This is a genomic window from Rhizobium sp. R339 (assembly GCF_002211395.1).
Taxonomy (GTDB): Bacteria; Pseudomonadota; Alphaproteobacteria; order Rhizobiales; family Rhizobiaceae; genus Rhizobium.
The window spans coordinates 171891-227397 of sequence record NZ_LOKV01000026.1 but is presented as its reverse complement, the minus strand read 5'-3'; the positions used below and the strand labels follow the sequence as shown (position 1 = coordinate 227397).

The 55507-nt window shown below is 62.5% G+C and carries 53 protein-coding genes (1 of these 53 running past the window's edge); 33 read left to right on the top strand and 20 right to left on the bottom strand.

Annotation, left to right across the window (positions count from 1 at the left end; all coding sequences use genetic code 11):
- Both ATY76_RS28035 and ATY76_RS28030 read right to left on the bottom strand, forming a co-directional pair.
- On the bottom strand, window positions 1-967 hold the 5' portion of the coding sequence (locus ATY76_RS28035) for a tetratricopeptide repeat protein (RefSeq protein WP_088677913.1). Its footprint begins 116 nt before the window's first position; 967 of the gene's 1083 nt are visible here — the first part of the coding sequence; its start codon is at window positions 965-967; its stop codon lies off the left edge, out of view.
- Between the two features lie 10 nt (window positions 968-977).
- Window positions 978-1631: a thiamine phosphate synthase gene (locus ATY76_RS28030; protein ID WP_088677912.1), complete on the bottom strand. Its 654-nt coding sequence runs from the start codon at window positions 1629-1631 to the stop codon at window positions 978-980.
- A gap of 107 nt (window positions 1632-1738) precedes the next feature.
- Between ATY76_RS28030 and ATY76_RS28025 the strand changes: the two genes are divergently transcribed.
- Complete coding sequence (locus ATY76_RS28025; protein WP_088677911.1) at window positions 1739-2503, top strand: sulfite exporter TauE/SafE family protein; 765 nt, start codon at window positions 1739-1741, stop codon at window positions 2501-2503.
- A gap of 70 nt (window positions 2504-2573) precedes the next feature.
- Window positions 2574-2834, top strand: a complete 261-nt coding sequence (locus ATY76_RS28020) for a metalloregulator ArsR/SmtB family transcription factor (protein WP_088677910.1) — start codon at window positions 2574-2576, stop codon at window positions 2832-2834.
- 208 nt (window positions 2835-3042) lie between these two features.
- On the opposite strand, the gene ATY76_RS28015 is transcribed toward ATY76_RS28020, so the two are convergent.
- On the bottom strand, window positions 3043-3216 hold the full coding sequence (locus tag ATY76_RS28015) for a DUF465 domain-containing protein (protein ID WP_088677909.1): 174 nt from the start codon (window positions 3214-3216) through the stop codon (window positions 3043-3045).
- A gap of 227 nt (window positions 3217-3443) precedes the next feature.
- Here ATY76_RS28015 and ATY76_RS28010 point away from each other — a divergent pair, with 227 nt between their 5' ends.
- The 8 genes from ATY76_RS28010 to ATY76_RS27975 all read left to right on the top strand — a co-directional run bounded on the left by ATY76_RS28010 (window position 3444) and on the right by ATY76_RS27975 (window position 10247).
- Window positions 3444-3647 (top strand): DUF465 domain-containing protein, encoded by a 204-nt coding sequence (locus tag ATY76_RS28010; RefSeq protein WP_088678052.1) that lies wholly within the window; start codon window positions 3444-3446, stop codon window positions 3645-3647.
- A gap of 17 nt (window positions 3648-3664) precedes the next feature.
- Window positions 3665-4159 (top strand): 5-(carboxyamino)imidazole ribonucleotide mutase, encoded by a 495-nt coding sequence (gene purE / locus ATY76_RS28005; protein WP_088677908.1) that lies wholly within the window; start codon window positions 3665-3667, stop codon window positions 4157-4159.
- On the top strand, window positions 4156-5232 hold the full coding sequence (locus ATY76_RS28000) for a 5-(carboxyamino)imidazole ribonucleotide synthase (RefSeq protein WP_088677907.1): 1077 nt from the start codon (window positions 4156-4158) through the stop codon (window positions 5230-5232). The genes purE and ATY76_RS28000 overlap by 4 nt, the downstream gene beginning before the upstream one ends.
- Window positions 5233-5373: 141 nt before the next feature.
- Window positions 5374-5499 (top strand): type B 50S ribosomal protein L36, encoded by a 126-nt coding sequence (gene ykgO / locus ATY76_RS27995; RefSeq protein ID WP_003582204.1) that lies wholly within the window; start codon window positions 5374-5376, stop codon window positions 5497-5499.
- 110 nt (window positions 5500-5609) lie between these two features.
- Window positions 5610-6224: a tetratricopeptide repeat protein gene (locus ATY76_RS27990; RefSeq protein WP_088677906.1), complete on the top strand. Its 615-nt coding sequence runs from the start codon at window positions 5610-5612 to the stop codon at window positions 6222-6224.
- A gap of 22 nt (window positions 6225-6246) precedes the next feature.
- Window positions 6247-7302 carry an alpha/beta hydrolase gene (locus tag ATY76_RS27985; RefSeq protein WP_088677905.1) on the top strand — a complete coding sequence of 352 codons (1056 nt, stop codon included), beginning with the start codon at window positions 6247-6249 and terminating at the stop codon, window positions 7300-7302.
- A 123-nt stretch (window positions 7303-7425) separates the two neighbouring features.
- Window positions 7426-9162 (top strand): gamma-glutamyltransferase, encoded by a 1737-nt coding sequence (ggt, locus tag ATY76_RS27980; protein WP_088677904.1) that lies wholly within the window; start codon window positions 7426-7428, stop codon window positions 9160-9162.
- A gap of 110 nt (window positions 9163-9272) precedes the next feature.
- Window positions 9273-10247 (top strand): threonine/serine dehydratase, encoded by a 975-nt coding sequence (locus ATY76_RS27975; RefSeq protein WP_088678051.1) that lies wholly within the window; start codon window positions 9273-9275, stop codon window positions 10245-10247.
- Between the two features lie 9 nt (window positions 10248-10256).
- Here the strand turns inward: ATY76_RS27975 and ATY76_RS27970 are convergent, their stop codons facing one another.
- Window positions 10257-11054, bottom strand: a complete 798-nt coding sequence (locus ATY76_RS27970) for an SDR family oxidoreductase (protein ID WP_088677903.1) — start codon at window positions 11052-11054, stop codon at window positions 10257-10259.
- A 115-nt stretch (window positions 11055-11169) separates the two neighbouring features.
- On the opposite strand from ATY76_RS27970, the gene ATY76_RS27965 reads away from it, so the two are divergent.
- Window positions 11170-12114: a GlxA family transcriptional regulator gene (locus ATY76_RS27965; protein ID WP_088677902.1), complete on the top strand. Its 945-nt coding sequence runs from the start codon at window positions 11170-11172 to the stop codon at window positions 12112-12114.
- Window positions 12115-12153: 39 nt separating this feature from the next.
- On the opposite strand, the gene ATY76_RS27960 is transcribed toward ATY76_RS27965, so the two are convergent.
- Window positions 12154-12966 (bottom strand): phytanoyl-CoA dioxygenase family protein, encoded by an 813-nt coding sequence (locus tag ATY76_RS27960; RefSeq protein WP_088677901.1) that lies wholly within the window; start codon window positions 12964-12966, stop codon window positions 12154-12156.
- Window positions 12967-13187: 221 nt separating this feature from the next.
- Window positions 13188-14081, bottom strand: a complete 894-nt coding sequence (locus ATY76_RS27955; protein WP_088678050.1) for a LysR substrate-binding domain-containing protein — start codon at window positions 14079-14081, stop codon at window positions 13188-13190.
- A 117-nt stretch (window positions 14082-14198) separates the two neighbouring features.
- Between ATY76_RS27955 and ATY76_RS27950 the strand changes: the two genes are divergently transcribed.
- Window positions 14199-14618: a tautomerase family protein gene (locus ATY76_RS27950; RefSeq protein WP_088677900.1), complete on the top strand. Its 420-nt coding sequence runs from the start codon at window positions 14199-14201 to the stop codon at window positions 14616-14618.
- Complete coding sequence (locus tag ATY76_RS27945; protein WP_088677899.1) at window positions 14615-15172, top strand: DUF4865 family protein; 558 nt, start codon at window positions 14615-14617, stop codon at window positions 15170-15172. The genes ATY76_RS27950 and ATY76_RS27945 overlap by 4 nt, the downstream gene beginning before the upstream one ends.
- Window positions 15173-15174: 2 nt before the next feature.
- Here the strand turns inward: ATY76_RS27945 and ATY76_RS27940 are convergent, their stop codons facing one another.
- From ATY76_RS27940 to ATY76_RS27930, 3 genes are all read right to left on the bottom strand, one after another.
- Complete coding sequence (locus tag ATY76_RS27940; RefSeq protein ID WP_088677898.1) at window positions 15175-15807, bottom strand: LysE family translocator; 633 nt, start codon at window positions 15805-15807, stop codon at window positions 15175-15177.
- Window positions 15808-15930: 123 nt separating this feature from the next.
- Window positions 15931-17370 carry a pyruvate kinase gene (pyk, locus tag ATY76_RS27935; protein ID WP_088677897.1) on the bottom strand — a complete coding sequence of 480 codons (1440 nt, stop codon included), beginning with the start codon at window positions 17368-17370 and terminating at the stop codon, window positions 15931-15933.
- Window positions 17370-17855 (bottom strand): DUF1036 domain-containing protein, encoded by a 486-nt coding sequence (locus ATY76_RS27930; protein ID WP_088677896.1) that lies wholly within the window; start codon window positions 17853-17855, stop codon window positions 17370-17372. The genes pyk and ATY76_RS27930 overlap by 1 nt, the downstream gene beginning before the upstream one ends.
- A 201-nt stretch (window positions 17856-18056) precedes the next feature.
- Here ATY76_RS27930 and ATY76_RS27925 point away from each other — a divergent pair, with 201 nt between their 5' ends.
- From ATY76_RS27925 to ATY76_RS27915, 3 genes are all read left to right on the top strand, one after another.
- Window positions 18057-18845, top strand: coding sequence for an N-formylglutamate amidohydrolase (locus tag ATY76_RS27925; RefSeq protein ID WP_088677895.1), 789 nt, complete (start codon window positions 18057-18059; stop codon window positions 18843-18845).
- A gap of 17 nt (window positions 18846-18862) precedes the next feature.
- Window positions 18863-19168, top strand: a complete 306-nt coding sequence (locus tag ATY76_RS27920) for a DUF1244 domain-containing protein (RefSeq protein ID WP_088677894.1) — start codon at window positions 18863-18865, stop codon at window positions 19166-19168.
- A gap of 88 nt (window positions 19169-19256) precedes the next feature.
- On the top strand, window positions 19257-19520 hold the full coding sequence (locus ATY76_RS27915; protein ID WP_008533181.1) for a DUF2312 domain-containing protein: 264 nt from the start codon (window positions 19257-19259) through the stop codon (window positions 19518-19520).
- A gap of 158 nt (window positions 19521-19678) precedes the next feature.
- Here the strand turns inward: ATY76_RS27915 and ATY76_RS27910 are convergent, their stop codons facing one another.
- Both ATY76_RS27910 and ATY76_RS27905 read right to left on the bottom strand, forming a co-directional pair.
- Window positions 19679-21526 carry a DUF882 domain-containing protein gene (locus ATY76_RS27910; RefSeq protein ID WP_088677893.1) on the bottom strand — a complete coding sequence of 616 codons (1848 nt, stop codon included), beginning with the start codon at window positions 21524-21526 and terminating at the stop codon, window positions 19679-19681.
- Between the two features lie 178 nt (window positions 21527-21704).
- Window positions 21705-23249, bottom strand: a complete 1545-nt coding sequence (locus ATY76_RS27905) for a sigma-54 dependent transcriptional regulator (protein ID WP_088677892.1) — start codon at window positions 23247-23249, stop codon at window positions 21705-21707.
- Between the two features lie 299 nt (window positions 23250-23548).
- Between ATY76_RS27905 and ATY76_RS27895 the strand changes: the two genes are divergently transcribed.
- The 11 genes from ATY76_RS27895 to ATY76_RS27840 all read left to right on the top strand — a co-directional run bounded on the left by ATY76_RS27895 (window position 23549) and on the right by ATY76_RS27840 (window position 35328).
- Entirely contained in the window at window positions 23549-25402 is a 1854-nt protein-coding gene (locus ATY76_RS27895; protein WP_088677891.1) for a M3 family oligoendopeptidase, read from the top strand.
- A 355-nt stretch (window positions 25403-25757) separates the two neighbouring features.
- Window positions 25758-26912: an aminodeoxychorismate synthase component I gene (locus ATY76_RS27885; protein WP_088677889.1), complete on the top strand. Its 1155-nt coding sequence runs from the start codon at window positions 25758-25760 to the stop codon at window positions 26910-26912.
- Window positions 26909-27538 carry an aminotransferase class IV family protein gene (locus tag ATY76_RS27880; protein ID WP_190233745.1) on the top strand — a complete coding sequence of 210 codons (630 nt, stop codon included), beginning with the start codon at window positions 26909-26911 and terminating at the stop codon, window positions 27536-27538. The genes ATY76_RS27885 and ATY76_RS27880 overlap by 4 nt, the downstream gene beginning before the upstream one ends.
- A gap of 2 nt (window positions 27539-27540) precedes the next feature.
- Window positions 27541-27825 carry a YciI family protein gene (locus ATY76_RS27875; RefSeq protein ID WP_088677887.1) on the top strand — a complete coding sequence of 95 codons (285 nt, stop codon included), beginning with the start codon at window positions 27541-27543 and terminating at the stop codon, window positions 27823-27825.
- Window positions 27826-28011: 186 nt separating this feature from the next.
- On the top strand, window positions 28012-29463 hold the full coding sequence (locus ATY76_RS27870; protein ID WP_088677886.1) for a homospermidine synthase: 1452 nt from the start codon (window positions 28012-28014) through the stop codon (window positions 29461-29463).
- A gap of 170 nt (window positions 29464-29633) precedes the next feature.
- Window positions 29634-30005 (top strand): hypothetical protein, encoded by a 372-nt coding sequence (locus ATY76_RS27865; protein ID WP_088677885.1) that lies wholly within the window; start codon window positions 29634-29636, stop codon window positions 30003-30005.
- Window positions 30006-30040: 35 nt separating this feature from the next.
- Window positions 30041-30361, top strand: a complete 321-nt coding sequence (locus ATY76_RS27860) for a hypothetical protein (protein ID WP_088677884.1) — start codon at window positions 30041-30043, stop codon at window positions 30359-30361.
- Window positions 30362-30559: 198 nt separating this feature from the next.
- Window positions 30560-32485 (top strand): bifunctional metallophosphatase/5'-nucleotidase, encoded by a 1926-nt coding sequence (locus tag ATY76_RS27855; RefSeq protein ID WP_088677883.1) that lies wholly within the window; start codon window positions 30560-30562, stop codon window positions 32483-32485.
- A gap of 128 nt (window positions 32486-32613) precedes the next feature.
- Window positions 32614-33648 carry a ferrochelatase gene (gene hemH / locus ATY76_RS27850; RefSeq protein ID WP_088677882.1) on the top strand — a complete coding sequence of 345 codons (1035 nt, stop codon included), beginning with the start codon at window positions 32614-32616 and terminating at the stop codon, window positions 33646-33648.
- 186 nt (window positions 33649-33834) lie between these two features.
- Window positions 33835-34869, top strand: a complete 1035-nt coding sequence (locus ATY76_RS27845) for an SPFH domain-containing protein (RefSeq protein ID WP_088677881.1) — start codon at window positions 33835-33837, stop codon at window positions 34867-34869.
- Between the two features lie 3 nt (window positions 34870-34872).
- Window positions 34873-35328, top strand: coding sequence for an NfeD family protein (locus ATY76_RS27840; RefSeq protein ID WP_088677880.1), 456 nt, complete (start codon window positions 34873-34875; stop codon window positions 35326-35328).
- A gap of 14 nt (window positions 35329-35342) precedes the next feature.
- On the opposite strand, the gene ATY76_RS27835 is transcribed toward ATY76_RS27840, so the two are convergent.
- On the bottom strand, window positions 35343-36338 hold the full coding sequence (locus tag ATY76_RS27835; RefSeq protein WP_088677879.1) for a KpsF/GutQ family sugar-phosphate isomerase: 996 nt from the start codon (window positions 36336-36338) through the stop codon (window positions 35343-35345).
- A 143-nt stretch (window positions 36339-36481) separates the two neighbouring features.
- Here ATY76_RS27835 and ATY76_RS27830 point away from each other — a divergent pair, with 143 nt between their 5' ends.
- Entirely contained in the window at window positions 36482-38008 is a 1527-nt protein-coding gene (locus tag ATY76_RS27830; RefSeq protein ID WP_088677878.1) for an outer membrane beta-barrel protein, read from the top strand.
- A gap of 58 nt (window positions 38009-38066) precedes the next feature.
- Here the strand turns inward: ATY76_RS27830 and galU are convergent, their stop codons facing one another.
- The gene (galU, locus tag ATY76_RS27825; protein ID WP_088677877.1) at window positions 38067-38954 is read right to left on the bottom strand and encodes a UTP--glucose-1-phosphate uridylyltransferase GalU; all 888 of its coding nucleotides are present in this window, start codon (window positions 38952-38954) and stop codon (window positions 38067-38069) included.
- A 203-nt stretch (window positions 38955-39157) separates the two neighbouring features.
- On the opposite strand from galU, the gene ATY76_RS27820 reads away from it, so the two are divergent.
- Both ATY76_RS27820 and ATY76_RS27815 read left to right on the top strand, forming a co-directional pair.
- Window positions 39158-40381 (top strand): lytic murein transglycosylase, encoded by a 1224-nt coding sequence (locus ATY76_RS27820; RefSeq protein ID WP_088677876.1) that lies wholly within the window; start codon window positions 39158-39160, stop codon window positions 40379-40381.
- Between the two features lie 63 nt (window positions 40382-40444).
- On the top strand, window positions 40445-41683 hold the full coding sequence (locus ATY76_RS27815; RefSeq protein ID WP_190233744.1) for a DUF459 domain-containing protein: 1239 nt from the start codon (window positions 40445-40447) through the stop codon (window positions 41681-41683).
- Between the two features lie 81 nt (window positions 41684-41764).
- Here ATY76_RS27815 and ATY76_RS27810 read toward each other — a convergent pair whose 3' ends face one another.
- From ATY76_RS27810 to ATY76_RS33410, 4 genes are all read right to left on the bottom strand, one after another.
- Complete coding sequence (locus tag ATY76_RS27810) at window positions 41765-42397, bottom strand: hypothetical protein (RefSeq protein WP_088677875.1); 633 nt, start codon at window positions 42395-42397, stop codon at window positions 41765-41767.
- A 291-nt stretch (window positions 42398-42688) separates the two neighbouring features.
- Window positions 42689-44143: a glutamate synthase subunit beta gene (locus ATY76_RS27805; RefSeq protein ID WP_088677874.1), complete on the bottom strand. Its 1455-nt coding sequence runs from the start codon at window positions 44141-44143 to the stop codon at window positions 42689-42691.
- 222 nt (window positions 44144-44365) lie between these two features.
- Window positions 44366-49090, bottom strand: coding sequence for a glutamate synthase large subunit (gltB, locus tag ATY76_RS27800; protein WP_190233743.1), 4725 nt, complete (start codon window positions 49088-49090; stop codon window positions 44366-44368).
- Window positions 49059-49247, bottom strand: a complete 189-nt coding sequence (locus ATY76_RS33410; RefSeq protein WP_141105054.1) for a hypothetical protein — start codon at window positions 49245-49247, stop codon at window positions 49059-49061. Before ATY76_RS33410 ends, gltB begins: the two co-directional genes overlap by 32 nt.
- 383 nt (window positions 49248-49630) lie before the next feature.
- On the opposite strand from ATY76_RS33410, the gene ATY76_RS27795 reads away from it, so the two are divergent.
- Window positions 49631-50683, top strand: coding sequence for a low specificity L-threonine aldolase (locus ATY76_RS27795; protein WP_088677873.1), 1053 nt, complete (start codon window positions 49631-49633; stop codon window positions 50681-50683).
- 54 nt (window positions 50684-50737) lie between these two features.
- Here ATY76_RS27795 and ATY76_RS27790 read toward each other — a convergent pair whose 3' ends face one another.
- A complete protein-coding gene (locus tag ATY76_RS27790) occupies window positions 50738-51592 on the bottom strand; it encodes a LysR family transcriptional regulator (protein ID WP_088677872.1) in 855 nt (284 codons plus the stop codon).
- Window positions 51593-51684: 92 nt separating this feature from the next.
- On the opposite strand from ATY76_RS27790, the gene ATY76_RS27785 reads away from it, so the two are divergent.
- Window positions 51685-52686, top strand: coding sequence for a bile acid:sodium symporter family protein (locus ATY76_RS27785; RefSeq protein ID WP_088677871.1), 1002 nt, complete (start codon window positions 51685-51687; stop codon window positions 52684-52686).
- A gap of 62 nt (window positions 52687-52748) precedes the next feature.
- Here ATY76_RS27785 and ATY76_RS27780 read toward each other — a convergent pair whose 3' ends face one another.
- Window positions 52749-53219, bottom strand: a complete 471-nt coding sequence (locus tag ATY76_RS27780) for an Hsp20 family protein (protein ID WP_088677870.1) — start codon at window positions 53217-53219, stop codon at window positions 52749-52751.
- Window positions 53220-53640: 421 nt separating this feature from the next.
- Between ATY76_RS27780 and ATY76_RS27775 the strand changes: the two genes are divergently transcribed.
- Entirely contained in the window at window positions 53641-54615 is a 975-nt protein-coding gene (locus ATY76_RS27775) for an alpha/beta hydrolase (protein ID WP_088677869.1), read from the top strand.
- Window positions 54616-54642: 27 nt separating this feature from the next.
- On the opposite strand, the gene hisN is transcribed toward ATY76_RS27775, so the two are convergent.
- Window positions 54643-55419: a histidinol-phosphatase gene (hisN, locus tag ATY76_RS27770; protein WP_088677868.1), complete on the bottom strand. Its 777-nt coding sequence runs from the start codon at window positions 55417-55419 to the stop codon at window positions 54643-54645.
- Between the last annotated feature and the right edge of the window lie 88 nt (window positions 55420-55507).

The window sequence follows — 55507 nt, the reverse complement described above, 5'->3', positions numbered from 1 at the left end:
CGTACCATTTCGCCGCCTCGATCGGATTGGGCGGCGTGCCGATGGCGTTGATATAGAGATGGGCGAGCTTGTTCTGCGCGACGACGTTGCCGCCATTGGCCGCGAGCTTCAGCCATTCGAAGCCTTTGACGTAGTCCTTCGGACCGCCGACGCCGTTGACGAGCCAGATGCCGAGATCGAGCTGGGCCGTGTCGAAGCCGGCGCGCGCTGCGCGCACCATCCACTCGCGGGCCAGCCGCTTCTTTTCCTCCGGCAGGTCCTTCAGCGTCGCATAGATCTGCGCCACCGCATATTGCGAATCGGCAATGCCCTGCTCGGCCGACTTCTCGTAGAAGGGCAGCGCAAGCCTCAGCCCTTTCTCGCCGGGATTGTCGGCGACGACAATCTGCGCCCAGTTGAATTCCGCCGACGGATTGCCGGCCTCGGCGGCCTTATGCATGTACTCGTCGGCTTTGGCCTTGTCGCGGTGTACGCCCTGGCCTTCCATCAGCATCAGCGCGTATTTGAACATGGCCGCCGCATCGCCGCCTTCGGCCGCCTTGCCGTACCAGAAGGCGGCGTTCTTCACGTCCTTCTTGACGCCCAGTCCCTGCGACAGGATTTCGCCGATCAGCGTCTGCGCTGCCGGATCGCCGAGCTGGGCGCGCGGCAGCGCCTTGTCCATCGCCGTCAGGTAGTAACCACGCTGATAGGCGCCGTAAGCCTCGTCGATCGGCCCCTTGTAGTCCTTCTCCGGCGGCAGGTCGGGCAGCTTCGCGCCCATGCGGTCGAACACGCCGACGCCGTCGGAAGGTTTTACATTTTCGCCGTTGAGCCGATCGGTCCGGAAGGTCGAAGCCGGCGCCGTGCCCGGCTGGCTGATGACGCTGTCGGGCGCCTGCGCCAGGGCAATATCCGGCCCGGCCGCAGCGAGAGCGGCCATGCTGGCAAGGAAATATTTCAAAAGGCGGGCGGGCGGGATCGGCATGAGCGCGATTTCAATCCTCAAACCGTGGCGCTTTTTCGTCAAGAAGAGCGTTGATCTCGGCAATGATCGACGGCGCCCGCCCGGCTTCGGCAAAGACCGCCAGCCGTAGCGCCACGAACTCCGCGCCGGTCTCCGCGACCGCGAGCGCCGAGGCGGGATCGGTGCCGCCCATGACGATACAGGGAATCTCGATCATCGATGCCCACCATTCGCCGAGCGCGAGATTCTTCGGATGCGCCTCCGGCTTGATATCGCCGTCGAGCTTGCCGAAGAAGATATAGTCCGGCCTGACCTCGCCGATTTCGAGCGCCGTATGCCGGTCGCTCGCATTGCCGCCGCCGACGATCAGCTTCGGCGCGTGCTTGTCGATCGCTTCCGAAAGCGCCTCCGCATTGGCGGAAAGGTGCAGGCCGTCCGCCTTTGCCCGCCCCGCCACGCGGCTGTCGCCGGCGATCAGCGCCGCGGCGCCGGCATCCTGAATGACGGGCACCAGCTTCTCGGCATGTTTTTGGAAGGTGCCGTCGTCCAGTCCATATTGCGGCACGATCACCGAGGCGACGTCGCCGCCCTTCAGCGCGTCGGCGACGATCTTTGCCTGCTCATCGGCATCGGCAATGTCGGGCACAATGAGCACAAGACGGCAGCGGTTTTCCGGTTCGGTCATGAGGTCTTTCCGTTTCCTGCGGATTCCCTTCCGAAATGGCGGAACCGCACTCGTTTTGTGTGAGTAGTTCCGTTAGAGGAGGCTTGCAAGAGGAGGACGCCGAAAGCATGCCGCAGGATCTGTCATTCTACTACGCCGCCGTGCCCGCCGTTCTGCTCGTGGGCCTTGCAAAAGGCGGCATGGGCGACGCTTTGTCGCTGATCGGCCTGCCCTTTCTCGCCTTGGTCGTCTCGCCGGTCGAGGCGGCGGCGATCCTGCTGCCGATCCTGGTCTTCATGGACATGATTTCACTCGTCGTCTGGCGCAAGCACGGCGACTGGGCGACGCTGAAGATCATGCTGCCCGGGGCCATCTTCGGCATCGGCCTCGGCTGGGCGACATCGGCGCTCGTTCCGGGCAATATTCTGCGCATCGTCATCGGCGCGGTGACCATCCTCTTCTGCCTGCGCTATTTCTGGAATAATTTCGGCCCCGGCGCCGGCAAGGTGATCCCGCCGCGCGGCCAGCGGCCGGTCGCGGCCGGCTTCTGGGGTGCGTTCTCGGGTTACGGCAGCTTCGTCGCCCATGCCGGCGGCGCGCCCTTCCAGATCTATGCCCTGCCGCTCAAGCTGCAGCCGCGCGAATATACCGGCACCAGCGTGCGCTTCTTCGCGATCCTCAACGCCATCAAGCTCATCCCCTATTTCGCGCTCGGCCAGCTCGACACGCAGAATCTGGCGACCTCGGCGACGCTTCTTCCCTTCGCCCCGCTCGCCACTCTTGCCGGCGCCTGGTGCGTGCGGCGCATGAGGCCGGAGATTTTTTATCCCTTCATGTATGCGATGGCCCTGATCGCCGCCTTCCTGATCGTGCGCGAAGGCCTTGGCTGGTAAGGGCCGCGGCAGCACGCTGCAATGCACAATTTCCTTGCCGGAACGGCTGGTTTGACGTAGCTTTCCCGGCATGTCGAACACAGACCCTTTCTCTGCGATTGCCGATCCGAACCGGCGGTTTCTGCTGGAGGAACTTCGTCGTGCGCCGCGGACCGTCAATGAGCTCGCCGAAGGCCTGCCGATCAGCCGCCCGGCCGTGTCGCAGCACCTGAAGGCGCTGCTCGACAGCAACCTCGTCTCGGTGACGGCGGAAGGCACGAAGCGCATCTACACGGTCAACAATCGCGGCTTCGACAAGCTCAATTTATGGCTGGATCAGTTCTGGGCCTGATACGCACCCCGCAACCTGCGGGCATTATGCGAATCACATGAACCAGTTTGAGGCGTATCGCCCTCGCAAAAGCGCCAGCCGCAATGCCGCATGCATCGGGCTGGCGCAATTCTGGTGTCTAATCACCGGGTCTTGCAAAATTTTAGGCGGAATGGATGGATTTTACCTCTTCTAACGCAAGATGATCGCCCGGCGACCCTTGGGAAGATTAATGGACGGATGACTTGAGACGCTGAATCTCGTCCTTGATGCGCAGCTTACGGCGCTTGCATTCGGCAATTTCAGTATCGGAAATCGAGGGAGATGTTCTGAGTGCGTGCAACTCCTCCTCGAGAGCTACATGCTTTTTCTGGAGTGATTCAAGATGAGCTTCAACTGTCATTTGACCCTTCCTTCCTCTTACCCTCCCCGACCATCGTCGTCGGGGATCAAGGTGTCAACGCGCGGACTGTGACATATTTTTGAAGGCTTGTCGAAGGCCAAAAGATGAAGAAGAGATGGCAAATTCATGATCAACACTAACTAGCCGTTACCCGTATTTGGTGATAGGAGCTTGCGGAAATCATCGGCAGATCGGACAAGATCCGAGCGCGATAACGGGGAATGCATATGGCCGATCAGGAACAGGCGGATATCAGGCTCATGGTGGCGCGTCTGCGTCAGGAGCACGAGGATTTCGACGCCGCGATCAACGCCATGATAGAGACCGGATGCGATGCTCTGCGAATCCAGCGCATGAAAAAGAAGAAGCTCGTCATAAAGGACAAGCTGACCAAGCTCGAAGATCAGATCATCCCTGACATCATCGCTTGAGAGGAATAGCTGCAACGATGACAGACAGACCGCCCGTCGCCATTATCATGGGCAGCCAGTCCGATTGGGAGACCATGAAAAACGCCGCCGACACACTGGAGGCGCTTGAGATCCCTTATGATGCGCGCATCATCTCGGCGCACCGCACGCCCGACCGGCTGTTCAATTTCGCCAAGGGCGCGCGTGCGGAAGGCTTCAAGGTCATCATCGCCGGCGCCGGCGGCGCAGCCCATTTGCCGGGCATGGCCGCGTCGATGACGCCGCTGCCGGTCTTCGGCGTGCCGGTCCAGTCGAAAACCATGTCCGGGCAGGACAGCCTTCTTTCCATCGTACAGATGCCGGCCGGCATTCCCGTGGGAACGCTCGCCATCGGCAGGGCGGGCGCGGTGAACGCCGCTCTTCTCGCCGCTGCCGTGCTGGCTCTCTCCGACGAGGAAATCGCCGAGCGGCTCGACGAATGGCGCGAACGCCAGAGCGCGGCGGTCGCCGAATACCCGATGGACGACCAATGACTGTAAGCACTATCGGCATCATCGGCGGCGGCCAGCTCGGCCGCATGCTGGCTATCGCCGCCGCCAGGCTGAATTTCCGCACGATCATCCTCGAGCCGCAGGGTGACTGCCCCGCCGCCCAACTCGCCAACCGGCAGATCGTCGCCGCCTATGACGATCCGGCGGCGCTCGCCGAACTCGCGGCCGCCTGCGATGTCGTCACCTACGAATTCGAGAACGTGCCCGTCGCGGCTGCCGAGGCGCTCTCGGCCAGCATTCCCGTCTATCCGCCCGCAAAGGCGCTGGAAGCGGCCCAGGACCGCCTCGTCGAAAAACGCTTCCTCAACGGCTGCGGGATATCGACCGCCCGCTTCCATGCGGTCGACAGCCAGGCCGATCTCGAAGCCGCACTGAAGGATTTCGGTGGCCAGGGCGTGCTGAAGACCTGCCGCCTCGGTTATGACGGCAAGGGCCAGAAGGTTTTCCGTTCGGCGGCCGACAATCCCGACGACGCCTATGCCGCACTCGGCGCCGTCCCTCTCATCCTCGAAAGCTTCGTCGCCTTCGAGCGCGAGGTCTCGATCATCGCCGCGCGCGCTGCGGATGGAACCGTCGCCTGCTTCGATCCTGCCGAGAACGTGCATCGCAACGGCATCCTCCATACGTCGACGGTTCCGGCCGCGATCTCTCCATCGACGGCGGACGCCGCCCGCCAGGCGGCGGAAAAGGTCCTGGCCGCATTGAACTATGTCGGCGTCATCGGCATCGAATTCTTCGTGCTCGCCGACGGCACCCTGATCGCCAACGAGATGGCCCCGCGCGTGCACAATTCCGGCCACTGGACGGAGGCCGCCTGCGTCGTCAGCCAGTTCGAGCAGCATATCCGCGCCGTCGCCGGCCTGCCGCTCGGCAATGCCGACCGCCATTCCGACTGCGTCCTGCAGAACCTGATCGGCGACGATATCCTTGCCGTTCCCGACTGGCTGCGGCGCCCCGACACGCTGGTTCATCTCTACGGCAAGGCGGAGTGGCGCGCCGGCCGCAAGATGGGCCACGTCACGACATTGCAGCGGAAATCGCCGGTTTCCGGCTGAGAAAACGCCTGCGAACCCCGGGAAAAACACCGTCACGCGGTTGACATGGTGGAGGTGACGGGGTATCTGCTCCCCCACCTAAAGAGCGCGCCCTGACGGCGCGCTTTTCATTGTTAAAGATCAACATCGCGGATCACAAAAATGAAGATCAAGAATTCGCTCAAGTCGCTCAAGGCGCGTCACCGTGACAACCGTCTCGTTCGCCGCAAGGGCCGCATTTACATCATCAACAAGCTGAACCCGCGTTACAAGGCTCGCCAGGGCTGATTTCGCGCGTCCGGATCGCCTTGCTGCGCAATCGCGCCTGCAATTCCATCCGGTGGATCGCTACGGTGATCACGTCAAATTTGTTTGATCTTCGGCGTTGGCGGGCTAATATGTCCGCCATGCGCTTTTTTGCTTTGACATCAGCGGCGCTGCCGCTCGCCTTCATTCTGCTTACCTCAGCCGTTCCGGCCGCAGCCGCGGAAAAGGAGGTCATCGTCGAGCAGACGAATGTCAACAGCACGCCGAAACAGCGCCTCGACCAGCTTTTCAGCCAGCTGAAACGCGAGCGCGACCCTGAAAAGGCCAGCGGCATCGCCAACGAAATCCGTCTGGAATGGAACGATTCCGGCAGCGCCACCATCAATCTGTTGATGCAATGGGCCGACAAGGCGATCGAGGAAAAGCGAAATCCGGCCGCCCTCGACTTCCTCGACGAGGCGATTGCGCTGAAGCCCGATTATGCCGAGAGCTGGAATCGCCGCGCCACGCTGAATTTCGTCATGGGCAATTACCGCAAGTCGATGTCCGACATCGAGCGGGTGCTGGATCTCGAGCCCCGCCATTTCGGAGCCCTCTCCGGCCTCGCCGCGATCCTCAGCAACGCGGGCAACGACCAGCTGGCGCTGAAGGCCTGGCAGCAGTTCCTCAATGTCTATCCCGCCGATCGCACGGCGCAGGAACAGGTCAACACGCTGTCGGAAAAGCTTGCCGGCAACCGCACCTGATTCCAGATCACCCGTTAAGATCATGTTTGCAGAAGTTTCCGCTCTTCTTGCCCCTCTCGCCGCCGCCATCGGTTATTCCTCCTATAAGGCGCGGCAATTCGAACAGGCCTATCCCAATATCGGCGAACTGACGGATATCGGCGGCTACCGCATGAATGCGGTGCACGTCCCGCGTCCCGAACATGCGGATCTGCCCGCGCTCGTCTTCGTTCACGGGGCAAGCGGCAATCTGCTCGATCAGATGGTTGCCTTTCGCGCAGCGCTCGAAGGCCGGGCGGAAATGCTTTTCGTCGATCGTCCCGGCCACGGTTATTCCGAACGTGGCGGCCCGGAAAATGCCATCCCCTCCGGCCAGGCCGATGCGATCGCCCGGCTGATGGAGAAGCGCGGCATCGAGAAGGCGATCATCGTCGGCCATTCCTTCGGCGGCGCGATTGCCGCCGCCTTCGGCGTGCGCCATCCGGATAAGACGGCCGGGCTGCTCTTTCTGGCGCCCGCCACCCATCCCTGGCCGGGCGGCATCGACTGGTATTATCACGTTGCGGCGGCGCCGGTCGTCGGCTGGCTCTTCAATCATGCGATCGTCGTGCCGCTTGGGCTGAGCCGGCTGGAGCGCGGCACGTTGAATGTCTTCCGCCCTAATGTGCGCCCGGCCGATTACATCGATAAAACCGGCCCCTCGCTGGTTCTGCGGCCGCGCACTTTCCACCACAATGCCACCGATTTCAAAAGGCTGCTCGCCTACGTCAAGGAGCAGTCGCCGCTCTATTCACGCATCGCCGCGCCGACCGTCATCATAACGGGCGACAAGGATGAGATCGTCTGGGAGCATCTCCATTCGCGCGGTCTTGCCCGCGATATCGCGGGCTCCGAACTCGTCATCGTCCGCGGCGTCGGCCACAAGCCGGATTACCTCGCCACCGATGTCGCCATCGCCGCCATGGAAAAGATCGCCGGCGAGCCGCGCGACCTGCAGGCGGCCGCCCGAAAGGCCGAGGAAAGGCTTGCCGCCGCGTCACGCGAACAGACGCCCGGACCGGTGCCGTCGCTGATGCCGGGCGCTCTGAGCGACGCCTGACGCCGCGCCTCCGCCATTCCAGGTAAATTTGCCGACCTTCTCGCATAAAGGTCATCGCCCGCATTGCCGCGCGCCGCGGCAGCCCCATATGTTTTTCCGTCATTGTCCATAGGAGGGGAAATCATGGGCCGCCTGCATATCGGGACGATCTCCGTCATCACTGCATTGTCGCTGAGCCTGGCCACGGCTTTCGCCGCGTCGCCGGCGCCTGTGGAAGCCGAGCATGGCATGGTGGTCACGGCCCAGCATCTGGCGACGGATGTCGGCGTCGAGGTGCTGAAAAGCGGCGGAAACGCCGTCGATGCGGCGGTCGCCGTCGGTTATGCGCTGGCCGTCGTTTATCCCTCGGCCGGCAATCTCGGCGGCGGCGGCTTCATGACCATCCGGCTGAAGGACGGCACGAAGACCTTCCTGGATTTCCGTGAACGCGCGCCGCTTGCCGCGACGAAGACCATGTATCTCGATGAGAAGGGCGATATCGTGCCGCGCGCCAGCCTCGACGGTTATCTCGCCGTCGGCGTCCCCGGCTCGGTTATGGGCCTGGAGACCGCACGCGAGAAATACGGCACCCGGCCGCGTCAGGACCTGATCGCACCGGCGCTCCGTTTCGCCAGGGAGGGCTTCACGCTGGAACAGGGCGACGCCGCCATTCTCGCCGCAAGCGCCAAGCGCCTTGCCAAGGATGAAACGGCGGCGAAGATTTTCCTGAAACCGGACGGCAAGCCCTACGCATCGGGCGAAAAACTGCAACAGCCGGATCTCGCCGCCGTTCTCGCGGCCATTTCCGAAAAAGGCCCCGACGCCTTCTACAAGGCAGCGCCCGCCGAGGCGATCGTCAAGGCGAGCCAGGAGAAGGGCGGCATCCTCGCCAAGCAGGATTTCGAGCAATATGCCGTGCGCGAATTGAAGCCGATCGAGTGCAATTACCGCGGCTACGACATTATCTCTTCCCCGCCGCCTTCTTCCGGCGGTGTCATCATCTGCGAGATCCTCAACGTTCTCGAGGGATACCCGCTCTCCTATCTCGGCTATAACTCGGCCGAAACGGTCCACATCATGGTCGAAGCGATGCGCTATGCCTATGTCGACCGCAATGCCGCGCTCGGCGATCCCGACTTCGTCGAAAACCCGGTCGATAAGCTGCTCGACAAGAGCTATGCCAAGGAAATCGCCGCGAAGATCGATCCCTACAAGGCCGGCGCCTCGGCAAACCTGAAGCCGCTCGGCGGCAAGGAAAGCACCGAGACGACGCATTATTCGATCATCGACGACGAGGGCAACGCGGTCGCCGTCACCTACACGCTGAACGGCTCCTTCGGCGCCGCCGTCGTGGCGCCCGGCACCGGTGTGCTGCTCAACAACGAGATGGACGATTTCACCTCTAAGCCCGGCGTGCCCAATCTCTACGGCCTCGTGCAGGGCGAGGCGAACACGATCGCGCCGAAGAAGACGCCGCTCTCCTCGATGAGCCCGACGATCGTCACCCGCGACGGCAAGCCCTTCATGGTGATCGGTAGCCCCGGCGGTTCGCGCATCATCACCATCACGCTGGAAGCGATTCTCAATGTCGTCGATTTCGGCATGGATATCAGCCAGGCGGTCAATGCCCCGCGTTTCCACCACCAATGGCAGCCCGACAAGATCTATCTCGAGCCCTATGCGCTGTCGCCGGATACGGAAAAGACGCTCGCAGCCATGGGCTACAGCTTCGAAGGCGGCAATAACGGGCCGGTCTGGGGCCAGGCCGCCGGCATTCTCGTCGGCGGCAAGAGTCTCGCCGCCATCGAAAAGGGTGGCGGCGCGCGCTACAATGGCGCTATGGACGCCCGCGCGGTGGAAGGTTCGGCGAACGGCTATTGAAGATCGATAAAGCGCAGTGCCCATTCGTGTCACGGTGACAAAGTCGCCGTTCACAAACCGCTTGCCCGGCCCTATGCATGATCGAACGCCGCAAGCAGGACGATTCCCGAATGGCCAGCATTGAAATGATTGTCGCCGCCCGCGCCCGCCTGCGCGGCCATGCACGCCGTACGCCGCTCCTCTCTTCTCCCTTCCTGAACGAGATCGCCGGCCGGCGCCTCCTAGTGAAGGCGGAATGTCTGCAGCATTCCGGTTCGTTCAAGTTCCGCGGCGGCTGGTCTGCCGTCTCCGGCCTCGATCCCGCCGTGCGAGCGCGCGGCGTCATCGCCTTCTCCTCCGGCAATCATGCCCAGGGCGTGGCGCTGGCCGCCAAGCTGCATGGCGTGCCCTCCGTCATCATCATGCCGAGCGATGCGCCGAAGCTGAAGATCGCCAATACCCGCGCCTTCGGTGCAGACGTGGTGCTTTACGACCGCGCCAATGAGGATCGCGACGAGATCGGCGCCAGGCTCTCGGCCGAGCGCGGCCTGACGCTGATCAGGCCTTTCGACGAACCGCTGGTGATCGCCGGACAGGGCACGACCGGTCTCGAAATCTCCGAACAGGCCGAGGAAGAAGGCATAAGGGAGGCCGAAGTCCTCGTTCCCTGCGGCGGCGGCGGTTTGACTTCGGGCATCGCGCTTGCCCTGGAAGCCAGCGCCCCCGGCTTTCGTGTGCGTCCCTGCGAGCCGCAGGATTTCGACGACACCGCCCGCTCGCTCGCCTCCGGCCGGATCGAACGCAACGCTTCGATGTCGGGCTCGATCTGCGATGCGATCATCACGCCGCAGCCCGGCAACATCACCTTCCCGATCCTGAAGCGCCTCGCCGGTGCCGGCATCGTCGTCACTGAGGAAGAGGTGCTGCGCGCCATGGCGCTCGCTTTCGTCAGGCTGAAGATCGTCGTCGAGCCGGGCGGCGCGGTCGCGCTCGCCGCGGCTCTGTTCCACGGCGATGCGCTCGACGGCGACAACATCGTCGCCGTCACCTCCGGTGGCAATGTCGATGCCCACATCTTCGCCGTGGCGCTCGAACGCTTCGGCTGAAATCGCCGGTCACGCCGCCTTGTAACGGGGCGCCGGTACGCTGCGGGATAGGTTCGGCATCAGTGCCTGGCGCGCCTGCTCGTAGGCAGCCAGCAGGCCTGGATCTTCGAGCGCCGGGATCGTCGCGAATTCACCTTGGTCGAAACCTGCGAGCGAGGCATCGACCATATCTTCCGCCGACATCACGATCTCGTTCGGCAGATGTTCGACGGGCGTGCCGGCAATGCCCCAGAATTCGGTCGCCGTGGCGCCGGGCAAGACCGCCTGGATGCGGATGTTTTTCTCCGCCAACTCGTGTTTCAGCGACTGGCTGAAGGCGAGCACGAAAGCCTTCGTGCCGCCATAGACGCCGTTCAAAAGCTCCGGCGCAATGGCGACGATGGAAGCGATGTTGATGATCGTCCCGCCGCCCCGCCCGACGAAACCGGGAACGGCGGCATAGGTCAGCCGCACCAGCGCCGTGACGTTGAGTTCGATCATCTCCTGCATTTTGTCGACATCGGCGGCCAGAAGCGGCGCGGTTCCGCCAAAGCCGGCATTGTTGACGAGAAGGGTAATACTCCGGTCTTCCTTAAGCACGCTCTCGACCCAGGAAAGGCCCGCCTTGCTTCCGAGATCGGCGACGACAGTCTCGACCGTCCTTCCGGTCTCCGGGGTCAGCCGGTTTGCCAGCGCCTTCAGCCGCTCCTCGTTGCGGGCAACGATGATCAGGTCATAGCCCTGTTGCGCCAGCCTGTGGGCGTAAATTGCGCCGATGCCCGAAGATGCGCCGGTGATCAGCGCCGTGCCCTTATGTTCCTGTGCCATGCTCTGTCTCCTTCGTTGCGCCGGCCCCTGCCCTGCGCTTGAAGAGAAACATACGCCGGATTGCATGCGTCCTGAATGTCATATATACCACCTTTTAGGACACTGGAGTTGAGCCATGCAGCACATCGCGTTCCTGCTCTATCCCGGCTTCCAGATCATGAGCCTGGCCGCCGTCTCGGTCTTCGAGTTCACCAATCTCGAACTCGCTCGGAAGGCCTATGACATCAGCTACATCTCCGAAGCCGGCGGCCCGCTTCCCACCTCGCTCGGCATGACGATCGAGACCGAGCCTTTCGGCGATCCGACGTTCGATACGCTGATCGTCGCGGGCGCACCTTCATTCGTCTTGCCGAAACCGGGCGAAAGCGCGTTCGTTCGCTCAGCCCTCGGCGCCTCCCGCCGCGTCGCCTCGATCTGCACCGGCGCCATCTTCCTTGCCGAAGCCGGTATTCTCGACGGCCGCCGCGCAACGACGCACTGGTGCCTCGCTCGCGAGATGAAGGCGCGTTATCCCAAAATCAGGCTGGAAGAGGACCGCATCTTCATCATCGACGGCTCGGTCTGGACATCCGCCGGAATGACCGCCGGCATCGATCTGGCGCTGGCCATGGTCGAAAAGGACCACGGCATCGAGGTCGCCCGCGCAGTCGCTCGTATGCTCGTCGTCTATCACCGCCGCGCCGGCGGCCAATCGCAATTCTCCGCTTTGCTCGAGCTGGAGCCGAAATCCGACCGAATCCAGCGGGCCTTGGATTTCGCGCGAAGCAATCTGAAATCCCAGCTTTCGGTCGAAGAGCTGGCGGAAGCCGCTCATCTCAGCCCCCGCCAGTTCAGCCGCGCCTTTCGCGCCGAAACCGGTCAGTCGCCGGCGAAAGCCGTCGAAAATCTCAGGCTGGAAGCAGCGCGCCTGATGATGGAGCAAAGCCGTCATCCGATCGACGTGGTCGCCGACGAGACCGGCTTTGCCGATCGCGAGCGCATGCGGCGCGCCTTTCTGCGCGCCTTCGGCCAGCCGCCCCAGGCGATCCGCCGCAATGCCCAGCAGCAATTTCAGACTTGAGGCATCCGGCCCTTTCAAGCCGGATGCCATGATCAACCCTCAGCAGGAAGGGTCATGAAGCGCGCGCCGGATCGCCGCTTCGACAGGCGAATAGTTCCCGTCCTCCCTTTCCAGCCTGTAGGGCTGCGCAAGCCCGAGCGGCGGCTGCGCCATGAAACGCGGCGTCATTCCGAGATGTCTCTGCGCCGCATGCACGAGAAAGGGATGGCAGAGATAGACGGTGCCTGCCTCCCCTGTCGCCAAGGCAAGAGGGCGCTCGGCGCCCATGGTTTCGAGATGCATATGCGACCGGCCGGCTTCGCCCGCCGGCGCGAGATAGCGCGCCATGTCCATGTGCGAACCCACCCGGATGCGTGTCGGCGCGTCGTCCTCGCCGACATCGGAAAACAGGAACAGCATCAGCAGCGCCCGCCCGCGCGAGGTGATGTTCACCCGCCAGGCCGAAAAATCCCGCTGTTCGTTCGGGTCGCAATCATCGCCGGGAAAGCTCAGATCGACATGCCAGCCGGCATCTCCAGGATCGTCGGGATGCGGAAACCGCACCGGAAAGCTCCCGAGCCCGTCACGCGGCAGCCAGCGCCCGATGCCGACGAGCTGGTCGAAGGCCGTATGCAGGACCGGCGTATTGGCGGCTGCCGCGAACGGCCCTCCGCCATAGCCCGGAAGCCGGATGACCGGCCGCGTCCATGTCGTCGGGTCGCCGGGATCACATGGCAGATCGCGCCACATGATGGCGCATGCTTCTTCAGCCAGTTCACGCGGAAAGGCCCGATCGATCCGGAAGAACCCGTCGCGGATGAATCCCTCGATCTCGGCTGCGGTCAGCGCCGGCGGATAATGTTCGTCAGTCATGAAATCTCTCTGTCGTGAAACCCTTTCCGAGCGATTGTCGGATGAAGGGTTGTTTCGCTCCACGACCAGACGCCGGCCGAAGGCCGGTCTGCGGTCGCGTCTTCCATTGCCCAAAGGCGGCCCCGGCGGCAGCGCCGTCAGCGGCTCAAGAAGAAGACCGAAGCGATATTGACAGTGAGCATCTTCATAGCGGCCGAGGCTACAGCCATGCGTCCGAGGGGTCAATGCGCAGAGGTGAGCGCCCCATGCACGGATTGCATCACCAGTTCGCCCAGCCGCGCCGCGGCCGGTTGCAGTTCGGCCTCCGCCCGATGCAGGACGAGACCGAGCTTCGGCAACTCGGGCAGGCCGACCGCCCCGGGCGCAAGCGCCCGGACCTTCGCCGGCAGGCCGACCGGTGTGCGGATGGTGAGGCCGAGGCCCGCCGCCGTCGCGGCCCAAAGGCCGCCGAGGCTGGGGCTGACGAAAGCGATCCGCCAGGAAATGCCGGCCTCGTCCAAGGCCCGGGTCGCGGCGCTGCGCATGAGACACGGCGCCTCCAGCGAGGCGAGCGGCATCGGCTCGCCGGTTGAGGCGTGCCAGCCGGGCGGCCCCTCCGCAGGGCCGATCCAGCGCATCGGCACCTCGCCGATCCGTTCGCAATGCGCCGTCAGCGTGCCGTCGCTCCAGGCGAGCGCCAGATCGAGCTTGCCCGAGGTGATACGATCGAGCAGTTCGCTATTGCGCACCACCCTCGCCTCGATGCGCACCTTCGGATGGGCGCGGGCAAAGCGGCCAAGCACATCAGGCAACAGGTTCTCGCCGAAATCCTCCTGCAGCCCGAGCCGTACCCAGCCTTCCAGCTCGACGCTGTGCACGGCCGCAGCCGCCTCGTCGTTCAGCTCCAGCAGCCGCCTGGCATAGCCGAGCATCGTCTCGCCGGCATCGGTGAGCGCCAGACCGCGCCCCGCCTTGCGGAAGATCGGCGTGCCCGCCTGCTCCTCCAGTTTCTTCAGCTGCGCGCTGACGGCCGAGGTCGAACGGCCGAGCTTCTCCGCCGCCCTGGCGAAATTGCCGAGCTCCATGCCGGTTGAAAAGGTTCGAAGCACGTCGAGATCGAAGATCGTCCGTCGCATCATATAATCCCGATTTTTAGGACTATTCGTCCATAAAATTCTGATTTTCAGCATCATCCTGTGCTGCGATAGTGCTGTTGTCAAGGCCGCAAGCGGCCCAAACCCATGGAGATCCCAATGCCCTTCGTTCGCATCTCTCTCCGCAAAGGCAAGTCGCCGGACTATCTCACGGCACTCGCCGACAGCATCCAGCGCGCGTTGGTCGAGACTTTCGACGTGCCTGAAAACGATCGCTTCCAGGCCATTCACCAGCACGACGAAAACGAGCTGATCTTCGACCGCACCTATCTCGCCGGTCCGCGCTCCGACGATTTCGTCTACATCTCGATCACCATAGGCCGGCCGCGAACGGCAGAGGTAAAGGCGGCGCTCTACCGGCGGCTCGCCGATTTGCTGAGGCAGTCGCCGGGTCTGAGGCCCGAGGACGTGATGGTGGTCATCAGTACCAGCGCGCCGGAGGACTGGTCCTTCGGCAACGGTATCGCCCAGATGACCGATCCCGACTGGCGGCTGCGGCTAGCGGAGACGCAAGCATGATCGCCATGCAGTACAGCTTCACCCTGCCCGCCGACTACGACATGTCGGTCATCGATCGCCGCATCCGCGATAAGGGGCCGCTGCTCGACGGCTTCCCCAATCTCGGCTTCAAGGCCTATCTCAGCGCCTGCAGAGGCGAATTCGCCAGCCGCGAAAACCTCTACGCACCATTTTATCTCTGGCAGAAGCCGGAAGGCGCGAGCGATTTCCTCTGCGGCTCGGGCTTCGAAGCGCTTACCGCCGCCTTCGGCTGGCCGCAGGTGAAGACATGGATCGTCTGGCAGGCGGAAGTGTCACCCTATATCGGCGCGGCCAGGTTTGCGACCCGCGACATCCTGCAGACGCAGCCCTATGCCTCTCTCGCCGATATCCGCCGGAGCGAAAGCGCCGAGGCCGAAGCCGATCTGGCGGCGGGCGGCGCGCTCGCCTCCGTCTCCGGTTTCGAACCGACGACATGGACGCGCATCCGCTTCAGGCTGTGGCGAGATATGCCTGAGATCGGCGAGCACACGCAGGCCTATCGCGTCGGTCACCTGTCCCCGCCTCGACCCTGAGTTCAGGCGGTGGCGCGGCGATAGAAGGCAAGCGAACCGGCGAGCGCCAGAAGCGCGCCGCCGCATGCCCGCTCCAGCCATAGAGCGCCTGACGTTTTCAGGAAACGGACCGCCTGCGAGCCGAAGAAGGCGTAGCCGAACATGATGATGAAATCGAGCGCGGCAAAGATGAGGGCGAGCAGCGCATATTGCGCCGCCTGCGGCTGGGTGGGATCGATGAACTGCGGCAGGAAAGCGGAGAAGAACAGGTAGCCCTTCGGGTTCGTCGCCGCGACCATGAAGCTTTTCAGCCCGATCGCGAAAGTTGACTGCCCGGCGGGCGCACCTGATTGCAATGCCGCATCGATCGCGCCCTTCGAGCGCAGAAGCATGATGCCGAGAAAGGCGAGATAGGTGGCACCTACCCATTTCAGCATGGAGAACCAGAATTCCGACGTCGCAAGCAGCGCGCCGAGCCCGATCGCCACGGCGCCGATCAGCACGAAATCGGAAAGCACCGCGCCGACCATGCCGGCCATCGCCCGGCGCAGGCCATGCCGCGAACCATTGGTCAGCGCCAGGAGCACCGTCGGTCCCGGCGTCGCGATGCCGACGAAGGAAACAGCAGCAAAAGCCAGAAGCGTAAAGATATCCATGACGATCCCTCCCAATCCAGGGATCGAAACTTGCATGCGCCGCAGCCCTTGGCAATGCCGCACCATGAACGAAAAAGCCCGCCGCCTCTTCCGGCAGCGGGTTTTCTCAAGGGTTTGGATCGGTCAGACGCCGCTCTGGCCGTCGGAACCGATATAGGCGATGCGGATCATGTTGGTGGCGCCAGGCGTGCCGAGCGGCACACCGGCCGAGATGATGATGCGGTCGCCCGGCTTGCCGAAGCCTTCGTCGGCGACGATGCGGCAGGCGCGGTTGACCATGTCGTCGAGATCGGTCGCGTCATGGGTGACGACGCAATGCAGGCCCCAGACGATGGCAAGGCGGCGCGCCGTCTTGATGATCGGCGACAGCGCCAGGATCGGCACCTGCGGACGCTCGCGCGAAGCGCGAAGGCCTGTCGTGCCCGACGAGGTGTAGCACACGATCGCCGACAGCTTCAGCGTCTCGGCGATCTGGCGGGCGGCGAGCGAAATCGCATCGGCGCCGGTCGCTTCCGGCTGGGCCCGCTGGGCATAGATGATGCCGGGATAATGCGGCTCGCGCTCGATGGCGCTGGCAATCGACGCCATGGTCGAGACGGCTTCGACGGGATAGTCGCCCGAGGCCGATTCGGCCGAGAGCATGACGGCGTCGGCACCTTCGAAGACGGCGGTCGCGACGTCGGAGACTTCGGCGCGCGTCGGCACCGGCGCCGAAATCATCGATTCCAGCATCTGCGTGGCGACGACGACAGGCTTGCCCGAGCGGCGGCAGGCACGAATCAGCTGCTTCTGGATACCCGGAACTGATTCGAGCGGCATTTCGACGCCGAGATCGCCGCGGGCGACCATCAATGCGTCGGAAAGCTCGATAATCTCTTCGATGCGCTCGAGCGCCTGCGGCTTTTCGATCTTCGACATCAGGCCGACGCGGCCGCGGGCAATCTTGCGCACTTCGGCAAGGTCGTCGGGACGCTGGACGAAGGAAAGCGCCACCCAGTCGACATCGTCGGTGGCGAGCACGGCTTCGAGGTCGGCACGGTCCTTATCCGTCAGCGCGCCGACGCCGAGCAGCGTGTCGGGAAGGCTGACGCCCTTGCGGTCGGAAATGCGCGTGCCCGATATGACCGTCGTGACGATGCTCTTGCCGTCGCATTTTTCGGCGCGCAACGCGAGCTTGCCGTCGTCGATCAGCAGCCGGTGGCCGGGCTGCACCGATTCCAGGATTTCGGGATGCGGCAGGTAGACGCGGTTCTGATCACCGAGCGCTTCGTTGTTGTCGAGTGTGAAGGTCTGGCCGGGCTTCAGGTCGACCTTGCTGTCGACGAATTTGCCGACACGCAGTTTCGGTCCCTGCAGATCGGCGAGAATGCCGATCGGCCGGCCGGAGCGCGCCTCGACCGAGCGGATACGCTGGATGAGCGTGCGCATCAGGTCGTGGCTCGCATGGCTCATATTGATGCGGAAGACGTCGGCACCGGCCTGGTGCAGCTTCTCGATCATCGATTCCTCGGAGGAGGCAGGCCCGAGGGTGGCGAGGATTTTAATTTTGCGATTACGCTTCATCAATTCTGACTTTCTTGCGTCCCTGGGGTGTCGGAGAGTTGAACCATCCAGCTGCCCTGGCGGCCCGTATCGTATTCCTTGAATCCCATCTTCTGATAACCCCGGGCATAACAATCCTGCACACCCGTAATCTTGAATTCGTTTTCCGCCACGCACATCTGCACGTCGCCCGTCCATCGTCCTCCCCGGGCGGCGTCTTCTGCGTAGAGGTAATAATAGCGCGACTGCAATTCTCCCTCGATCAGCGTGGCGCAGGTCGTTGCCGGCACCTGCCACCAGCCTTCGGTGATCCAGCCGTCCTTGGCCCGGTATCCGATGGCGACGCCGACCAGATTCTGCGTTCCGTTGCAGACGCGGAAATCCGCGCGTGCGGCATCTGCGATGAAGAACGGCATGGCGGCTGCAAGAGCGAACAGAGCGAGACGGGCCAGCGGCCCGGACCGCGTGAGGAAACTTGGCGCGGCTTGGATCAACACGGCTCCCAAATAGCTCCACGGTTATTCGTATCCGTGTCTTCTTGCGCCGCCGTCATGCGAAAGTCAACGCAATGCTAATCGATTATATTTCCTTTCATAACCTGTTCGTTCCGGTTCATATCGGCGCCCCGCCACCTGCCGCGCTTGAACCTGCCGCAGGCACGTGCGATCACTGAGCCCGACTGCGCAATGACGAACGGCAATTCCTTCATGGATGACTTCCAATCCTTCGAAATCCTACCCGGAAAACATGACAAAGGCATGGTGATCCTAGCCGATCACGCGATGAACCGTCTTCCCGCCCGGTATGAGAAGCTCGGCCTGCCCGAGTCTGCCTTTGCCCGCCATATCGCCTATGACATCGGCATCGAAGGCCTGACGCGGCAGCTTTCGGCAAAGCTCGGCGTGCCGGCGGTGCTCGGCGGCTTCTCGCGGCTGCTGATCGATCCGAACCGCGGCGAGGACGATCCGACGCTGATCATGAAGATTTCCGATGGGGCCGTCATACCGGGCAATCATCCGATCACGCCGCAGGAATGGAATGCCCGCATCGAAACCTACCATCGTCCTTATCACGGCGCCGTGGCGGAGATGATCGACGCAGTGGCGAACGCCACCGGCAAGGCGCCGCTGGTGCTGTCGTTGCATTCCTACACGCCCGCCTGGAAGAGCATTCCCCGGCCCTGGCACGCCGCCGTCCTCTGGGACAGCGACCGGCGCGCCGTCGGCCCGCTGCTCGATCTGCTGCGCGCCGATCCGGATCTCGTCGTCGGCGACAACGAACCCTATGACGGCGCCCTGAAGGGCGATACCATGTACCGCCACTGCATGGTGACGGGCATCCCGCACGCGCTGCTCGAAGTGCGCCAGGATCTGATCGCGGACGAGGCCGGCATATCGGCATGGGCCGAGCGCCTCGCGCCGATCTTTGCCGTCATGAATGCCGATCCCGCCTTGCACGAATACGACGTCCATGTCTCGCGCACAGGGCCTTATTGACGGGAAAGGAGAGCGAGATGACCGCGCTCAGCAAGGAACAGCAGACCGAATTCGAAGCCGCCGCCTTCCGCCGCCTCGTCGCCCATCTGCGCGAGCGCAGCGATGTCCAGAACATCGACCTGATGAACCTGGCCGGCTTCTGCCGCAACTGCCTGTCGAACTGGTACCGCGAAGCCGCCGAGGCCGAAGGTGTCGCCGTCACCAGGGACGAATCACGCGAGATGGTCTATGGCATTCCCTATGAGGAATGGAAGAAACTCCATCAGAACGAGGCCTCGCCTGTGCAAAAGGCCTCTTTTGAGCTGAACAACCCGCACAAATAGCCCACCCGAGCCCGAACAGGCTTGACCGTGACGCCGCTTTCGCGGCAGTCACTGGCATCCAAAATCGATCACCAATCAGGAGAACACGATGTCTGATGCTCATGGCGTCGCCCGCGATCAGCTTCGCGCTTTCATCGAGCGCATTGAAAGGCTGGAAGAAGAAAAGAAGACCATCGCCGACGACATCAAGGACGTCTATGGCGAAGCCAAGGGCATGGGCTTCGATACCAAGATCCTGAAGAAGGTCGTGGCGCTGCGCAAGAAGGACGAGCAGGAACGCATGGAAGAGGAAGCGATCCTCGACACCTACCTGCACGCGCTCGGCATGATCGAGGCGCCGCCGGAAGGCTGATACGCTTGGCATCGCTGATGTCTACAAGCCGCCGGCCTCCCGGCGGCTTTTCTTTTTGTTAGGCTGTAAGCCAAGGATCGCCTGGCCGGACGGAACGGCCAAAAGAAAAACCGCCGGATCGCTCCAGCGGTTTTTTGATATTCAAACGATCGGCAGGCTCAGTTCGTATTGAACTTGCGCACTTCCATGAAGTTGACGGCCGTGCCGCTGAAGCGGGCCGGATCGACCGAGGCGGTCTTGACGTTGAAGCCCTCGGCATAGACGGACGTCGGCTGGGCGCGCATCGTCTGGCTGACGAAGCGCGGCGCCTTGACCTGTTTGGAAGCCATTTCAAGCCGGGCGTTGGTCAGCGCCCACTGCGAAATCATCTTCTGCGTCAGCTTCGGCTCGGTCCGGACGGTCGCACGGCTGGCATCGGCTGCGGCAGCTTGCTTCTGCGTCGGGCGGCCGCCCTTGGTCGGAAGGCCGGGCGCTACGGCATCTTCGGCGGCCGGCACGTCGAAACCGTCGCCAAAGCTTGCAGATTTTGTTACCGGCGCCAATGCAGCAAGCTGCAGCGTCGGTTTTTCGGCAGGCGCCTGTTGCGGCATCGCGGCGGCGATCGCCTGCTCAACGCTCATCTGAGGCTGCTGCGAGGCAACGTCGCTTTCGGCCGCCTTGTCGTTCTGCTGCTCGAGTGCCGCTGCAACGTCAGGCGAGAGCGTACCCTGATCGGCCTCGTCGGCCTCTGCTTCCGGATCGGCAGTGGCTGCGGCAAGCAGGTTCTCGGCAACGGCAGGCCGTTCGACCGGAGTCGGAACCGTCAGGCCGTTCTGCATGTTCGGATCGACCGAGGCGACCTCGGCGTCGCCAGGCGCGCGGCGCTGGCCGAGAAGCGAGGGAACCGGAATGCTGTAGGCGCTGAGATCGGCAAACTGTTGCGGCTGGGCCTGATCGGCCGGAAGCGCTGCGGCAAGGGCCTGCTGTGCGGCATTACCCGAAGACGGCGCCACCAGCGCGCTCGCCATTTCGGCCGGCTGGTTGCTGAATGCCGGGCGAACCTGCGGCACCGGGGCGTTCAGGTCGGCGACTTCGGTCTGCTGCGGCTCAACAGCGGCAGGAGCAGGAGCCGGTGCAGCCTTCGGCGGCGTCGCCTTGGCGACCGCGACAGGAGCGGAATCATCCGAATCGTCTTCCTGCTCGTCCGCTCCGCCGCCGAAGAGGGCGGCAAACAGCGTCTTGTGCTTCGGCGCCGATTCCGAAGCGCTGGCGATTTCGATCTGCGTGCCGCTGGCGCGGCGCTTGTAGTCGGCCATCGCCTGCTGGTAGCCCGGCAGCGGCTTGCCATCGGCCGGAATATGGATGGTATTGCCATTGGGGAAAAGCCGGACGAGCTCGTCGCGGCTCATGCGCGGCCAGGCGCGAACACCGCCGACATCCATGTGCACGAAGGGCGAACCCGATTTCGGGTAGAAGCCGACACCGCCGACCTGCATCTTCATGCCGATGCCGCGAAGCGTCGCGAGCTTGACGTCGGGAATGAAGAAGTCCATCGCCTTGCCGAGCATATGCTGGCTCTTTTCGGCGACGCCGGATTTGCGCGAGCGGCCGCGCAGCATTTCGTTGGTTGCCGGCGAGCGGAATCCGCAGACGACGTTGATATAGTCCCGCGAGCCGCTCTGGCGATAGACTTCCCAGATCAGGTCGAACAGGCGCGGATCCATCTTCGTCGGCTGGTTCTTGCGCCAGTCGCGTAGGAAGCGGTTCAGCTGCTCCAGACCCTTGGGGTCGAACTTGCCGTTTCGCTTATAGGTGATGACGGCCTTTTCACCGGTATGGATGAAATAGAGCTTGAGGCTGCGGGTATCACCCGCGGCCTGAGACGGCGTACTGACGAATACCGGTGAGGAAACCGCAAGCGCAAGAAGGGCGGCCGCTGCCGTCCTCACTGCCTTTCCGCAGATGTCGGCGCACAAAGAACGCCAGCTCAAGCGCGAAGGCTTGGAATTCCCATTCAGATTCGGCAACTCGATCCCCGTCAGACAGACAATGTCCCGTACTGTCTCAGATGACTGTCAAATGCGGTCACACGATGGCAAAAATGCCACACATGATCAACCTTTTCTTTACATAGTGAACGAGCCACTAACAAGTGGTTTATGATCAGTAACAAATCGTGGTTGCCTGAGTCTTAATAAATAGGGCTTAGGCCGCATCTTTCTGGGGATTATCGGGATCTATGCCGTAATCTTTGAGCTTGCGATAAAGTGTGGACCGCCCGATGCCAAGTTTGCGCGCCACTTGACTCATCTGCCCGCGATAGAATTTGAGTGCGAATCGGATGAGTTCCTCCTCGACATCGGCGAGCTTGCGCACATCGCCTGACGGATTGACGCTGGCGATTGCGTTGTCGGAAGTCTCCGGCAGCCGGTGATGCAGCTCTCCCGGCGTCGGCGTCCGGTAATCCTCGCTGTAGGCTTCATCAGGGTCGAGGCCGGTATTGTCGGCAACGAGCGCTAGGTGATCCACCACTTCATATTCCGGAAGCTGTGCGGCGATCTGCGGGAAGTCCGACTCTGTCAGCTCCGGCCCTTCGGCCAGAACGACCGCACGGAAGATCGCGTTTTCGAGCTGCCGGATATTGCCCGGCCAGTCATAGGCGGTCAAAAGCGCCAGCGCGCCCGAGTTCACCGTCATGCGGCGGCCGTTCTTCTGCTCGCTGGAGAAACGGTCGGCAAAGACGCGTACCAGGTGCGGAATGTCTTCCTTGCGCTTGCGCAGTGCCGGAATGGTGATCGGGAAGACGTTGAGGCGATAATAGAGGTCCTCGCGGAAGTGGCCGTTTTTGACCTCCTCGATCAGATCCTTGTTGGTTGCCGAAATCAGCCGGACATTCACCTTGTGCGCGGTGCGCGCGCCGACGGTCTCGATCTCGCCCTGCTGCACGGCCCGTAGCAGCTTCACCTGCACTTCGAGCGGCAAGTCGCCGATCTCGTCAAGGAAGATGGTGCCGCCGTCGGCTTCCATGAATTTGCCGATGTGACGTTCGGTTGCACCCGTAAAGGCGCCCTTCTCATGGCCGAAGAGGATGCTCTCGACGAGATTGTGCGGGATCGCACCGCAATTGACGGTGACGAACGGCTTGTTCGAGCGCTCGCCGCCGGACTGGATGGCGCGCGCCACCAGTTCCTTGCCGACGCCTGATTCGCCTTCGAGTACGACCGGAATATTGGATTGCGCCGCCCGCTGGGCGAGATCGATGACGCGGATCATCGCCGGGCTTGCCGAGACGATGTCATCGAAGCCGACGGAGCCGGAGCGAGACCGGCGTCCGGCCCGCGCCTTCACTTCGCGCTGGTCGAGCTTCATCGCGTTCGAGATCGAGGTGGCAATGCGTTCGGGAGAGACCGGCTTGACGACGAAATCGAAGGCCCCGGCGCGCATCGCCTGCACCACGGTTTCGATCCCGCCCTGCCCTGTCTGAACGATGACGGGGATCTGCGTGCCGAATTCATGAAGCGCGTCGAGGAATTCGAGGCCGGTCATTTCGGGCATCATCAGGTCGAGCACGATGACGTTGAAAAGGCCGCTGTCGCGCTTGACCATTTCAAGGCCGATCCGGCCGTTTTCCGCCTGGTGCACGACATGGCCGTGACGCTCGATTGCGTTTTTGAGCAGGCGGCGCTGCACCGGGTCGTCTTCGACCACGAGGATTTGCCCTGCTCCCTTGAGCTCATTGTAACCGGTCATTGTCGCCTCACTTCATGCGAAACCATGAAGCGCACTCTGGCAGAAAGGCTTGAACATCCAGTTTTGAGAAACAATTGCATTTTAACGATTGCGACGACCGGTTTTCGTGCCGAAGCGACGCCTTTTGCGGGCCGAAAAGCCGTGGATACGGGGCCTCGCCGCGCTTGCAGCGCCGCTCGGCCCTTCGGCCGCTGTAACACTTTGAGCCTACCCGCCGTGCTTTCCGAAAATCGATTCCGATTTTCAGGCCGATGCGCTAGACAAGCAAACCTGTTATAAAGTGGAGAGGAATTGCGCCCATGAAAATCAAGTTCCCGCACGCCGGCCTTCTCTTGTCGCCAGCAGCGCCGGCTGGGCCCGCCGATCCCGCGCTCGGCGATCTGCCGGTCTGGAAGCTGCAGGATCTCTATCCCTCCGCCACCTCCACCGCTTTCGTCGCCGACATGGAAAAAGCCGGCAAGGCCGCGATCGCCTTCGAAGAGAAGTGGAAGGGCAAGCTCGCTGACGCGGCGTTGAAGACCGGCGACGAGGGCATCGGCGCGGCGCTGAAGGAATATGAGGCGCTGGACGATCTCATGGGCCGCCTCGGCTCCTTTGCCGGCCTCACCTATTTCTCCGACACCACCAACCCCGCCAACGGCAAGCTCTATGGCGACGTGCAGACCAAGATCACCGAATTCTCGGGCCATCTGCTGTTCTTCGCGCTGGAACTGAACCGCATCGACGACGCCGTGATCGACGCCTCGATGGCGAACGACTCCGATGCCGGCCACTACCGCCCCTGGCTGGTCGATCTCAGGAAAGACAAGCCCTACCAGCTGGACGACAGGCTGGAGCAGCTCTTCCTCGAAAAGTCGATGACATCGGCCGCCGCCTTCAATCGTCTGTTCGACGAAACCATGGCGGAACTCCGCTATGAGATCGACGGCGAAAAAGTGCCGCTCGAAGTGGCGCTGAACATGCTGCAGGAAAAGGATCCCGAGGCGCGGCGGAAGGCCGCCATGGCGCTCGCCGAAACCTTCAAGGCCAATATCCGCATCTTCACGCTGATCACCAATACGCTTGCCAAGGACAAGGATATCTCCGACCGCTGGCGCGGCTTCGAGGACATCGCCGACTCCAGGCATCTCGCCAACCGCGTCGAGCGCGAGGTCGTCGATGCGCTCGCTGCCGCCGTCCGGGAAGCCTATCCCCGCCTTTCGCACCGCTATTATAGAATGAAGGCGAAATGGCTCGGCATGGAGCAGATGAATTTCTGGGACCGCAACGCGCCCCTGCCGGAAACCTCCGGCGCCGTCATCTCCTGGCCCGAAGCGAAGGAAACCGTTCTTTCGGCCTATGGCAATTTCGCCCCTGAGATGGCCGATATAGCCAGGCGCTTCTTCGACGAGCAGTGGATCGATGCTCCGGTCCGCCCCGGCAAGGCGCCCGGCGCCTTCGCCCATCCGACGGTGCCATCGGCCCATCCATACGTGCTCGTCAATTACATGGGCAAGCCGCGCGACGTGATGACGCTTGCCCATGAACTCGGCCACGGCGTGCACCAGGTTCTCGCCGGCGCGCAAGGGGCACTGATGTGCCAGACGCCGCTGACCCTTGCCGAAACCGCATCCGTCTTCGGCGAGATGCTGACCTTCCGCGCGCTTCTGGAAAAGACCACCGACAAGCGCGAGCGCAAGGCGATGCTCGCCCAGAAGGTCGAGGACATGATCAATACGGTCGTGCGCCAGATCGCCTTCTACGAATTCGAGCGCAAGCTGCACACCGCCCGCAAGGCAGGTGAACTCACAGCCGACGACATTGGCGAACTCTGGCTCTCCGTCCAGTCGGAAAGCCTCGGGCCGGCGATCAACATTTCCGAGGGCTACGAGACCTACTGGGCCTATATCCCCCACTTCATCCACTCGCCCTTCTATGTCTACGCCTATGCCTTCGGCGATTGCCTGGTGAATTCGCTCTATGCCGTCTACCAGAAGGCTGACAAGGGTTTCCAAGAGAAGTATTTCGAGCTGCTGAAGGCCGGCGGCACCAAGCATCACTCCGAGCTGCTGAAGCCTTTCGGCCTCGACGCCACCGATCCGTCGTTCTGGAGCCAGGGCCTGTCGATGATCGAAGGGCTGATCGACGAATTGGAAGCTTTGGATAGGGCGTAAGGCGCGGCCACACTTTAGAGCGAGGCCATGGTGGGCTATTGATCCGCCAACCGCATTCTGCAACGTCCACGAGGAACCATGACGGCAGCCCCATCTCCCTCATTCCTGTGCTCGTCACAGGAATCCAGCGCGCCCAAGTCCTTGGGCGCTAGAGACTCTTTATCTGCCAGAAATGAGTCATTTACGGCGCGGACGCGCCGTGGCTGGATTCCTGTGACAAGCACAGGAATGAGGGAGGTGGGGGTTACTCCGGTCTCGACCTACCGCAGCGAAACCACGAGCTTCGCATCGCCCAGCGCCGCAGAGAGCAAAACCATCGCAGGCATTGGATAGCCAAGCCAGATGCGGCGCAATCATGTCTGATCCCTATATTCTCTTCCGCGACGACACGACCAGCCAGGTGATGCTTTTCGCCGAGCCGGCCGAGATCATTATAGCGAGGAGGCGCGCCGAATTCTTCGCCGGCCTTGTCAGGATGGAAGAGGCCAAGGCCGAAGGCAAATGGCTTGCGGGCTACATGGCCTATGAGGCCGGATATCTCTTCGAGGAAAAACTCGCCTCCTTCGCTGACGAAAACCGCGAGACGCCGCTTCTCTGTTTCGGCGTCTTCGACACTCCGCAGCCGGACACGCATCCGCTTGCCCAGCCAAAACAGCGCCTCGAAAATGGGGAATTTCTCACTCGGCCGAAAGCCGCCTGGGATTTCCCTATATATAAAGAGCGTTTCGACCGCCTTCACGAGCACCTGCGGCTCGGCGACGCCTATCAGGCGAACCTCACCATGTCGGTCGAGGCCCGCTGGAACGGCGATCCTCGTGCCGCCTTCTGGTCGCTGATCGAACGCCAGCCGGTCAAATACGGCGCTCTGGTCGATCTCGGCGGCCCGATCATCCTGTCGCGCTCGCCCGAACTCTTCTTCCGCACCGACGAGCAAGGCTGGATCGAAACCCATCCGATGAAGGGCACGGCCAGACGCGGCGCCACCGCCGCCGAGGATGCCGAAATCATCGCGGCCATGCGCGCTGACATCAAGACGCAGGCCGAAAACCGCATGATCGTCGATCTGCTGCGCAACGACATCTCCCGCATCACCGAGGTCGGCACGCTCGACGTCCCGAAGCTCTTCGATGTCGAGACCTATCCGACCGTCCACCAGATGGTGAGCCACGTGCAGGCAAGGCTCACTCCCGGCCTTTCGATCCGCGACGTCTTTGCCGCGCTCTTTCCCTGCGGGTCGATCACCGGCGCGCCGAAGATGCGGGCGATGGAGATCCTCCACACGCTCGAGGATGCCCCCCGCGACGCCTATTGCGGCGCGATCGGCATGATCTCTCCGTCAGGCGCCATGCGTTTTTCCGTCGCCATTCGCACCATCACGCTTTTTGACGGCGGCAGGGCCGTCTTCAATGTCGGCGGCGGCATCGTCTTCGATTCCACAGCCGAGGCCGAATATGAGGAATGCCTGCTCAAGGCCCGCTTCGCCGTCGGCGACCAGTGGATCGCGCGATGACCGATTTTTCGCTGATCGAGACACTGCGCTGGCAGCCCAGAGAAGGCTTCGTCCGGCTGCGCCTGCATCTTGCCCGGCTTTTCCGCTCGGCCCGCCGCCTCGGCTTCCCGCAACCGGCCGGCGCGGGGGCAAAGCTCGATGAGGCCGTCGCGGGTGCGACGGCTTCATTGCGCGTCCGCCTGACCTTCGACGCGCAGGGCCGAATCGAGGTGACGAGCGCTCCCTTCGTCCCGCTGGCGCCGCAGACCGTCTGGACAGTCCGTATCGCCAAGACTCGCCTTCACTCAGCCGATAGGCTGTTGCGCGTCAAGACCACACGGCGCGCCGTCTATGAAGCCGCACGTGCTGAATATGCTCCTGATGAAGCCGATGAAGTCATCCTATTTAACGAACGCGGCGAAGTCTGCGAAGGCACCATCACCTCCATCTTTCTCGACGACGGAAGCGGCATCCTGCGGACCCCGCCCATTTCCTCCGGCTTGCTGGCGGGCGTGCTGCGCACCGAGCTCATCTGCCAACGCAAGGCCCGTGTCGGCCGTCTTGCGCTTGCCGATCTCGATACCGGCACGCTTTACCTCGGCAACTCGCTGCGCGGCCTGATCCGCGCCAACCTCATCAGGAGCTGATCATGTTCATCCTCTCCCTCACCTACCGCAAATCCAGCGAGGAAGCCGACCGGCACATGGAGCCGCACATGGCCTGGGTGAAGGAGGGCTATGCCAAGGGGTGGTTCCTCGCCTCCGGCCGCAAAGTGCCCCGCACCGGCGGCGCGATCCTCGCGATCGGCAATCGCGCCGAAATCGAAGCCTATGTCGCCGCCGACCCCTTCACCATCCACGGCGTCGCCGAATACGACATCACCGAGCTTGCCGTGACGACGACGGCCGAAGGATTGGAAATCCTGAAACGCTGATTTTGCGGGAGGTCGGATGATCTCGCTCCTTGCCAGCTCGCCCGCCCGATATTTGAGCTTTCCCCCTCAACGCTCTTTATTGTGACGCCATTTTATGGTTAGAGCCGGTCACTTCGCATTTCTGCGGCTATTTCAAAAAGAATTCTTCAGGCTTAACGCCTTCGTCCCCTTCCACAGGAGAAAAGAATGACGGACAAGAACCATCCGGTATATGCCGAAATTACCGGTCCGATCGTGATGATCGGCTTTGGCTCCATCGGCCGCGGCACGCTGCCGCTGATCGAGCGCCACTTCAAATTCGACAAGAGCCGGATGGTCGTCATCGACCCGCGCGAAGAACCCTCCGACATGGAGATCCTGAAGAAGCACGGCGTCCGCCATATCAAGGAATATGTCACCAAGGACAATTACAAGGAGCTGCTGAAGCCGCTTCTGACCGAAGGCGAAGGCCAGGGTTTCTGCGTCAACCTCTCGGTCGACACCTCCTCGCTCGACCTTATCAAGCTCTGCCGCAAGCATGACGTGCTCTACGTCGACACGGTCGTCGAGCCCTGGCTCGGCTTCTATTTCGACAAGGGCATGAGCAATGCCGACCGCACCAACTATGCGCTGCGCGAAACCGTGCGCAAGGAAAAGGCGAAGAACCCGGGCGGCGCCACGGCCGTTTCCACCTGCGGCGCCAATCCGGGCATGGTCTCCTGGTTCGTCAAGCAGGCGCTCGTTAACCTCGCCAACGACACGGGCCTGAAGTTCGACGAACCGGACCAGCACGATCGTGAAGGCTGGGCCAAGCTGATGAAGAAGCTCGGCGTCAAGGGCGTCCACATCGCCGAGCGCGATACCCAGCGCACCAAGCATCCGAAGCCGCTGAACGTCTTCTGGAATACATGGTCGGTCGAAGGCTTCATCTCCGAAGGCATGCAGCCGGCCGAACTCGGCTGGGGCACGCATGAACAATGGATGCCGAAGAACGCCAAGAAGCACAAGAAAGGCAACAAGGCGGCGATCTACCTGGAGCAGCCGGGTGCCAACACCCGCGTGCGCACCTGGTGCCCGACCCCCGGCCCGCAATACGGCTTCCTCGTCACCCATAACGAGTCGATCTCGATCGCCGATTATTTCACGGTCCGCGACAAGGACGGTGAAGTGACCTTCCGCCCGACCTGCCACTATGCTTATCATCCGGCCAATGACGCCGTGCTCTCGCTGCATGAGATGTTCGGCAATGGCGGCACGCCGCAGCCGGTCCATCACGTTCTCGACGAGGACGAGCTGGAGGACGGCATCGACGAACTCGGCGTCCTGCTCTACGGCCACGAGAAGAATGCCTATTGGTACGGCTCGCGTCTGTCGCTGGAAGAAACCCGCCGCATCGCCCCCTACCAGAACGCCACCGGCCTGCAGGTGACCTCAGCCGTTCTCGCCGGCATGGTCTGGGCGCTGGAAAACCCGAAGGCCGGTATCGTCGAAGCCGACGAGATCGACTACAAGCGCTGCCTCGAAGTGCAGATGCCCTATCTCGGCCCGGTCGAAGGCCACTATACCGACTGGACCCCGCTCGACGGCCGTCCGGGTCTCTTCCCCGAGGATATCGACACCAAGGATCCCTGGCAGTTCAGGAACATCCTCGTTCGCTGAGACCGTCAGTGCAACTTGAAGATGCCCGCCGCAAGGCGGGCATTTTTGTAACGCCGGCTGTATAAATGCTGCCCGCCACCTTGCAAGACTTGCCATCCTCACCGGTGCACGCCATGTTTTGCCCGAACTGCAGCGGGTTCCGCCCGCGCCGAATCGCCGGGAGAAGCCTTATGAAAATCAAAACTGGTCTCGTTCTTGTCGGTGCAGCAGCCGCGCTTGCCGCCTGCGTTTCATCGGGACCGCGCCCCCTGCCGGTTGCAAACACGCCCGCACCCACCGGCGTCGAAGGCGAGTGGACGGACGCCAACGGTTTGACCTCAACATTTTCGAGCGGCCAATTCGTTACTCGCACAAGCGACGGAACAAACACCCAGATGGCATCGGGAACATATACAACGAGCCCCGATGGGATTATTCAAATTAACCTCTATTCAAATGTGAAAAGAACGACGTCTCTCGTCAATTGCGCCTTGATCGGGTCTAGTCAGCTGAATTGTACCACCGCAACGGGTTCGCAATTTACACTCTCCCGTCGCGGCTAACAGATCGATGTGACCGGATTGCCGGGACAAGCACGATGAGAGCCTTCGCCGGCTATGCGTTTTTACTGCTCGCAATGCCGCTTGCGGCAATTGCCGTTGTTCTGCCGGCCAACGTCTATCGTGCCCAAGGCATCGCGGCTCCCGATTGCGACGGACCGCTGCAGGTTTTGATCTTCGCCGTGCCGGCCGTTCTGATCTATGGCGCAGGCGCATTCCTTGCCTATCGGGCCGGCCGACGCTTTCACCGGATCGTCGCCGTGTTGTGCCTGATCATTGCGCTCGCCACTCTTCCCAACATCGCCGAAGCGGCACGCGAGCTCTACCGGAACGCCGCTGACGGCGAATGCCTGGGATAAGCCGATCCGGCTTTCCCGGGATGAGCCAATCCGGCTTTTTTGTTCCTTCCCCCTTGGAAAGCGTCCCGTCAGGCCCAGCTTTTCCTTGCGGTCGTGCACCGTCTGGTAGAACATCCGCGTGCCGGGAATTGCCTCGGCGAACCATGGAAGGGATCGGCGGGGATCGGGGGATCTCCCGCCTCAATCAGGAGAACAGGGATGACGAAGTCTTTCAGCTTCGGTCTTTTGACCGCGTCCATGCTGACGCTGAGCGCGGGTGCCGCCTTTGCGGATTACGAACTCAATATTCTTCACATCAACGATTTCCATTCACGCATCGAATCGATCAACAAGTTCGACTCCACCTGCTCGGCCGAAGAGGAAGGCAAGAAGGAATGCTTCGGCGGCGCGGCCCGCCTGAAGACTGCGATCGACCAGCGCCGTCAGGCACTGTCGGGCAAGAATGTCCTTCTCCTGAATGCTGGCGACAATTTCCAGGGCTCCCTCTTCTACACGACCTATAAGGGCGCGGCCGAAGCCGAATTCCTCAACATGATGAAGTTCGACGCGATGACCGTCGGCAACCATGAATTCGACGACAGCGAGGACGGGCTCGCGACCTTCCTCGACAAGGTGCAATTCCCTGTCGTGACGGCAAACGTGAAGGCGAGAGCCGCTTCCAAGCTCGGCGACCGCATCAAGCCGTCGCTGGTGCTCGATGTCGGCGGCCAGAAGATCGGCATCGTCGGCGCCGTCACCAACGATACGCCGGAACTGTCCTCGCCCGGCCCGAACGTCACCATCGAAGATGACGTTCAGACCATCACATCAGCCGTCCAGGATCTGAAAGGTCAGGGCGTCAACAAGATCATCGCACTCACACATGTCGGATACCCCCGCGACCTCGCCGTGATTGCCAAGATTCCTGACGTCGATGTCGTCGTCGGCGGCCATTCGCACAGCCTGCTCTCGAACACCGACGCGAAGGCCGAAGGTCCCTACCCGACGATGGTCGACAATCCCGGCGGCTACAAGGTGCCGGTCGTTCAGGCGGCCTCCTACAGCAAATATCTCGGCGATCTCGTCGTCAATTTCGATGATAACGGCGTCGTCAAGGATGCCAAGGGCGACCCGATCCTGATCGATTCCTCCTTCACGCCCGATCCGGCCGTCGTCACCCGCGTCGCCGAACTGGCAAAGCCGATCGAGGAACTGCGCAAGAAAGTCATCGGCGCCTCCGAAGGCCCGATCGAGGGCGACCGCAAGGTCTGCCGCGTCAAGGAATGCTCGATGGGCAATCTGGTGGCCGACGCCATGCTTGACCGCACCAGGAACCAGGGCATCACCATTGCCTTCCAGAACGGCGGCGGCCTGCGCGCTTCGATCGACGGCGGCGACGTCACCCAGGGCGAGGTCATCACCGTCCTGCCGTTCCAGAACACACTCGCCACCTTCGAGACGACTGGCGCCGATGTCGTCAAGGCGCTCGAAAACGGTGTCAGCCAGATCGACCAGGGCGCCGGGCGCTTCCCGCAGGTCGCCGGTCTGAAATTCTCCTTCGACCAGTCTAAGCCTGTCGGCAGCCGCGTCAGCGATGTCCAGGTGAAGGAGGGCGACAACTTCGCTCCGATCGACCAGGCCAAGACCTACAAAATCGCCACCAACAATTTCATGCGGGCCGGCGGCGATGGCTATTCGATCTTCAAGGAAGGCAAGAACGCCTATGATTTCGGCCCGGATCTCGCCGACGTGACCGCCGGATATCTGGCCGCGCACTCACCTTACAAACCCTATACCGACGGCCGCGTCACCGAAATTGGCGCGACCGTAGCCCAGGCGCCCGCCGCCGAACCGGCTGCTCCGGCAGCCCCGGCAACCGAGCCCGCTCCTGCCCCTGCGGCGCCGGCCCCGGCCCCGGCCACCCCGGCAGCACCCGCGCCCGCCCCCGAACCAGCGCCGGCAGCCTCTGCACCCGCTGCAACGACGCCGTCCACCCACGTCATCGCCGCAGGCGACACCTTCTGGGATCTTGCCGTCACCTTCTATGGCGACGGCACGCTGTGGCGGAAGCTCTCGGAGGCGAACGGCAGTCCGAACCCGCGCCACCTGACGGTCGGCAAGGAGATCGAAGTTCCGGCGAAATAAGACAATTTGTCCCGATTGCAACGGCCGGTCCGGGGTTTCCCGGGCCGGTTTTTCTTTCTATAGGGTGAACCATGATCTCCCGGCTGCGTATGAGCCGACGAGACAGAAAAGAGAGCGTTGGGGCCAAAATGACAGCAGATATTTCACACCGCCCGGCGGACCATCCGGCCGTCAAATCAGGCAAGGTCGGTGTCCTGCTGGTCAATCTCGGCACGCCCGACGGGACCGATTATAGCTCGATGCGCCGCTATCTCAGGGAATTCCTGACCGATCGCCGCGTCATCGAATGGTCTCGCTGGAAATGGTACCCGATCCTGTTCGGCATCGTGCTCAATACCCGCCCGCAAAAGGTCGGCAAGGCTTATGAGCTGATCTGGAACAAGGAAAAGAACGAAAGCTATCTGCGCACCTATACGCGTAATCAGTCGGAACTGATGGCCGGACGGCTGAAGGATCTTGCGAACGTCAGGGTCGACTGGGCGATGCGCTACGGCACGCCGTCGATCGCCTCGCGCATCGAGGCGCTGAAGCAAGAAGGCTGCGACCGCATCGTGCTCTTCCCGCTCTATCCGCAATATGCGGCGGCAACGACCGCGACCGTCAACGACAAGGCCTTCCACAAGCTGCTTTCCATGCGCTGGCAGCCGGCGCTGCGCACCGTGCCCGACTATCACGACGACGAGACCTATATCGAGTCGCTTGCCCAATCCGTCGAAAGGCATCTTTCGACGCTCGACTGGAAGCCGGAGATGCTGGTCGCCTCCTTCCACGGCATTCCGATGTCCTATTTCAAGCAGGGCGACCCTTACTATTGTCAGTGCCAGAAGACCGGCCGGCTGTTGCGCGAGCGGCTCGGGCTGACCAAGGAAAACTTCATGGTCACCTTCCAGTCCCGCTTCGGGCCGGAGGAATGGCTGCAGCCCTATACCGACAAGACGGTGGAGAAGCTCGCCCAGGACGGCGTCAAGCGCATCGCCGTCATCAATCCCGGCTTCGTCTCCGACTGCCTGGAAACGCTTGAGGAGATCGCCGAACAGGCCGCCCATTCCTTCCATGAGAACGGCGGCGACAAGTTCACGCATATCCCCTGCCTCAACGACGGCGATGACGGCATGAAGGTGCTGGAAAAGGTCGTGCGCCGCGAATTGCAGGGCTGGATCTGAGAATTCCTCTTCGAAAAACAGCGTCGGATACCTAACCGGCGATCGCCCGAAGGACCTGCCGAACGGACCTCCTTTTCCGTTGGAAGCCGGCCTCGTCGTGCCGTGATTTCATCCTCGCAAAGAACATGCTAACTCACCACATTAGTTGTGGGGCGCGGGCGCATGCGCCGATGGGAGGATTTTTTCATGCTGTTCGGCGGCTTCGACATCGTCGTGATCGTGCTGGTCATCTTCGTCATCCTGGTGCTCTTTGCCGGGATCAAGACCGTGCCGCAGGGCTATCGCTATACGATCGAACGCTTCGGGCGTTATACCCGCACGCTGGAGCCTGGCCTCAACCTCATCACCCCCTTCATCGAGCGCGTCGGCGCCCGGTTGAACGTGATGGAGCAGGTGCTGAACGTGCCCACCCAGGAAGTGATCACCAAGGACAATGCCTCGGTATCGGCCGATGCCGTCGCCTTCTATCAGGTGCTGAACGCCGCCCAGTCCGCCTATCAGGTCTCCAACCTCGAAAACGCCATCCTCAACCTCACCATGACCAACATTCGTTCGGTTATGGGCTCCATGGATCTCGACGAGCTGCTTTCAAACCGTGATGCGATCAACGACCGCTTGTTGCGCGTCGTCGACGAGGCGGTGCAGCCGTGGGGCATCAAGGTCACCCGCGTCGAGATCAAGGACATCCAGCCGCCGCGCGACCTCGTCGACGCCATGGCCCGGCAGATGAAAGCCGAACGCGAAAAACGCGCCCAGGTGCTGGAAGCCGAAGGTTCGCGCAATGCGCAGATCCTCAGGGCCGAGGGCGCCAAGCAATCCGCCATCCTGCAGGCCGAAGGCCAGCGCGAAGCCGCCTTCCGCAATGCCGAAGCCCGCGAGCGCCTGGCCGAGGCCGAAGCCAAAGCGACGAGAATGGTCTCCGAAGCGATTGCCGCCGGCGACGTTCAGGCGATCAACTATTTCGTCGCGCAGAAATACACCGAGGCGCTCGCCTCGGTCGGTTCGGCACCCAATTCCAAGATCGTGCTGATGCCGATGGAAGCCTCTTCGATCCTGAGCTCGCTCGGCGGCATCGGCGCCATTGCCCGTGAAGTCTTTGGTGATGCCGGCAACAACCCGGCAACGCCGCTGCCGCCGCGTCCGCGCCCCGCACCGGTCCGCTCGACGCCGCCGATCAATCCGCCGAGCCCCAATCCCTTCAACCCGGATCCGGAGCGCTAAGCCATGCTGGCGAAGATCGTCGCCGAACTTGGTCCTTGGAACTGGTGGGTCGCAGGCCTCGTGCTACTTGCCGCCGAGATGATGGTGCCCGGCTTCTTCCTGGTCTGGATCGGCCTTGCCGCCCTGATCGTCGGCGCGCTGTCGCTGCTCTTCTGGGACAGCGCCTTCTGGGTCTGGGAGCTGCAGGCGATCCTTTTTGCGCTGCTGGCCGTCGCCACGACCTTTGCCGGCCGACGGCTGGTGCTGCGCCATGCCGCCACCGACGAGCCCTTCCTCAATCAGCGCGGCGCGAGCCTCGTCGGCCGGACGGCGACATTGCAGGAACCGATCCGCGAGGGCCGCGGCCGCATCCGTCTCGACGATACGCTATGGCAGGTGATGGGACCCGATCTTCCCGTGGGAACGCAGGTCAAGGTGGTCTCCAGCAACGGCCGCGACCTCAGGGTCGAGCCGATCTGACCCAACAATTCTGATCAGGCGACGCCGATCCGCAGCAGGTCGTGGAAATGCACCAGCCCGATCGGCCGGTTGTCGTCATCGATGACGATCAGCGCGCCGATATGATGCTGGTTGAGCAGCGCCAGCGCTGCGGTCGCCAGCATCGTCGGCTTCACCGTCTTCGGCGTCTTCGTCATGATGTCGTCGACAGCGAGTTCGGCAAGGTTGCGGGTCAGATTGCGCGACATGTCGCCGTCGGTGACGATGCCGCAGAGCCGGCCATCCTCGTCGAGCACGCCGACACAGCCGAAATGCTTGCGCGACAGCACCGTGATCGCCTCCGGCATCGGCGTGCCCTTGGCGACGAGCGGCAGCCGCTCGCCGGTATGCATGATATCGGCGACATGGGTGAGGCTCGCGCCGAGTTTGCCGCCCGGATGAAAGACGTGGAAATCGGTGGCGGTAAAGCCCCGCGCCTCCAGGAGCGCCACTGCGAGCGCATCGCCGAGAGCAAGCTGCATCAGCGTCGAGGTCGTCGGCGCCAGCCCGTTCGGGCAGGCTTCCTGTTCGTTCGGCACCAGAAGCACGATATCGGCAGCGGTCGCAAGCGAGGAGCGTTCGCCGCAGGTGAGCGCGATCAGCGGAATGGAGAAGCGCCGCGTGAAGGAGATGATGCTCTTGAGCTCGGCGCTCTCGCCGCCCTTGGAAATCGCTAGCACGACGTCGTCGCGCGCGATCATGCCGAGGTCGCCATGATTGGCTTCGGCCGCATGCACGAAGAAGGCGGGTGTCCCGGTCGAAGCAAATGTCGCCGCCATCTTCGCGCCGATATGCCCGCTTTTGCCGACGCCGGTGACGATCACCCGTCCGGAAATGTCCCCGATGACTTCGATGGCCCGGGTGAAGGGACCGGCCAATCCGTTGTCGAAGGCCCGTTCCAGCGCTTCAAGACCGCGTTTTTCGATCTCTATCGTGCGTTTTGCCGATTCGAGCACGCTGTTTTCGACGAGTTTGACCGCTCTTCTGTTCATGGAGATGCGTTAGACCTTTTCACTTTCCAAGTCCACCCTGGGATATTTCCGAATTGTGAACAACGCCGGCCCGCGGCAACGAATGATTAACCACAAGGCTTTACCTTTGGGTAAGAACCGAAAGCATGTCAGGCGCGAATTGCATGGGCCAGCCAAAACAGACGAGCAGTGTGACGCCGCTCCGCGCCATGAGCCGTGTCGTCTGCTTTACTGCGTTCGGCAGCCTGCTTCTCGGACAGACGGCGGCCTTCGCGCAGTCCGCCTCACAGGTTCAGGCAAACAACCGTTCCGCCGCCCAAGGCAGCACCACGAATGCCGCCGTCGGTTTCGATGACGAAACCGACGTTTCAGCCACTCCGACGGCAGCCGGCGCGGCTGGAAATGCGGATGAAGCCCAGCAAAGGCCCGCCATACCGGATGCGCAATCCGGCGACGATATCACCGGCTCCATTCTCGATGATGATATACGCCGGCTGAACACCCGCGAACCAGCGATCGACGAAACGCTGCTGCGCCGCAAGGCTGCCGAAAGCGCCTCGACGGCGGAAACGCCCGGCATCCCGATCGGCACTTTCGTGCTCCGCCCGACCGTCACGCAGAGCATCAACACCGAGACCACCAAGGACGGCAACACCCGCCAACAGCGCGCTTTCCTCGAAACCGATGCGGCCGCGACGCTCACCTCCGACTGGGGCCGGCATCAGCTGACCGTCACCTCGGAAGGCGCCTGGCAGCAGAATATCAGCGGCGAAGGCGAGGAACAGCCCTCCTTCAAGGTCAACGGCGACCTCCGGCTGGATCTTCCCGACGATACGGTCGCGCACCTCACCGCCGGTTACAATTTCTACCGCGAGGATACTGACGATCCCGACGCCATCGCCGATGCCACGCAGCAGTCGGACGTGCAGGAGTTCGCTGCCGGCGCCTCCGTCCAGCGCGATTTCGGCATCCTGCGCGGCACGACGGCGCTGGCGCTCACCCGCTCGATCTATTCCGACGCCACGCTGGCAAACGGCACGACCGTGACCTTGAGCGACCGCAACCAGACGACGGGCACGTTGCGCGGCCGCGTCGGCTACGAGCTGTCGCCGGCGCTCATCCCCTTCATCGAGGCCACGATCGGCCGGACGCTCTATGACGAAACGCGCGATTCCGCCGGTTACGAGCGTTCGGGCCATAGCTACGGCGCCAAGGCCGGCGTCGAGGTCGATCTCGGTGAAAAGCTGAAGGGTGAGGTCGGCATCGGCTACGAGAGGGCGGATTTCGAAGACAGCCGGCTGTCCTCGATCGACACCGCCACGCTCGATGCGAGCTTGCTCTGGTCGCCGATCCGCGGCACCGATGTCAATCTCGACCTGCAGACGAGCATCCAGCCGACAACCACGCCGGGCGAGAGCGGCTACGTCTCGCACGCACTGACGACGACGGTTACCCACCAGCTGCGTGACAATCTGGTCGGCACGATGATCGGCGGCGTCATATGGCGCGACTATCCCACCGACAGCACCATCAACGACGAACTCGTCTACACCGCGGCGACCGGCCTGACCTGGAACATTAACCGCTACCTCGATCTCACCAGCACCCTGGGTTACGAGCTGACCACCCGCAAGGAAGGCGACGATTCCCAGCAATGGCGCGCCGGCGTCGGCCTCAAGCTGAAACGCTAAGCGCCGCACATCTGGTAGGATGCGCGGCGCTCTGTCACTGAATAATTTGGCGGAAAGCTTACTTCAGGCCGGCCAGCAATGCCTTGAAGCCGTCTTCGACGGTCGGACGGATATCGGCGCGTTCGAGGGCGTAGGCGACGTTTGCCAGGATGAAGCCATCCTTGGCGCCGCAGTCGTAGGTCGTGCCGCGGAAGTGGTAACCGGCGAAATCCTGTTCCTTCAAGAGCTTCAGCATGCCGTCGGTGAGCTGGATCTCGTTGCCGGCGCCGCGCTCCTGGGTTTCGAGGATCTTGAAGATCTCCGGCTGCAGGATGTAGCGGCCATTGATGAAGAAGTTGGAAGGCGCCGTTCCCTTGGCAGGCTTCTCCACCATGCCGGTGATGCGGAAGCCGTCGCCGATCGCTTCGCCGACGCCGACGATGCCGTATTTATGCGCCTGGTCGGGCGCGCATTCCTCGACAGCGATGATATTGCCGCCGCTCTGGCCGTAAAGGTCGATCATGCCCTTCATGCAGCCCTTTTCGCCCTTCATGATCATGTCGGGCAGCAGCAGCGCGAAAGGCTCGTCGCCGACGATTTCGCGAGCGCACCATACGGCGTGGCCGAGGCCGAGCGGCTCCTGCTGACGGGTAAAGCTCACCGTGCCTGCCTTGGGAAGCTGCTGCTGCAGCAGGGTGATTTCCGCCTTCTTGGCGCGCTCCTTGAGCGTCTGCTCGAGTTCGAAATGAATGTCGAAATAATCTTCGATGACGTGCTTGTTGCGCCCCGTGACGAAAACCAGATGCTCGATCCCGGCCTCGATCGCCTCATCGACGACATATTGAATGATCGGCTTGTCGACGACGGTCAACATTTCCTTCGGAACAGCCTTCGTTGCCGGCAGAAACCGCGTCCCCAAACCTGCCACCGGAAAAACTGCCTTACGAACTTTATTCTGATGCGCCACACAGGCCTCCTGCTTTGACTAAATCGCCTTGTAAATAAAGCCGTTCACGTCTGACTAGTATAGAATTGCAACTGTTTTGCAACTGGTGACCTCAGCGGACGGTCATGGTAAAGATTTTGTTGACTCCGTTCCTGTAGTCTCGGGTCTGGGCGGACATGACGCCCTGCTGCGCCTGAAACTGAAGATGTGGGATACGACTGTCGATGACCCAGAATCACAAAAACTCCCTTCGTGGTCTTGCTCTCGCTCTTATTGTCGCCGCCCAGGTTGGGCTGGTCCCCGACAACGCGAAAGCTGATTCCCGGTTCCAGAAATGGATCGCGGATTTTTACCAAACAGCCGCTCAGAGTGGCATCAGTAAGGCAACCTATCAAAAGGCCTTTTCTGGGGTCACCGAGCCCGATCCCACCGTGCTCGAAAAGGCTGCCTATCAGCCGGAATTCACCTCGAAGATCTGGGACTACGTCGATTCCCGCGTCAATCCCTATACCGTCAAGATCGGCCGCGAGATGGCCGCCAAACATGCGCGCACCCTCAATGCGATCCAGCAGCGCTTCGGCGTCGACAAGAGCATTCTGCTCGCCATCTGGTCGATGGAATCGAACTACGGCGCGATCCTCGACAAGGAAGACCGGCTGCATTACGTGCCGCGCGCCCTGGCAACGCTTGCCTATGCCGATCCGCGCCGCGCCAAATTCGCCAAGAAGCAGCTGGTCGCCGCGCTGAAGATCCTGCAGAGCGGCGATGTGCCGGCGCGTGAGATGACCGGCTCCTGGGCCGGTGCCATGGGCCACACCCAGTTCATCCCGACGAGCTACTTGCTTTATGCCGTCGATGCCGACGGCAACGGTCATCGCGACATCTGGAATTCGGTGCCGGACGCTCTGGCGACCTCGGCCAACCTCCTGATGAAAAATGGCTGGGATACCGGCAAGACCTGGGGCTACGAGGTGGTCGTTCCCGCAGCCGCAGCCAAGCAGGCCGGCAAAACCCATACGCTTGCCCAATGGGCTGAGCTCGGCCTGAAGCGTCCGAACGGCAAGGCCTTCCGCGAAGGCGGCACCAAGGCCGTGCTGAAGATGCCGGCCGGGCCCGGTGGCCCGGGCTTCCTGATGACAGCCAATTTCTTCACCATCAAGAACTACAATGCGTCGGACAGCTACGCGCTCGCCGTCGGCCTGCTGGCCGATCAGATCGCCGGATACGGCGGCATGCAGCAGCGCTGGCCGCGCCCGGACGGCGCCCTCGACATCACCGAGAAATTCGAGCTGCAGACCCGTTTGAAGACGCTCGGCTATTACAATGGCGAAGTCGACGGCAATTTCGGCTCTGGTTCGAAAGCGGCGATATCAGCGGTGCAGGAGCGGATCGGCATGCAGCCGGACGGCGAACCCTCGCTGCCTCTACTGAACGCACTCCGCCGCTAGAAGCGGCGGAACCGTGACCTAAATAAATAGCGGGAGTGGACGCTGGCCTGCCCTGCGTGCAAGATGCCGGCAGATGCGGAACTGCCCATGATGAAGAAACTCGATCGGACCCGTAAAATCCGCTGGCTCACGCTCGCCCTGACGGCGGCGTCGCTCTGCCTCGGCGCGTTTGCGCCGGTGCATGTCGCAGAAGCCCAGGAGCAGCGCTACCAGCGCCAGTCGATCCTCGATTTCTTCCTCGGCCGGCGCTATCTCGACGAAGGTCCGCAGGCTCCCGATGTCCCGCAGCCGAAACGCCAGCAGCGCAAGCGCCCGCCGGCGCAGAAAGCCGTGGTCAATACCCGCACCGCGCCGCCCGTGCGGCCGCCCGTGCAGGAAGAACCTGTCGTTCAGAAGCTCGGCGACGCCAAGAAGATCTTGATCGTCGGCGATTTCCTTGCCAGCGGCCTTGGTGACGGTCTCACCGCCGCCTTCGAGACTTCGCCCGGCGTCATCGTCGAAGCCCGCGGCAACGTCTCCTCGGGTCTCGTCCGCGACGATTATTACGACTGGCCGGAACAGCTGCCGAAGATGATCGACGAGCTAAAGCCGGCAATGGTCGTCGTCATGATCGGCGCCAACGACCGACAGCAGATGGTGACCGACACCGCCAAGGAAAAATTCCGCACCGACGGCTGGTTCACCGAATATCGCCGCCGCGTCCTTTCCTTCGGCAAGGAAGTCACCGAACGCAAGATCCCCTTGCTTTGGGTCGGGCTTCCCGCCTTCGAATCCGATCAGATGACGGCCGATGCCGTACAGATGAACCAGCTCTACCGCAATCAGGTGGAAAGCATCGGCGGCGAATTCGTCGATATCTGGGATGGCTTCGTCGACGAAAACGGCAACTTCATCGTCACTGGTTCGGATGTGAACGGCCAGCAGGTGCGCCTGCGCACCTCCGACGGCATCAACCTCACGCAGGCCGGCCGCCGCAAGATTGCCTTCTATGTGGAAAAGCCTGCCCGCCGCATTCTCGGCACCCAGGCAAGCCCGGATCTGGTGCGGCTGGACGAAAGCGCCCTGCCGGGTCTCGGCCTTCCCACCAATCCGGTCGAGCATACCGTGCCGATCAGCCTCTCCGACCCCAATCTCGACGGCGGCACCGAGCTTCTCGGCGCAAGGCCGCCGCCCGTGACGCTGACGAAATCGCCGCGCGATCTTCTCGTCGAGCAGGGCCAGATGACGCCGGCGCCCGTCGGACGTGTCGACGATTACCGCATGCCGGCGGCCAAGACGCCGGCCGAAGTCTCGGTAAAATGAGAAAAGCGGTGCGAGCATGATGCCGAAAAGCGTCCGCGGTTTTCGGACCACATCATGCTCTGATGATAGCCTTCATTCCCGTTACTTCGCCGCCGCCTGCGGCCAGCTCAGATAATAGTAATTCGAACCGATCAGGCCGAAGAAGGCATTGCCGTCATTCGTCTGGTCGACATAGCTGCCGTTTTCCTTAACGAAGGCGCCGTCGGAGCCACGCGCCAGATGTGCATTGAGGAAGTCGCTCCAGCCGCTGACGTCGATCGCCTCGCCGGCCTTGTTTTCCGTGTCCGCCTCCTCGGGATCGTCGACGTCCCAGGCGGTGACCGACACGCCCTGCGTCGGATCGGAGATGGTGAGCGTGCCGGCCTCCAGCGCCGCCAGCATGTCGTGAGCCTTGCCGCTCTCGCCTTCGGCCGCAGCCGCATCCTGCAGCTGCTGCTTCAGCATCGACATGAAGGAAGCGCTGGTGATATCCGCGCTCTCACGCGTCGCGTCGGTCTCGTCAGTCGTGTCGCTCTGGGATGAAAGCGTGTCGAGCAGGCCCGACAGCGCCTGGTTGGAAAGAAGTGATGCCGAGCTCGAATCGAGCCCGTAGCTGCTCAGGATACTGGCCGCCGACGAACTTTGCGCATCCTGCTCGCTATCGTCGGAATTGCGGAGGTTCTTCAGGGCATATTGGGCCGAAACCAGCCGTGTGCTGTCAACTGCGGAAACCATTTGAAAAATCCTTGTCGATCATTCGCGGCGGTCAATATCCCCAGTGCCGCGGCCGATGGTAAAATGCCTTGGCCGAAACGGCGGGGCACCTCCGCTCCGGTCGCCGCCGGCTCCTGCTGAGCCCGCGTCCGGCGCAAACTTCACGCCCCGGCATTGCTCGAGGCTTGCGCGGGAGACCGGCGCGTCAAGCGGTCGCACCGGCAATAAAGCGTCCTGGCCGGGCGCGACCCCATAAAAAACTCCGCCGGTGAAGGCGGAGTTCGTATCGTCCCAAGCTGTATGAGCCGGCGATCAGTGCGGCAGCACGGTCGAGCCCATCAAGGCCTCGTCGATGGCGCGAGCGGCCTGACGGCCTTCGCGGATCGCCCAGACCACCAGCGACTGGCCGCGGCGCACGTCGCCCGCCGTCCAGAACTTGTCGACCGAGGTCTTGTAGTCGCGATCATTGGCGACGACATTGGTCGAGCCGCGTCTGTCGGTGTTGAGCGTCAGCTTGCCTTCGAGCTCCTTCAGCACGCTTGTCGTGAACGGGCCGCGGAAACCGATGGCGATGAAAGCGAGATCGGCACGAATGACGAATTCCGTGCCCGCGACCGGGCGGCGCCGCTCGTCGACTTCGCAGCACTTGACGCCGGTCAGCACGCCGTCTTCGCCGACGAATTCAAGCGTCGCCACCTGGAATTCGCGCACGGCGCCCTCGGCCTGCGAGGAGGAGGTGCGCATCTTCGTCGCCCAGAAGGGCCAGACGGCAAGCTTGTCTTCCTTCTCCGGCGGCTGCGGCCGAATGTCGAGCTGGGTGACCTTGACGGCGCCCTGGCGGAAGGCCGTGCCGACGCAGTCCGAGGCCGTATCGCCGCCGCCGACGACGACGACATGCTTGGCGCCGGCAAGGATCGGATCCGACGGCCAGCCGATGCTGTCGATGTTTTCACGCCCGACGCGGCGGTTCTGCTGCACGAGATAGGGCATGGCGTCATGCACGCCGGCAAGATCCGTGCCCGGAATGCCCGCCTCGCGCGGCGTCTCGGAGCCGCCGCAGTAAAGAACGGCGTCGTGATCGGCGAGCAGCTGCTCGACCTTGACGTCGACGCCGACATTGACGCCGCAATGGAAGGTGACGCCCTCGCCCTTCATCTGCTCGACGCGGCGGTCGATGAAGTTCTTCTCCATCTTGAAATCGGGAATGCCGTAACGCAGCAGGCCGCCGGGCTTCGTCTCGCGCTCGTAGACATGCACCTCATGACCGGCGCGGCCGAGCTGCTGAGCGGCGGCCATGCCGGCGGGACCGGAGCCGATGACCGCGACCTTCTTGCCGGTATGGACGGTGGCCGGCTGCGGCCGGATGAAACCGAGCTCATAGGCCTTGTCGGCGATCGCCTGTTCGACGGTCTTGATGGCAACCGGCGCATCTTCGAGATTCAAAGTGCAGGCTTCCTCGCAAGGCGCGGGGCAGACGCGGCCGGTGAACTCCGGGAAGTTGTTGGTCGAATGCAGGTTCTGGATCGCCGCTTCCCAGTTGTTGTTGTAGACGAGGTCGTTCCAGTCAGGAATCTGGTTATGCACCGGGCAGCCGGTGGGGCCGTGACAATAGGGGATGCCACAGTCCATGCAGCGCGCCGCCTGTTTCTGCACTTCCGGGTCCGACATCGGGATCGTGAACTCGCGGAAATGACGGATGCGATCCGACGCCGGCTGGTACTTCGCCACCTGCCGGTCGATTTCCAGAAATCCTGTTACCTTACCCATTTCTTCGTCCCTTACCCTCATGACCGTCTCACCCGGGGCCAGTTGTCTGTCGTCAGTCCCGGTATCCCGGGCGGGTTGCTTCTCTTGACCGTCATTGGAACATATCCCCTGAAACATCCGCGCGATCTGGACGGCCTTTCGCCGGCATGATCGTCACGGGTCATCGAGACGTTTCCGACATCGGCCATCTGCGTTCGGCAGGCGGCCGATGTCCGGCGCAAATCACTCCGCGGCGATGCCCATCCGGCTGCGTTCCATTTCCTCGAGCGCACGACGATATTCGACCGGCATCACCTTGCGGAACTTCGGACGGTAGTCGGCCCAGTTGTCGAGGATCTGCTGGGCGCGGGACGAGCCCGTATAGTGCAGATGGTTGGAGATCAGCTGGTAAAGGCGCTCCTCGTCGTGGCGTGTCATGTCGCCCGAGACGTCGACGCGTCCCTTGTGCATGAGATCGCCGCCATGATGATGCAGCTTCTCCAGCATGTCGTCCTCTTCCGGCACCGGCTCGAGCTCGACCATCGCCATGTTGCAGCGGCTGGCGAAATCGCCGGTTTCATCGAGCACGTAAGCAACGCCGCCGGACATGCCGGCCGCAAAGTTGCGGCCCGTGGCGCCGAGCACGACGACGACACCGCCGGTCATGTATTCGCAGCCATGGTCGCCGACACCCTCGACGATGGCGATCGCTCCGGAATTGCGGACGGCGAAACGTTCGCCGGCCACGCCGCGGAAATAGCATTCGCCCTCGGTCGCGCCGTAAAGCACGGTGTTGCCGACGATGATCGAGTTCTCGGCCACGATCCTGGAATTCTCCGGCGGCCGGATGATGATCTTGCCGCCCGAAAGCCCCTTGCCGACATAGTCGTTGCCGTCGCCGATCAGGTTGAAGGTGACGCCGCGCGCGAGGAATGCGCCGAAGCTTTGGCCCGCCGTGCCGCGAAGCGTCACGTTGATCGTGTCTTCCTTCAGCCCGCGATGGCCGAAACGCTTGGCGACCTCGCCGGAGAGCATCGCGCCGGCCGAACGGTCGACGTTCTTGATGCCGACTTCGAAGGCGACGGGCGTCTTGGCGGTCAGCGCCTGTTGTGCCTGCTCGATCAGCGCGCGATCGAGAATATCGTCGATCGGGTGCTGCTGCCGGCTCGTCCAGAAGGTCTGTTCCTTCGCAGCCTCGACCTTGTGGAAGATGCGGCTGAAATCGAGGCCCTTCGCCTTCCAGTGCGCCAGCATCTCGTCCTTCTCCAGCAGCTCCGAGGCGCCGATGATATCGTCGAGCCGGGTGAACCCCAGCGAGGCGAGGATCTCGCGCACTTCGTTGGCGACGAAGAAGAAGTAGTTGATGACGTGCTCAGGCGTACCCTTGAAGCGCTTGCGCAGCACCGGATCCTGCGTCGCCACGCCGACCGGACAGGTGTTGAGATGGCACTTGCGCATCATGATGCAGCCCGCGGCGATCAGCGGCGCGGTGGCGAAGCCGAACTCGTCTGCTCCGAGCAGCGCCCCGATGATGACGTCGCGGCCGGTCTTGAGGCCGCCGTCCACCTGCAGCGCGATGCGCGAACGCAACCCGTTCAGCACCAGCGTCTGCTGGGTCTCGGCAAGGCCGATCTCCCAGGGGCTGCCGGCATGCTTGAGCGAGGTCAGCGGCGATGCACCCGTGCCGCCGTCGAAACCGGCGACCGTGATGTGGTCGGCGCGCGCCTTGGCCACACCGGCGGCAACCGTGCCGACGCCGACTTCGGAGACGAGCTTGACCGAAACGTCTGACGTCGGGTTGACGTTCTTCAGGTCGTAGATCAGCTGCGCCAGATCCTCGATCGAATAGATGTCGTGATGCGGCGGCGGCGAGATCAGACCCACACCCGGCGTCGAGTGACGGGTCTTGGCAACGGTCGCATCGACCTTGTGTCCGGGCAGCTGTCCGCCTTCGCCGGGCTTGGCGCCCTGCGCCACCTTGATCTGCAGCACGTCGGCATTGACGAGATATTCGGTGGTGACGCCGAAGCGGCCCGACGCGATCTGCTTGATCGCCGAACGTTCCGGGTTCATCGAACCGTCAGAGAGCGGCATGTAGCGGTCGGATTCCTCGCCGCCCTCGCCGGTGTTCGACTTGCCGCCGATCCGGTTCATGGCGATCGCCAGCGTCGTATGCGCCTCGCGGGAGATCGAGCCGAAGGACATCGCCCCCGTCGAGAAACGCTTGACGATATCGGCCGCCGGCTCGACCTCGTCGACCGACACCGGCTTGCGGCCGAGCGCTTCGGCGCTCTTGATGGTGAAAAGCCCGCGGATGGTGTTCATGCGCAGCGCCGAATTGTTCACCATCTCGGCGAATTCGCGGTAACGATCCTCGGCATTGCCGCGCACGGCATGCTGAAGGGCGGCAACCGCATCCGGCGTCCAGGCATGGCTTTCGCCGCGCATGCGGTAGGCATATTCGCCGCCGATATCGAGCGTTGTCGCAAGCAGCGGATCCTTGCCGAAAGCCGCGGTGTGGCGGGCAACGGTCTCTTCGGCGATCGCTTCCAGGCCGATGCCCTCGATCATCGTCGCGGTTCCGAAGAAATACTTGTCGACCAGTTCAGACGACAGGCCGATCGCGTCGAAGATCTGCGCACCGCAATAGGACTGGTAGGTGGAGATGCCCATCTTCGACATCACCTTGAGGATGCCTTTGCCGACCGCCTTGATGTAGCGGTAGACGATTTCCGAGGCATCGACCTCCTTCGGGAACTCGCCCTTGGCATGCATGTCGAGCAGCGTGTCGAAGGCAAGATAAGGGTTGATCGCCTCGGCGCCATAGCCGGCGAGCAGGCAGAAATGATGCACTTCGCGCGGCTCCCCGGTCTCGACGACGAGACCGACGGAGGTGCGAAGCCCCTTGCGGATCAGGTGATGGTGCACGGCAGCCGTCGCCAGCAGCGCCGGAATGGCGATACGGTCGGGGCCGATCTGGCGGTCGGAGAGCACGATGATATTGTAGCCGCCCTTGACGGCCGCCTCCGCGCGTTCGCAGAGCCGGTCGAGCATCTCGGGCATGCCGGCCGCACCGCGCTCGATATCATAGGTAAAATCGAGCGTCTTGGTGTCGAAACGGTCTTCCGTATGGCCGATCGAGCGGATCTTTTCGAGATCGCCATTGGTCAGGATCGGCTGTCGTACTTCGAGGCGCTTGGCATTTGCCATGCCCTCGTGGTCGAGAATGTTCGGGCGCGGGCCGATGAAGGAGACGAGGCTCATGACGAGTTCTTCGCGGATCGGATCGATCGGCGGGTTCGTCACCTGCGCGAAATTCTGCTTGAAATAGGTATAGAGCAGCTTCGGCTTTTCCGACATCGCCGAGATCGGCGTATCCGTGCCCATCGAGCCGATCGCTTCCTGCCCCGTCGTCGCCATCGGCGACATCAGGATGCGGGTATCCTCGGTCGTGTAGCCGAAGGCCTGCTGACGGTCGAGCAGCGACACGTCGCGACGCAGCGCCCGGGGCTCCACCGGCTTCAGCTCTTCGAGGATGAGCTGGGTGCGGTCGAGCCAGCTGCGGTAGGGATGCGCCGTCGCGAGCTTCGACTTGACCTCGTCATCGGAGATGATGCGGCCTTCTTCCATGTCGATCAGCAGCATCTTGCCCGGCTGCAGGCGCCACTTCTGGATGATCTTCTCCTCCGGAACCGGCAGAACGCCGGCCTCGGATGCCATGATGACGCGGTCGTCGTCGGTCACGAGGTAACGCGCCGGCCGCAGGCCATTGCGGTCGAGCGTCGCGCCGATCTGCTTGCCGTCGGTGAAGGCAACGGCAGCCGGTCCGTCCCACGGCTCCATCAATGCCGCGTGATACTCGTAGAAGGCCTTGCGTTCGGCCGCCATCGACTGATTGCCGGCCCAGGCTTCCGGGATCAGCATCATCACCGCATGCGCCAGCGAATAGCCGCCGCGCACCAGGAATTCCAGCGCATTGTCGAAGCAGGCCGTGTCCGACTGCCCCTCGTAGGAAATCGGCCAGAGCTTGGAAATGTCCTCTCCGAACAGCGGCGAGGAAACCGATGCCTGGCGCGCTGCCATCCAGTTGACGTTGCCGCGCAGCGTGTTGATCTCGCCGTTATGGGCGACCATGCGATAGGGGTGCGCGAGCTTCCACGACGGGAAGGTGTTGGTCGAAAAGCGCTGGTGCACGAGTGCCACCGCGCTTTCGAAACGCGGGTCGGACAAGTCCTTATAATAGGCGCCGACCTGGTAGGCCAGGAACATGCCCTTGTAGACCACGGTCGCCGACGACAGCGAGACCGGATAGAAATTGCTCTCCTCGCCGTCGAACTCATCATAGATGCGGTTGGAGATGACCTTGCGCAGGGTGAACAGCCGGCGCTCGAACTCGTCGTTGTTTTCGGCATCCTCACCGGCGCCGATGAAGACCTGCACGTGATGCGGCTCGGTCGCGGCGATATCAGGCGCCTTGGAGAGCGAGGAATTGTCGACAGGAACGTCGCGGAAGCCGATGAAGACCTGGCCCTCCTCGACGATGACGTCCTTGATCACCTTCTTGAAGTGCTCGATCTGCTTTTCGTCGCGTGGCATGAAGATATGGCCGACGCCATATTCGCCGGCCGGTGGCAGGGTGATGCCCTGCGCGGCCATTTCCTCGCGGAAGAACTGGTCCGGGATCTGCACCAGGATGCCGGCGCCGTCGCCCATCAGCGGATCGGCGCCGACGGCGCCGCGATGCGTCAGGTTCTCGAGAATGAAGAGGCCGTCCTTGACGATCTGGTGCGACTTCTCACCTTTCATATGCGCGACGAAGCCGACGCCGCAGGCATCATGTTCGTTGGAAGGATCGTAAAGCCCCTGTTTCTTCGGCAGGCCGGAGGCGGATTTGGAAATATTGGCCGTCGCGCGCGCCTCGGCAGCAGCAAACCGGTCAAATTCCATGGATGGCGTCTTCGTCATCATCTTTCCTCCTGTCGAAGCCCACGGTGCGCGGGCGGCTTTTCGTCCCGCGCCGCAACCTGAAAATAGGTTCGGCGCATGACAGCGCTGTTGCATTGTGAAGATCGCCGCAGACATCTGCTTCAAAGGAAAGCAAACCGTCGCGTTCCGCGCCTGCCATTCGCCTCCGCGCGCCGCCCATCGTGGGGCTTGGCGCTCGGAAGAACTATAACGTGAAAGCCCGCTTGTTCCAGGGCTTTCGGCGCCTCTTCGGCCGCAAAGGCCAAAATAGGACAGCAACACTGTCCTAATTCATCCGTTCTATGCCAGAAAGCATTTGGCTCCGCAAGAGCGCCGCGACAAAAATCGTCATTTTGCGAAGGAAGATTACCAAATCAGTCGCAACGGCGAAATAAAATTACGAAAACCTCATTCATTTTATTTATTGATTGCGCAGTTCAATTTCGGTGATGGATTATAGGCAATAGCCTTGATCCCGTGAAGCTTTGGCGTAATCTCCGCCGCAAACCTCCAAATCCGTTCCCACTCCCCACGGTCTCCGCCATGTTCTTTGCTTCCGATAATTGGGCCGGCGCCCACAGATCCATTGCCGAACGCCTGCTGGCGGAATCAGCCGGCTTCGCCCCGGCCTATGGCGCCGGCGATCTCGACAAGAAGATCGAGGCCCGCTTCTGCGAGATCTTCGAGCGTGAGGTTTCCGTTTTCTTCGTCGCCACCGGCACGGCCGCCAACTCGCTGTCGCTGGCAAGCGTCCAGCGCCCCGGCGGGATCACCTTCTGCCATTCGGAAGCGCATGTGATCGAAGATGAATGCGGCGCGCCGGAATTCTTCTCCGGCTCCGCCCGCCTCGTCGCCATCGACGGCGAAGCCGGCAAGATCGATCCTGCCAAGCTTTCCGCGAGGATCGCAAACTTTCCCGAGGACGCCCTCCGTCACGGCCGCGCCAGCGCGGTGACCATCACCCAGGCAACCGAGATCGGCACGGTCTATTCCCTGCCCGAGATCGGCGAGATCGCCGCCATATCGAGAAAGCGCAACCTGCCGCTCCACATGGACGGCGCCCGCTTCGCCAATGCGCTGATTGCGCTCGGCGCCACTCCGGCCGAAATGACCTGGAAGCGCGGCGTCGACATGCTCTCCTTCGGCGGCACCAAGAACGGCTGCTGGTGCGCGGAAGCGATCGTCTTCTTCAACCCGGATCAGGCAAGGGAAATGCCCTTCATCCGCAAGCGGGCGGCCCAGCTCTTTTCGAAGTCGCGTTTCATTGCCGCCCAGTTCGACGCTTATTTCGAAAACGGCCTCTGGCTCGATCTCGCCCGCCATTCGAACGCCATGGCCGACCGCCTGCGCGCCGGCATCGGCGCCAGCAATGCCGCCCGCCTCGCCTGGCCGACCGCCTCCAACGAAGTCTTTGCCGTCATCAGCAAAAATGCCGTGAAAACCGCCGAGGAAAAAGGCGCGAAATTCTATGAATGGCCGATGCCTGCGGCAACGCCCGAACTCGTTTCCGACAGCGAAACCCTGATCCGGCTCGTTACCAGCTTCGCGACGACGGACGCGGATGTGGATGGTTTCCTCAAGTGCCTCTCCGCCTGATCGCCATCCAGAAAGGCTCGTCTTCCGGGCGAGTCTTTCGGTAGCGGCAAGGCGTCACGCCGACCTCAACCGTCTCACCTTTTGCAGAATATCATCCGAGAGTGCTGCGACCAGCGCCTGGTCCGCCCCTTTGCGCGGCACCAGAACGAATTCCACGTCCTCCAGCACCGGCAGCTTTCCCTTAGCGATCTCCTTCAGCCCTGATGGCGCCATGCTGCGCGGCTGCACGAGCACGCCCATCCCGGCCCGCGCCGCCGCCGTCAATCCGCTGAGGCTGCCGCAGGTGCAGACGATCCGCCACGCCACGCCGTTTCGCCCGAGCGCCTCCAGCGCGATCGCCCGCGTCACGCTCGGCGGCGGAAAGGCGATCAGCGGCAGGAGGCCGGAGGCGAACACATGTTCGGGATCGCGCGCCAGCCAGACGAGCGGCTCGCGATAGACGAGCTTTCCGCGCGCATCGCCGAGCCGGCGCTTGGCGAGCACCAAGTCGATCTCGCCATTATCCTGCATCTCATAGAGGACACCTGACAGCGCCACGGTCAGTTCTAGGTCGACGGAGGGATGCGAACGAACGAAATCCTCCAGCACCGCCGGCAGCTGGCTGGTGACGAAATCTTCCGATACGCCGAGCCGCAGGCTGCCACGCAGGCTGTTGCTCCTGAACAGAGACTGAACCTGCCCCTCGATCGAGAGCATGGAGCGCGCATGCGACAGCAGCGCCTCGCCGTCACCGGTCAGCATCACTCTATGCGTATCGCGCGCGAGCAGCTTGCGCCCGAGTGTCGCTTCCAGCCGCTGAATATGCTGGCTGACCGTCGATTGCCCGAGACCCAGCCTTTCCGCAGCAAGCGTGAAACTGCCCATCTGTTCGACGGCGACGAAGCTGCGCAATTGCGAGAGGTCGAGCATTGAAATCCAGTTTTCCGATAACTGTTATTCCTTGCATCCTGCTTCATAATGGACGACAGAACAATGACTAAATCTATTGCCGCGAGACCGCCATGCGCCGTTTTCTGCCCGATACGTTCACGATCCTGCTCGTCTGCACGGTCATCCTCGCCTCCTTGTTTCCGGCCAGCGGCCGCTTTGCGGACTATTTCGGCGTCGCCACCGATCTTGCCATCGCGGCGCTGTTCTTCCTCCATGGCGCCCGCCTCTCGCGCGACGTCGTCATTGCAGGCCTTCTGCACTGGCGCCTGCACCTCGTCATCCTGCTGACGACCTTCGGCATTTTCCCGCTGCTCGGCCTCGGGCTCGGCTTCATTCCCGACACCATCCTGCCGCAGCCGCTTTATCTCGGTATCCTCTTCCTCTGCGTGCTGCCCTCGACCGTGCAGTCGTCGATCGCCTTCACTTCGATGGCGGGCGGCAATGTGTCTGCGGCCATCTGCTCGGCCTCGGCCTCCAACATTTTCGGCATGTTCCTGACGCCGCTGCTCGTCGGCCTGCTCTTTTCCGTCGGCGGTCATGGCGGCTTCTCCTTCGACGCGCTTCAGCAGATCCTCTTGCAACTGCTCGCCCCCTTCGTCGTCGGCCAGATCCTGCAGCCCTGGATCGGCGACTTGATCCGCGCCAAAAAGAAGATCCTGATGCCTGTCGACCGCGGCTCGATCCTGATGGTCGTCTATCTCGCCTTCTCGACGGCCGTGGTCGAGGGGCTGTGGCACACCTTCTCGATTGCCGACATTGCCGTCGTCATCCTCGCCGACATCCTGCTTCTGGCGCTCGTCCTCCTTTTGACGATGTTCGGCAGCCGCAGGCTGGGCTTCAACAAGGCCGACGAAATCACCATCACCTTCTGCGGCTCGAAGAAGAGCCTGGCCAGCGGCGTGCCGATGGCGAACGTCATCTTCGCCGGCCAGTCGATCGGCGCGATCGTTCTGCCGCTGATGCTCTTCCATCAGATCCAGCTCATGGCCTGTGCCGTCATCGCTCAGAAATACGCCGCCGCCCGCCGCGCGACGGAACAGCAGATCACGGATGCCGCCAGCCCGGCGGCTTAAGCCAAAACGAAAAACGGCGCCCCGATCGGAGCGCCGTCCTTTTTACCTACGAGGGATAAAGATTAGCCGTTGATGACCTGCGCCTCGATGGCCTTCGGAGCCTCGACCGGTTCTGCGGCAATCGCGATCTTGCGGGGCTTCATAGCCTCGGGAATGTTGCGCAGAAGGTCGATGTGAAGCAGGCCGTTCTTCAGCGAAGCGGCGGTCACCTCGACATGATCGGCAAGCTGGAAGCGGCGCTCGAAGGTGCGCTTGGCGATGCCGCGATAGAGGAATTCGCCGCCTTCGGCGGTGTCCTCGTTCTTTTCACCCTTCACGGACAGCACATTGGCATGGGCTTCGATCGAAAGTTCGGTCTCGTCGAAACCGGCGACTGCCATGGTGATGCGATAGGTGTTTTCACCGGTGCGCTCGATATTGTAGGGCGGATAGGTCTGCGCCTGCTCCGGCTGGGCAAGGCTGTCGAGCATGGTGAAGAGCCGGTCGAAACCGACCGTCGAACGATAAAGGGGAGAGAAGTCTACGTGACGCATGATGTCCTCCTGTGGAAGCGACGTGTTGCGATAAGTGTCCCTGAAACCCCATCTTTGGCGGCTCCGGGACGGTTGCGCAGGCCCTTTTTGGCACCCGCAGGAAGGAGATGGTGATAGGATTTCCGGAGTTCAAGACCTTTGTGAAATCGCCGCGATCGGCCGTGAACCGCGCATGAACGGCCGGTTCGGAACGCGTTCAGGCAGGCCGGCCTAGAAATGATGATGTCGGGTGACACTGGCCCCGGCGGCTGAAGTGCATCGTCCCTTCTTCTTCAGCCTTGACTTGGGCCGGCCGCGAGCGCCCTCACGCTCCTGCCGGCCCTTTTTCACGGAGCGCCCTCAGGGCACCGCCGCTTTCCAAGCCGGATGCCATGCGCTATCCCTGAGTGCGAAGCAGTCAGCAGCGGCGCATTGGCAAGTCATGGATCAGGTTCTCTATTCGACGCCCGACAATCCCGCCCCGGAAAACCGCGCGGAAGGGTTTTTCGAAACCCATGACGGCCACCGGCTGCGCTACGCCGTTTTCCGCTCCGGCGCCCAGGTCGCCAAGGGAACGGTCGTCATCATCCACGGCCGCAACGAATATATCGAAAAGTATTTCGAAACGATCCGCGACTTCACGGCCAAGGGTCTCTGGGTCGCGACCTTCGACCTGCGCGGCCAGGGCGGTTCGTCGCGGCTGCTGAAGCGCCGCAACCACGGCCATATAAGGCGCTTTGCCGATTACGAGCGCGATCTCGATGCCTTCCTCGAAAAGGTGGTGCTGCCGGATACCCGCCTGCCCTTCTATTTGCTCGGCCACTCGACAGGCGGGCTGATCGCACTGTCGGCGGCTCCCTATCTCGCCACCCGCATCGATCGCATGGTCCTGTCCGCCCCCTTCATCGGCCTGACCGGCCAGTCAGCCTCGCCTCGCGTCATCCGCAGGCTTGCCGGAACGCTGACGGCTGTCGGCCTCGGTTCCGTGCCGCTGACCTCGAAGCTGAAGGAGCCGGATTTCCGCGACAATCCATTGACCGCGGACGAAACCCGTTTTGAGCGCAATGTCGCAATGATGAAAGCGCATCCGGAACTGACGCTCGGCCCGCCGACGGCCCGCTGGCTGATCGAAGCCTTCCGCACCATGGATCGGGTCACCTCGCCTAGTCATCTCTTCTCGATCACCATCCCGACCATCGTCATCGCCCCGACGCGCGATGGCGTCGTGCCTTATACGGCACAGGAACGGCTCTCGCGTTACTTCCGCGCTGGCCAGTTGGTGCCGATCAACGGCGCCCGCCATGAGATCTTCCAGGAACGGGATATCTACCGCGCCGCCGCACTCGCCGCCTTCCACGCCTTCATTCCCGGCAGCGATGCCGAAGAAAACCAGGATGTCGCTGCCCTCGGCACGTGAGATGGATGCGGCTTCAAAGACTGTGGATCAACTGCGCTGCAGGATGGCGATCGCCTGATCGTAGACTGCGCGGCTGCCGGCGGCGATGATCGAGCCGCCGTTTTCCGGCCGCCCGCCGTCCCAGGTGGTGATGATGCCGCCCGCCCCTTCGATGACGGGAATGATGCCGCCGACGTCATAGGGTTTGAGACCGTTTTCGACGACCAGATCGATATGGCCGGCGGCAAGCAGCGCATAGGCATAGCAGTCGCAGCCGTAGCGGAAGAGCCGCACCTGACCTTCGATCTCCCGGTATTTCTTCATCTCCTCGCCGGCGAAGAGATGCGGCGAGGTGGTGAACAGGATGGCGTTCGAAAGCGCCTCGCACTGGCGCGTCGTGAGCCTCCGCTCGCCTTCCGGCCCAATATAGATCGAGCCGTTCTGATCGGCGAAATAACGTTCGCCGGTAAAGGGCTGTTCGATCATACCCATGACCGCCCGGCCTTGCTTCTGAAGGCCGATCAGCGTGCCCCAGACAGGCAAGCCTGAGATGAAGGCGCGCGTACCGTCGATCGGGTCGATCACCCAGACATAGTCGCGGTCGAGCCCGACATTGCCGTGCTCCTCGCCGAGAATACCGTGGTCGGGAAAACTTTCCTCGATCAGCGCCCGGATGGCGAGCTCGGCCGCCCGGTCGCCTTCCGTCACCGGATCGAAACCGGAGGAAAGCTTGTTGGTGACATCGAGGCCAGAGCGGAACCGCGGCAGTGTCTCCGCCTTTGCGGCCTCCGCCAGACGATTGAAAAACGAGCGGTCAGGAAGCATGGGGACACCGTTTGGCTGGCGGGAATGGCGCTTTTCATAGCGAAAAGCAACGGGAATGCAAATGCGAGAGGCAATTTCAGTCTAATTG

Excerpts from the sequence above, each read along its gene's own strand:
- ATY76_RS27815 (WP_190233744.1), top strand. The coding sequence starts at position 40,445 with ATGCCGGCAGATGCGGAACTGCCCATGATGAAGAAACTCGATCGGACC.
- ATY76_RS27905 (WP_088677892.1), bottom strand. The coding sequence starts at position 23,249 with ATGACCGGTTACAATGAGCTCAAGGGAGCAGGGCAAATCCTCGTGGTC.
- ATY76_RS27885 (WP_088677889.1), top strand. The coding sequence starts at position 25,758 with ATGTCTGATCCCTATATTCTCTTCCGCGACGACACGACCAGCCAGGTG.
- ATY76_RS27805 (WP_088677874.1), bottom strand. The coding sequence starts at position 44,143 with ATGGGTAAGGTAACAGGATTTCTGGAAATCGACCGGCAGGTGGCGAAG.
- ATY76_RS27860 (WP_088677884.1), top strand. The coding sequence starts at position 30,041 with ATGAGAGCCTTCGCCGGCTATGCGTTTTTACTGCTCGCAATGCCGCTT.
- purE (WP_088677908.1), top strand. The coding sequence starts at position 3,665 with ATGACAGACAGACCGCCCGTCGCCATTATCATGGGCAGCCAGTCCGAT.
- ATY76_RS28015 (WP_088677909.1), bottom strand. The coding sequence starts at position 3,216 with ATGACAGTTGAAGCTCATCTTGAATCACTCCAGAAAAAGCATGTAGCT.
- ATY76_RS27845 (WP_088677881.1), top strand. The coding sequence starts at position 33,835 with ATGCTGTTCGGCGGCTTCGACATCGTCGTGATCGTGCTGGTCATCTTC.
- ATY76_RS27840 (WP_088677880.1), top strand. The coding sequence starts at position 34,873 with ATGCTGGCGAAGATCGTCGCCGAACTTGGTCCTTGGAACTGGTGGGTC.
- ATY76_RS27865 (WP_088677885.1), top strand. The coding sequence starts at position 29,634 with ATGAAAATCAAAACTGGTCTCGTTCTTGTCGGTGCAGCAGCCGCGCTT.
- ATY76_RS27960 (WP_088677901.1), bottom strand. The coding sequence starts at position 12,966 with ATGACTGACGAACATTATCCGCCGGCGCTGACCGCAGCCGAGATCGAG.
- ATY76_RS27950 (WP_088677900.1), top strand. The coding sequence starts at position 14,199 with ATGCCCTTCGTTCGCATCTCTCTCCGCAAAGGCAAGTCGCCGGACTAT.
- ATY76_RS27880 (WP_190233745.1), top strand. The coding sequence starts at position 26,909 with ATGACCGATTTTTCGCTGATCGAGACACTGCGCTGGCAGCCCAGAGAA.
- ATY76_RS27810 (WP_088677875.1), bottom strand. The coding sequence starts at position 42,397 with ATGGTTTCCGCAGTTGACAGCACACGGCTGGTTTCGGCCCAATATGCC.
- ATY76_RS27780 (WP_088677870.1), bottom strand. The coding sequence starts at position 53,219 with ATGCGTCACGTAGACTTCTCTCCCCTTTATCGTTCGACGGTCGGTTTC.
- ggt (WP_088677904.1), top strand. The coding sequence starts at position 7,426 with ATGGGCCGCCTGCATATCGGGACGATCTCCGTCATCACTGCATTGTCG.
- ATY76_RS33410 (WP_141105054.1), bottom strand. The coding sequence starts at position 49,247 with ATGGCAGGCGCGGAACGCGACGGTTTGCTTTCCTTTGAAGCAGATGTC.
- gltB (WP_190233743.1), bottom strand. The coding sequence starts at position 49,090 with ATGATGACGAAGACGCCATCCATGGAATTTGACCGGTTTGCTGCTGCC.
- hemH (WP_088677882.1), top strand. The coding sequence starts at position 32,614 with ATGACAGCAGATATTTCACACCGCCCGGCGGACCATCCGGCCGTCAAA.
- ATY76_RS28000 (WP_088677907.1), top strand. The coding sequence starts at position 4,156 with ATGACTGTAAGCACTATCGGCATCATCGGCGGCGGCCAGCTCGGCCGC.
- pyk (WP_088677897.1), bottom strand. The coding sequence starts at position 17,370 with ATGAAGCGTAATCGCAAAATTAAAATCCTCGCCACCCTCGGGCCTGCC.
- ATY76_RS27970 (WP_088677903.1), bottom strand. The coding sequence starts at position 11,054 with ATGGCACAGGAACATAAGGGCACGGCGCTGATCACCGGCGCATCTTCG.
- ATY76_RS27940 (WP_088677898.1), bottom strand. The coding sequence starts at position 15,807 with ATGGATATCTTTACGCTTCTGGCTTTTGCTGCTGTTTCCTTCGTCGGC.
- ATY76_RS27795 (WP_088677873.1), top strand. The coding sequence starts at position 49,631 with ATGTTCTTTGCTTCCGATAATTGGGCCGGCGCCCACAGATCCATTGCC.
- ATY76_RS28025 (WP_088677911.1), top strand. The coding sequence starts at position 1,739 with ATGCCGCAGGATCTGTCATTCTACTACGCCGCCGTGCCCGCCGTTCTG.
- ATY76_RS27985 (WP_088677905.1), top strand. The coding sequence starts at position 6,247 with ATGTTTGCAGAAGTTTCCGCTCTTCTTGCCCCTCTCGCCGCCGCCATC.
- ATY76_RS27870 (WP_088677886.1), top strand. The coding sequence starts at position 28,012 with ATGACGGACAAGAACCATCCGGTATATGCCGAAATTACCGGTCCGATC.
- ATY76_RS27775 (WP_088677869.1), top strand. The coding sequence starts at position 53,641 with ATGGATCAGGTTCTCTATTCGACGCCCGACAATCCCGCCCCGGAAAAC.
- ATY76_RS27945 (WP_088677899.1), top strand. The coding sequence starts at position 14,615 with ATGATCGCCATGCAGTACAGCTTCACCCTGCCCGCCGACTACGACATG.
- ATY76_RS27975 (WP_088678051.1), top strand. The coding sequence starts at position 9,273 with ATGGCCAGCATTGAAATGATTGTCGCCGCCCGCGCCCGCCTGCGCGGC.
- ATY76_RS27895 (WP_088677891.1), top strand. The coding sequence starts at position 23,549 with ATGAAAATCAAGTTCCCGCACGCCGGCCTTCTCTTGTCGCCAGCAGCG.
- ATY76_RS27925 (WP_088677895.1), top strand. The coding sequence starts at position 18,057 with ATGGATGACTTCCAATCCTTCGAAATCCTACCCGGAAAACATGACAAA.
- ATY76_RS27875 (WP_088677887.1), top strand. The coding sequence starts at position 27,541 with ATGTTCATCCTCTCCCTCACCTACCGCAAATCCAGCGAGGAAGCCGAC.
- ATY76_RS27820 (WP_088677876.1), top strand. The coding sequence starts at position 39,158 with ATGACCCAGAATCACAAAAACTCCCTTCGTGGTCTTGCTCTCGCTCTT.
- hisN (WP_088677868.1), bottom strand. The coding sequence starts at position 55,419 with ATGCTTCCTGACCGCTCGTTTTTCAATCGTCTGGCGGAGGCCGCAAAG.
- ykgO (WP_003582204.1), top strand. The coding sequence starts at position 5,374 with ATGAAGATCAAGAATTCGCTCAAGTCGCTCAAGGCGCGTCACCGTGAC.
- ATY76_RS27915 (WP_008533181.1), top strand. The coding sequence starts at position 19,257 with ATGTCTGATGCTCATGGCGTCGCCCGCGATCAGCTTCGCGCTTTCATC.
- ATY76_RS27790 (WP_088677872.1), bottom strand. The coding sequence starts at position 51,592 with ATGCTCGACCTCTCGCAATTGCGCAGCTTCGTCGCCGTCGAACAGATG.
- ATY76_RS27855 (WP_088677883.1), top strand. The coding sequence starts at position 30,560 with ATGACGAAGTCTTTCAGCTTCGGTCTTTTGACCGCGTCCATGCTGACG.
- ATY76_RS27965 (WP_088677902.1), top strand. The coding sequence starts at position 11,170 with ATGCAGCACATCGCGTTCCTGCTCTATCCCGGCTTCCAGATCATGAGC.
- ATY76_RS27835 (WP_088677879.1), bottom strand. The coding sequence starts at position 36,338 with ATGAACAGAAGAGCGGTCAAACTCGTCGAAAACAGCGTGCTCGAATCG.
- ATY76_RS27955 (WP_088678050.1), bottom strand. The coding sequence starts at position 14,081 with ATGCGACGGACGATCTTCGATCTCGACGTGCTTCGAACCTTTTCAACC.
- ATY76_RS27990 (WP_088677906.1), top strand. The coding sequence starts at position 5,610 with ATGTCCGCCATGCGCTTTTTTGCTTTGACATCAGCGGCGCTGCCGCTC.
- ATY76_RS28030 (WP_088677912.1), bottom strand. The coding sequence starts at position 1,631 with ATGACCGAACCGGAAAACCGCTGCCGTCTTGTGCTCATTGTGCCCGAC.
- ATY76_RS28010 (WP_088678052.1), top strand. The coding sequence starts at position 3,444 with ATGGCCGATCAGGAACAGGCGGATATCAGGCTCATGGTGGCGCGTCTG.
- ATY76_RS27785 (WP_088677871.1), top strand. The coding sequence starts at position 51,685 with ATGCGCCGTTTTCTGCCCGATACGTTCACGATCCTGCTCGTCTGCACG.
- ATY76_RS27830 (WP_088677878.1), top strand. The coding sequence starts at position 36,482 with ATGGGCCAGCCAAAACAGACGAGCAGTGTGACGCCGCTCCGCGCCATG.
- ATY76_RS27920 (WP_088677894.1), top strand. The coding sequence starts at position 18,863 with ATGACCGCGCTCAGCAAGGAACAGCAGACCGAATTCGAAGCCGCCGCC.
- ATY76_RS28020 (WP_088677910.1), top strand. The coding sequence starts at position 2,574 with ATGTCGAACACAGACCCTTTCTCTGCGATTGCCGATCCGAACCGGCGG.